Annotated in this window: 49 protein-coding genes and 9 tRNA genes (1 of these 58 running past the window's edge); 7 read left to right on the forward strand and 51 right to left on the reverse strand. The window is 44.4% G+C overall.

Annotated elements, in window-relative coordinates:
* The 9 genes from L1D15_RS19470 to fkpA form a co-directional block, all read right to left on the reverse strand.
* Window positions 1-257: GTP-binding protein (locus L1D15_RS19470; RefSeq protein ID WP_239876755.1), on the reverse strand; the 257-nt coding region annotated here is incomplete at its 3' end.
* 154 nt (window positions 258-411) lie between these two features.
* Complete coding sequence (gene fusA / locus L1D15_RS19475) at window positions 412-2,511, reverse strand: elongation factor G (RefSeq protein WP_019275016.1); 2,100 nt, start codon at window positions 2,509-2,511, stop codon at window positions 412-414.
* 156 nt (window positions 2,512-2,667) lie between these two features.
* Window positions 2,668-3,138, reverse strand: a complete 471-nt coding sequence (gene rpsG, locus L1D15_RS19480; protein ID WP_006957063.1) for a 30S ribosomal protein S7 — start codon at window positions 3,136-3,138, stop codon at window positions 2,668-2,670.
* A 97-nt stretch (window positions 3,139-3,235) separates the two neighbouring features.
* A complete protein-coding gene (gene rpsL, locus L1D15_RS19485; RefSeq protein ID WP_004399892.1) occupies window positions 3,236-3,610 on the reverse strand; it encodes a 30S ribosomal protein S12 in 375 nt (124 codons plus the stop codon).
* A 188-nt stretch (window positions 3,611-3,798) separates the two neighbouring features.
* The gene (gene tusB, locus L1D15_RS19490) at window positions 3,799-4,074 is read right to left on the reverse strand and encodes a sulfurtransferase complex subunit TusB (RefSeq protein ID WP_239876756.1); all 276 of its coding nucleotides are present in this window, start codon (window positions 4,072-4,074) and stop codon (window positions 3,799-3,801) included.
* 7 nt (window positions 4,075-4,081) lie between these two features.
* Window positions 4,082-4,438 carry a sulfurtransferase complex subunit TusC gene (gene tusC, locus L1D15_RS19495; protein ID WP_239866824.1) on the reverse strand — a complete coding sequence of 119 codons (357 nt, stop codon included), beginning with the start codon at window positions 4,436-4,438 and terminating at the stop codon, window positions 4,082-4,084.
* Window positions 4,435-4,830, reverse strand: a complete 396-nt coding sequence (tusD, locus tag L1D15_RS19500; RefSeq protein WP_239876757.1) for a sulfurtransferase complex subunit TusD — start codon at window positions 4,828-4,830, stop codon at window positions 4,435-4,437. The genes tusC and tusD overlap by 4 nt, the downstream gene beginning before the upstream one ends.
* Entirely contained in the window at window positions 4,827-5,549 is a 723-nt protein-coding gene (locus L1D15_RS19505; RefSeq protein WP_019275011.1) for a transcriptional regulator, read from the reverse strand. Before L1D15_RS19505 ends, tusD begins: the two co-directional genes overlap by 4 nt.
* Window positions 5,550-5,732: 183 nt before the next feature.
* Complete coding sequence (gene fkpA, locus L1D15_RS19510; protein WP_239876758.1) at window positions 5,733-6,527, reverse strand: FKBP-type peptidyl-prolyl cis-trans isomerase; 795 nt, start codon at window positions 6,525-6,527, stop codon at window positions 5,733-5,735.
* A gap of 138 nt (window positions 6,528-6,665) precedes the next feature.
* On the opposite strand from fkpA, the gene L1D15_RS19515 reads away from it, so the two are divergent.
* Together L1D15_RS19515 and L1D15_RS19520 are read left to right on the forward strand one after the other, a co-directional pair.
* A complete protein-coding gene (locus L1D15_RS19515; RefSeq protein ID WP_239838073.1) occupies window positions 6,666-7,646 on the forward strand; it encodes a hypothetical protein in 981 nt (326 codons plus the stop codon).
* A 2-nt stretch (window positions 7,647-7,648) separates the two neighbouring features.
* Window positions 7,649-7,876 carry a SlyX family protein gene (locus L1D15_RS19520; RefSeq protein WP_239838072.1) on the forward strand — a complete coding sequence of 76 codons (228 nt, stop codon included), beginning with the start codon at window positions 7,649-7,651 and terminating at the stop codon, window positions 7,874-7,876.
* Here the strand turns inward: L1D15_RS19520 and L1D15_RS19525 are convergent.
* The 9 genes from L1D15_RS19525 to tsaE form a co-directional block, all read right to left on the reverse strand.
* Entirely contained in the window at window positions 7,873-8,058 is a 186-nt protein-coding gene (locus L1D15_RS19525; RefSeq protein WP_239876759.1) for a DUF2065 domain-containing protein, read from the reverse strand. The two genes, L1D15_RS19520 and L1D15_RS19525, sit on opposite strands and share 4 nt — an antisense overlap.
* 62 nt (window positions 8,059-8,120) lie before the next feature.
* Window positions 8,121-9,101 carry a protease modulator HflC gene (gene hflC, locus L1D15_RS19530; RefSeq protein ID WP_239838071.1) on the reverse strand — a complete coding sequence of 327 codons (981 nt, stop codon included), beginning with the start codon at window positions 9,099-9,101 and terminating at the stop codon, window positions 8,121-8,123.
* Between the two features lie 2 nt (window positions 9,102-9,103).
* Complete coding sequence (hflK, locus tag L1D15_RS19535) at window positions 9,104-10,297, reverse strand: FtsH protease activity modulator HflK (RefSeq protein WP_239838070.1); 1,194 nt, start codon at window positions 10,295-10,297, stop codon at window positions 9,104-9,106.
* A 45-nt stretch (window positions 10,298-10,342) separates the two neighbouring features.
* The gene (hflX, locus tag L1D15_RS19540) at window positions 10,343-11,632 is read right to left on the reverse strand and encodes a ribosome rescue GTPase HflX (protein ID WP_239876760.1); all 1,290 of its coding nucleotides are present in this window, start codon (window positions 11,630-11,632) and stop codon (window positions 10,343-10,345) included.
* Window positions 11,633-11,676: 44 nt separating this feature from the next.
* The gene (gene hfq, locus L1D15_RS19545; protein ID WP_006957051.1) at window positions 11,677-11,943 is read right to left on the reverse strand and encodes an RNA chaperone Hfq; all 267 of its coding nucleotides are present in this window, start codon (window positions 11,941-11,943) and stop codon (window positions 11,677-11,679) included.
* A 188-nt stretch (window positions 11,944-12,131) separates the two neighbouring features.
* Entirely contained in the window at window positions 12,132-13,079 is a 948-nt protein-coding gene (gene miaA, locus L1D15_RS19550; RefSeq protein ID WP_239866834.1) for a tRNA (adenosine(37)-N6)-dimethylallyltransferase MiaA, read from the reverse strand.
* The gene (gene mutL / locus L1D15_RS19555; RefSeq protein WP_239876761.1) at window positions 13,076-15,046 is read right to left on the reverse strand and encodes a DNA mismatch repair endonuclease MutL; all 1,971 of its coding nucleotides are present in this window, start codon (window positions 15,044-15,046) and stop codon (window positions 13,076-13,078) included. The genes miaA and mutL overlap by 4 nt, the downstream gene beginning before the upstream one ends.
* Window positions 15,047-15,054: 8 nt before the next feature.
* Window positions 15,055-16,776: a LysM peptidoglycan-binding domain-containing protein gene (locus L1D15_RS19560; RefSeq protein WP_239876762.1), complete on the reverse strand. Its 1,722-nt coding sequence runs from the start codon at window positions 16,774-16,776 to the stop codon at window positions 15,055-15,057.
* Window positions 16,773-17,234, reverse strand: a complete 462-nt coding sequence (gene tsaE, locus L1D15_RS19565; protein ID WP_239838065.1) for a tRNA (adenosine(37)-N6)-threonylcarbamoyltransferase complex ATPase subunit type 1 TsaE — start codon at window positions 17,232-17,234, stop codon at window positions 16,773-16,775. The genes L1D15_RS19560 and tsaE overlap by 4 nt, the downstream gene beginning before the upstream one ends.
* Before the next feature lie 200 nt (window positions 17,235-17,434).
* On the opposite strand from tsaE, the gene queG reads away from it, so the two are divergent.
* Window positions 17,435-18,547 carry a tRNA epoxyqueuosine(34) reductase QueG gene (gene queG, locus L1D15_RS19570; protein WP_239876763.1) on the forward strand — a complete coding sequence of 371 codons (1,113 nt, stop codon included), beginning with the start codon at window positions 17,435-17,437 and terminating at the stop codon, window positions 18,545-18,547.
* A gap of 547 nt (window positions 18,548-19,094) precedes the next feature.
* Here queG and L1D15_RS19575 read toward each other — a convergent pair.
* The 10 genes from L1D15_RS19575 to orn all read right to left on the reverse strand — a co-directional run bounded on the left by L1D15_RS19575 (window position 19,095) and on the right by orn (window position 21,042).
* Window positions 19,095-19,170 (reverse strand) — tRNA-Gly (locus L1D15_RS19575).
* 95 nt (window positions 19,171-19,265) lie between these two features.
* Window positions 19,266-19,342, reverse strand: a tRNA-Met gene (locus L1D15_RS19580).
* A gap of 64 nt (window positions 19,343-19,406) precedes the next feature.
* Window positions 19,407-19,483: transfer RNA gene (locus tag L1D15_RS19585), tRNA-Met, on the reverse strand.
* A gap of 41 nt (window positions 19,484-19,524) precedes the next feature.
* Window positions 19,525-19,600: transfer RNA gene (locus tag L1D15_RS19590), tRNA-Gly, on the reverse strand.
* Between the two features lie 96 nt (window positions 19,601-19,696).
* Window positions 19,697-19,773 (reverse strand) — tRNA-Met (locus L1D15_RS19595).
* 60 nt (window positions 19,774-19,833) lie between these two features.
* Window positions 19,834-19,910: transfer RNA gene (locus L1D15_RS19600), tRNA-Met, on the reverse strand.
* A gap of 41 nt (window positions 19,911-19,951) precedes the next feature.
* Window positions 19,952-20,027 (reverse strand) — tRNA-Gly (locus L1D15_RS19605).
* A gap of 96 nt (window positions 20,028-20,123) precedes the next feature.
* Window positions 20,124-20,200 (reverse strand) — tRNA-Met (locus L1D15_RS19610).
* A 41-nt stretch (window positions 20,201-20,241) separates the two neighbouring features.
* Window positions 20,242-20,317: transfer RNA gene (locus tag L1D15_RS19615), tRNA-Gly, on the reverse strand.
* Between the two features lie 179 nt (window positions 20,318-20,496).
* Complete coding sequence (gene orn / locus L1D15_RS19620) at window positions 20,497-21,042, reverse strand: oligoribonuclease (protein ID WP_239876764.1); 546 nt, start codon at window positions 21,040-21,042, stop codon at window positions 20,497-20,499.
* A 110-nt stretch (window positions 21,043-21,152) separates the two neighbouring features.
* Between orn and rsgA the strand changes: the two genes are divergently transcribed.
* The gene (gene rsgA / locus L1D15_RS19625) at window positions 21,153-22,208 is read left to right on the forward strand and encodes a small ribosomal subunit biogenesis GTPase RsgA (protein ID WP_239876765.1); all 1,056 of its coding nucleotides are present in this window, start codon (window positions 21,153-21,155) and stop codon (window positions 22,206-22,208) included.
* Window positions 22,209-22,319: 111 nt separating this feature from the next.
* Complete coding sequence (gene asd, locus L1D15_RS19630) at window positions 22,320-23,192, forward strand: archaetidylserine decarboxylase (RefSeq protein WP_239876766.1); 873 nt, start codon at window positions 22,320-22,322, stop codon at window positions 23,190-23,192.
* Between the two features lie 123 nt (window positions 23,193-23,315).
* On the opposite strand, the gene L1D15_RS19635 is transcribed toward asd, so the two are convergent.
* The 21 genes from L1D15_RS19635 to L1D15_RS19735 all read right to left on the reverse strand — a co-directional run bounded on the left by L1D15_RS19635 (window position 23,316) and on the right by L1D15_RS19735 (window position 52,645).
* The gene (locus tag L1D15_RS19635; RefSeq protein ID WP_239876767.1) at window positions 23,316-24,107 is read right to left on the reverse strand and encodes a DUF1338 domain-containing protein; all 792 of its coding nucleotides are present in this window, start codon (window positions 24,105-24,107) and stop codon (window positions 23,316-23,318) included.
* A 177-nt stretch (window positions 24,108-24,284) separates the two neighbouring features.
* Window positions 24,285-25,742, reverse strand: coding sequence for a succinylglutamate-semialdehyde dehydrogenase (gene astD, locus L1D15_RS19640; protein WP_239876768.1), 1,458 nt, complete (start codon window positions 25,740-25,742; stop codon window positions 24,285-24,287).
* A gap of 17 nt (window positions 25,743-25,759) precedes the next feature.
* A complete protein-coding gene (astA, locus tag L1D15_RS19645) occupies window positions 25,760-26,779 on the reverse strand; it encodes an arginine N-succinyltransferase (protein WP_239838083.1) in 1,020 nt (339 codons plus the stop codon).
* A gap of 222 nt (window positions 26,780-27,001) precedes the next feature.
* Window positions 27,002-28,216, reverse strand: a complete 1,215-nt coding sequence (locus tag L1D15_RS19650; RefSeq protein WP_239876769.1) for an aspartate aminotransferase family protein — start codon at window positions 28,214-28,216, stop codon at window positions 27,002-27,004.
* A 391-nt stretch (window positions 28,217-28,607) separates the two neighbouring features.
* On the reverse strand, window positions 28,608-29,186 hold the full coding sequence (locus tag L1D15_RS19655) for an aminodeoxychorismate/anthranilate synthase component II (RefSeq protein ID WP_239876770.1): 579 nt from the start codon (window positions 29,184-29,186) through the stop codon (window positions 28,608-28,610).
* Between the two features lie 140 nt (window positions 29,187-29,326).
* Window positions 29,327-29,659 carry a DUF5992 family protein gene (locus L1D15_RS19660; RefSeq protein ID WP_239876771.1) on the reverse strand — a complete coding sequence of 111 codons (333 nt, stop codon included), beginning with the start codon at window positions 29,657-29,659 and terminating at the stop codon, window positions 29,327-29,329.
* Window positions 29,660-30,023: 364 nt separating this feature from the next.
* Window positions 30,024-30,365, reverse strand: coding sequence for a hypothetical protein (locus L1D15_RS19665; RefSeq protein ID WP_239876772.1), 342 nt, complete (start codon window positions 30,363-30,365; stop codon window positions 30,024-30,026).
* Between the two features lie 13 nt (window positions 30,366-30,378).
* Window positions 30,379-30,750, reverse strand: coding sequence for a hypothetical protein (locus tag L1D15_RS19670; RefSeq protein WP_239876773.1), 372 nt, complete (start codon window positions 30,748-30,750; stop codon window positions 30,379-30,381).
* A 160-nt stretch (window positions 30,751-30,910) separates the two neighbouring features.
* Complete coding sequence (locus L1D15_RS19675; RefSeq protein WP_239876774.1) at window positions 30,911-38,422, reverse strand: RHS repeat-associated core domain-containing protein; 7,512 nt, start codon at window positions 38,420-38,422, stop codon at window positions 30,911-30,913.
* Between the two features lie 768 nt (window positions 38,423-39,190).
* On the reverse strand, window positions 39,191-39,370 hold the full coding sequence (locus L1D15_RS19680; RefSeq protein WP_239876775.1) for a hypothetical protein: 180 nt from the start codon (window positions 39,368-39,370) through the stop codon (window positions 39,191-39,193).
* A 29-nt stretch (window positions 39,371-39,399) separates the two neighbouring features.
* Complete coding sequence (locus tag L1D15_RS19685; protein WP_239876776.1) at window positions 39,400-39,768, reverse strand: hypothetical protein; 369 nt, start codon at window positions 39,766-39,768, stop codon at window positions 39,400-39,402.
* 318 nt (window positions 39,769-40,086) lie between these two features.
* Window positions 40,087-40,617, reverse strand: coding sequence for a hypothetical protein (locus tag L1D15_RS19690; protein ID WP_239876777.1), 531 nt, complete (start codon window positions 40,615-40,617; stop codon window positions 40,087-40,089).
* Entirely contained in the window at window positions 40,610-40,951 is a 342-nt protein-coding gene (locus L1D15_RS19695) for a hypothetical protein (RefSeq protein ID WP_239876778.1), read from the reverse strand. The genes L1D15_RS19690 and L1D15_RS19695 overlap by 8 nt, the downstream gene beginning before the upstream one ends.
* Window positions 40,952-41,417: 466 nt before the next feature.
* On the reverse strand, window positions 41,418-41,708 hold the full coding sequence (locus L1D15_RS19700; RefSeq protein ID WP_239876779.1) for a hypothetical protein: 291 nt from the start codon (window positions 41,706-41,708) through the stop codon (window positions 41,418-41,420).
* Between the two features lie 331 nt (window positions 41,709-42,039).
* Window positions 42,040-42,354, reverse strand: a complete 315-nt coding sequence (locus tag L1D15_RS19705; RefSeq protein WP_239876780.1) for a hypothetical protein — start codon at window positions 42,352-42,354, stop codon at window positions 42,040-42,042.
* Window positions 42,355-42,375: 21 nt separating this feature from the next.
* Window positions 42,376-42,735 (reverse strand): hypothetical protein, encoded by a 360-nt coding sequence (locus L1D15_RS19710; protein ID WP_239876781.1) that lies wholly within the window; start codon window positions 42,733-42,735, stop codon window positions 42,376-42,378.
* Window positions 42,736-42,783: 48 nt separating this feature from the next.
* Window positions 42,784-43,152, reverse strand: coding sequence for a hypothetical protein (locus tag L1D15_RS19715; RefSeq protein WP_239876782.1), 369 nt, complete (start codon window positions 43,150-43,152; stop codon window positions 42,784-42,786).
* A gap of 151 nt (window positions 43,153-43,303) precedes the next feature.
* Window positions 43,304-43,627: a hypothetical protein gene (locus L1D15_RS19720; protein ID WP_239876783.1), complete on the reverse strand. Its 324-nt coding sequence runs from the start codon at window positions 43,625-43,627 to the stop codon at window positions 43,304-43,306.
* 421 nt (window positions 43,628-44,048) lie between these two features.
* On the reverse strand, window positions 44,049-44,915 hold the full coding sequence (locus tag L1D15_RS19725; RefSeq protein ID WP_239876784.1) for a hypothetical protein: 867 nt from the start codon (window positions 44,913-44,915) through the stop codon (window positions 44,049-44,051).
* Window positions 44,908-52,209: an RHS repeat-associated core domain-containing protein gene (locus tag L1D15_RS19730; protein WP_239876785.1), complete on the reverse strand. Its 7,302-nt coding sequence runs from the start codon at window positions 52,207-52,209 to the stop codon at window positions 44,908-44,910. Before L1D15_RS19730 ends, L1D15_RS19725 begins: the two co-directional genes overlap by 8 nt.
* A 70-nt stretch (window positions 52,210-52,279) precedes the next feature.
* Window positions 52,280-52,645 carry a hypothetical protein gene (locus L1D15_RS19735; RefSeq protein WP_239876786.1) on the reverse strand — a complete coding sequence of 122 codons (366 nt, stop codon included), beginning with the start codon at window positions 52,643-52,645 and terminating at the stop codon, window positions 52,280-52,282.
* A gap of 408 nt (window positions 52,646-53,053) precedes the next feature.
* On the opposite strand from L1D15_RS19735, the gene L1D15_RS19740 reads away from it, so the two are divergent.
* Window positions 53,054-53,434, forward strand: coding sequence for a hypothetical protein (locus L1D15_RS19740; protein ID WP_239876787.1), 381 nt, complete (start codon window positions 53,054-53,056; stop codon window positions 53,432-53,434).
* Between the two features lie 53 nt (window positions 53,435-53,487).
* On the opposite strand, the gene L1D15_RS19745 is transcribed toward L1D15_RS19740, so the two are convergent.
* Both L1D15_RS19745 and L1D15_RS19750 read right to left on the reverse strand, forming a co-directional pair.
* Entirely contained in the window at window positions 53,488-56,085 is a 2,598-nt protein-coding gene (locus tag L1D15_RS19745) for an ExeM/NucH family extracellular endonuclease (RefSeq protein ID WP_239876788.1), read from the reverse strand.
* Window positions 56,086-56,433: 348 nt separating this feature from the next.
* Window positions 56,434-56,931 (reverse strand): FxsA family protein, encoded by a 498-nt coding sequence (locus L1D15_RS19750; protein ID WP_239876789.1) that lies wholly within the window; start codon window positions 56,929-56,931, stop codon window positions 56,434-56,436.
* Window positions 56,932-57,250: 319 nt separating this feature from the next.
* Between L1D15_RS19750 and aspA the strand changes: the two genes are divergently transcribed.
* Window positions 57,251-57,671, forward strand: the start of a protein-coding gene (aspA, locus tag L1D15_RS19755) for an aspartate ammonia-lyase (protein WP_239866907.1). It continues 1,028 nt past the right edge of the window; only the first 421 of its 1,449 coding nucleotides appear in the window; it begins with the start codon at window positions 57,251-57,253; the stop codon falls past the right edge of the window.

Here is a 57,671-nt window from a genome sequence, read left to right on the forward strand (position 1 = left end):
GCGTGTCCTGGACAGTCTACGTGTGCGTAGTGACGAGTTGGAGTGTCGTACTCAACGTGAGATGTTGCGATTGTGATACCGCGCTCACGCTCTTCTGGAGCGTTATCGATTGATGCGAAGTCTTTCGCTTCACCGCCGTACACTTTAGCTAGAGTTGTACAGATTGCAGCAGTTAGAGTTGTTTTACCGTGGTCAACGTGGCCGATAGTACCAACGTTAACGTGCGGTTTAGTACGTTCAAATTTTTCTTTAGACACGATCGTGTTCCTTCCTAGTTATGATTCGCCGCGAACATTATTGATCACGACGCGCCAGAATTTGCTATTTTATGCGCCAACGTCCGTCAGCGCAATATTTGGACGTATTGATCTTTAAAAAAGTCTTGCTATTTTTAAAGGTTAATACGATTTATTAGTAACCACGGTCTGCAATGATTTTATCTGCAAAGTTTTTCGGTACTTCAGCGTACTCGTTAAACTCCATAGAATAAGACGCACGGCCTTGAGTTGCAGAACGTAGATCAGTTGCGTAACCAAACATCTCAGATAGTGGCACTTGAGCGCGGATGATCTTAATACCAGCCACACCATCGTCCATACCTTCGATCATGCCGCGACGGCGGTTTAGATCACCAACAACGTCACCCATCCAATCTTCAGGCGTAGTTACTTCAACATTCATCATTGGCTCAAGAAGTACAGGCTGTGCTTCTAATGAACCCTTCTTGAATGCCATCGAGCCAGCGATCTTAAACGCCATCTCGTTAGAGTCAACATCGTGGTAAGAACCATCAAACAGTGTTGCTTTAATGTCTAGAACCGGGTAACCCGCTAGAACACCACTGTTCATTTGCTCTTCGATACCTTTCGCTACCGAACTGATGTATTCCTTAGGAACAACACCACCCACAATTTCGTCAACAAAGACAAAACCTTCACCAGGTTCAGATGGCTCCAGTTTGATCCATACGTGACCATACTGACCACGACCACCAGATTGACGTACAAATTTACCTTCAACTTCCGCGTTACCACGAATCGTCTCTCGGTAAGCAACCTGAGGTTTACCAACATTACAGTCAACGCTGAATTCACGTTTCATGCGGTCAACGATGATATCTAGGTGAAGTTCACCCATACCAGAGATCAATGTTTGACCTGTTTCGTCATCCGTTTCGACGCGGAAAGACGGGTCTTCTGCGGCTAGTTTACCTAGTGCAATAGCCATCTTTTCTTGATCGGCAACAGAGCGAGGCTCTACCGCGATCTGAATTACTGGGTCAGGGAACTCCATGCGTTCCAGAATCACCTTGTGGTTCTGGTCACATAGTGTGTCACCTGTAGTTACGTCTTTCAGGCCGATTGCCGCTGCAATATCACCTGCACGAACTTCTTTAATTTCATCACGCTTGTTTGAGTGCATCTGTACGATGCGACCAAAGCGTTCTTTCTTCTGTTTAACAGAGTTGTAAACAGCATCGCCAGAGTTCACCACACCAGAGTAAACACGCATAAAGGTTAACGTACCTACAAACGGGTCTGTCGCAATTTTGAATGCGAGTGCTGAGAACGGTTCGTTGTCGTCTGCATGACGCTCAACTTCGTTGTCGTTGTCATCAACACCTTTGATCGCTGGAACGTCAATTGGCGATGGTAAGAATTCGACTACTGCATCGAGTACTGCTTGAACACCTTTGTTCTTAAACGCACTACCACAAGTGGCCAGTACGATTTCATTGTTTAGTGTACGAGTACGTAATGCTTGCTTGATTTCAGCTTCCGTTAGTTCGCCTTCTTCAAGATACTTATCCATTAGCTCTTCGCTAGCTTCTGCCGCTGACTCAACTAGGTTGTTGTGCCACTCTTCAGCAAGCTCAAGCATGTCCGCTGGAATATCTTCGTAAGTGAAAGTTGTACCTTGATCAGCTTCACTCCAGTTGATCATCTTCATCTTGATTAGGTCAATCACACCCTTGAAGTCTTCTTCCGCACCAACATTAAGTTGGATAGGAACAGGGTTCGCACCAAGACGGTTTTTGATTTGATCAACAACACGAAGGAAGTCAGCACCTGCACGGTCCATCTTGTTAACAAATACCATACGAGGAACGTGGTACTTGTCAGCTTGACGCCATACAGTTTCAGATTGAGGTTCAACACCCGATGAACCACAGAACACTACGACAGCACCATCAAGTACGCGAAGTGAACGCTCTACTTCGATAGTGAAATCTACGTGTCCAGGAGTATCGATAATGTTGATGCGGTGGTCTTGGAATTGTGCATCCATACCACGCCAGAAAGTGGTCGTAGCCGCTGAGGTGATTGTGATACCACGCTCTTGCTCCTGCTCCATCCAGTCCATGGTAGCAGCACCATCGTGAACTTCACCGATTTTATGAGAAAGGCCGGTGTAGAACAGAATACGTTCACTTGTGGTTGTTTTACCTGCGTCTACGTGAGCGACGATACCAATGTTACGGTAGCGCTCAATAGGTGTTTTACGAGCCACGATTGAATCCTCTTGAATTAGGGACTATTGCTATTTCTAGTTGCATTTTAGCCTGCTCATGGCAATTTTCACGTGCCCTAGATATAGCAATAGTTCCTAAGCTTACGCATAGGAACTAGAGTTGCGCCGCGAGGGTTCTCGCGGCACTGAAAGGTATTACCAGCGGTAATGAGCGAATGCTTTGTTCGCTTCTGCCATACGGTGAACGTCTTCACGTTTCTTAACAGCAGTACCTTTGTTCTCAGACGCATCTAGCATTTCAGCAGCTAGGCGTTGAGCCATAGATTTTTCACCACGCTTACGCGCAGCTTCAACTACCCAACGCATAGCAAGTGCGTTACGGCGAACCGGACGTACTTCTACAGGAACTTGGTAAGTTGAACCACCCACGCGACGAGATTTAACCTCTACCGCAGGGCGAACATTTTCAAGAGCTTCTTCAAATACAGCTAAGTGATCTTTACCAGATTTCTCAGCCATTGCATCTAGTGCAGTGTAAACAATTTTCTCTGCAGTAGATTTTTTACCGTCAACCATAAGGATGTTAACGAATTTTGCCAGCAGTTCAGATTTGAACTTTGGATCTGGAAGGATCTTACGCTGACCGATGACGCGACGACGTGGCATGGATTTTCTCCGTTGTCTTCTTCAGGTTATCCAAAACTTTTCAGTTTCTTCAAAAATTAAATTTAATTTAGTGTTTGGCCTTACTTAACGGATACCATTAAGATTTTGGACGCTTCACACCGTACTTAGAACGACCTTGTTTACGGTCGTTAACGCCAGCACAGTCTAGTGCACCGCGAACTGTGTGGTAACGTACACCCGGAAGGTCTTTAACACGACCGCCACGGATTAGAACAACTGAGTGCTCTTGAAGGTTGTGACCTTCACCACCGATGTACGAAGTCACTTCGAAGCCGTTCGTTAGACGAACACGACATACTTTACGAAGTGCTGAGTTAGGTTTTTTAGGTGTAGTAGTGTAAACACGAGTACATACACCACGTTTTTGTGGACACGCTTCTAGTGCAGGCACGTTGCTTTTAACAACCTGCTTTGCACGAGGCTTACGTACCAACTGGTTAATAGTTGCCATTAACTAGCTCCTGATTTACTTGAAAGTAAGCTTTGTGAAAAATCTATCCCTAATCACCAATGGCAATTAGGGACGCAAAATTCTATGCAGCAGTGAGAGGTGTGTCAAGAAATATACGGATCTTTTTTGTTCAACTCAAACCTTCATACCGTAAATGTTCTTCCACACCGATTGAAAAGAGGATAAGGCTAATCCCAAGTCAGAGAAGTTTCCTGTGCCACAGTAAGATCAACAAACCCATCATAGTCGATAACCTCAACTGAAGGGCTGACGCGATTAAGGATGCCGCGCGCTTCTAAATCACTGCGAAGTGCTGCGATATTGAAGCCTTTTACCATGGGGTATGACCTGTGTTGAGGGTTGAGTGCATAAACGGCATTTTCAATAAACAGTAAGGTGTCGCTCTCTTTAGATACTTTTCTCACCTCTTCTACAGCCGCTACGGATTTGACGATGTGTAACATAAGACCTCTAGAATGAAAGTATTTTTCTCGCACTATGTATCTGCGTTTTGAGCTCATCGTCGTCGAGCAATTGAGCATCAATAATCAAATCCGCTTGCGCCAGACCACGCTCAGCCAGAGATTGCGCGCATACATACACTTGCTCTATATCGTAAAGATCGAACAGCTTCAACATAGGTGAATAATCTTTACTCAGGATGTCACTGGTTTGCTGACCGGCAATCAACTGATAAACACCATCCCCTATAAACAGTACGCTAATATCTTCACAATATGCGGATGCGGCTAATAAAGCATCAACACCTTCACGTCCAGATGCACTTCCATGCGGAGCGCTACGAAATAAGTAGGTTAACTGACTCAAAACTGTACAACCCTATCTTGTGTCAGCATGGCTTCCGCCAAGCTACCTAAGCCCGCTTGATGGAAGCCATCGGCCAAATTACTTTGGATTAAGTTGTGCTGATTGGATTCATCCTGACTTACAATCCCACGGCGCAGCGCTGCCGCCACACACGTTTCTAACCGCACATTATGCTCTGTAGCTAGAGCTTGCCACGCCTTCACCAAATCAAACTCATCATTAGCAGGGACGCTTAGTGCTGTGCCATTGGTCACGCCATCTTGGTAAAAGAACACACTGACCAATTGATGCCCTTTAGTAATCAGGCTGCGTGCAAATTGATAAGCCGTTCTAGCCGACTGACTACCATATACCGGCCCATTGACGACTAAGGTATAGCTCAATGCACTCAACTTTCGTCGTCCTCAGTTTTACGCTGACGAATATAAAGATAGACGGTGTGCTTAGAGATATTTAAACGATCTGCGACACGGTTTATTGCGTCTTTAATATCAAAAATCCCTTTGTCGTACAGCTCCATCACAATCTGACGATTTTTGGTATTGTTTGATACTGACTTATCCGCATTGATCTCCTCAATTGTTCGTTCAACCGTCTGATCAACCAGTTCTTCGACATCGCTGGCAAAATTCACTGACGATGCAGCTTGCTTAGCTTCTTCTGTTGGCATGAAAGATTGCAGTACCTGAGAAAAAGGCGCGTCAAGATTAACGTTGATACATAGCAGGCCGATCACTCGGTTCTCACCATTACGGATCGCAACCGTAATCGACTTCATCAACACGCCACCTTTCGCACGAGTAAAATATGAACGGGAGAAATTACGCTCAGAGCCTTCGATATCTCGCAGCATTTTCAACGCTAGATCAGTGATGGGTGAGCCAACCTGACGACCTGTATTTTCACCATTGGCAATTTTAATGGCTGACGTATTGAGATCTTCCAAAGAATGCAGAACGATTTCACAAAAAGGGCCGATAAGACTGGCGATACCGTCCACCACGGCTTCATACGATCTGAGAATAATTTTATCGTGCTCGCTAAATGGCATCACATTGACAGATTCCATTTCGAGCAACATATCCGTGTTAACTGTGTCTGTAGTTGTCACTTTTTAAGCCTTCGAGCGAAAAATCAACAAATTGGTGTAAGTTTATCAGAAATTTTGAATTGAACATCTAGCAATGCCACTATCTAGTGATTTAGAACAAACTATTCACGCGATACAGCGCCAAAAAATGAAAAAAGGCCTGATTTTCATCAGACCTTTGGGTTTATTTCAGAGGGAAGTGGCTTATTGAACCACTTGCTCACCTTCACCGTTATCGATTTTCAGTAATTCAACTTCGAAGACCAGTGTCGAGTTAGCAGGAATACTAGGCGTGTCTTGCTCACCATATGCTAGCTCTGGCGGAATAACGAACTTGAATTTAGAGCCAACAGGCATCAGCTGCACACCTTCCGTCCAACCTGAAATCACACGGTTCAGTGGGAAAGTCGCAGGTTCACCACGGTCGTATGAACTATCAAACTGAGTACCGTCGATTAAAGTGCCTTTATAATGGACTTGTACAGTATCAGTATCTTTAGGCTGGTCGCCTTCGGCAGGAGTCATGACTTGATACAGTAGGCCAGATTCTGTCTTCTTCACGCCTTCTTGCTTTTCAAAGTCAGCACGGAAGTCATCGCCTGCCTTCTTCGCTTCAGCTGCTTTTTCTGCCGCTTGCTTTTGCATTGTTTCAGCAACACGCTTATCTAGCGATTCAAGGGCTGCGCGTGTTTCTTCTTCATTTAGCTCAGGGCTACCCGCAAACACATGTTCAATGCCTTTCAGTACAAGGTCTTTATCTAGATTGATACCAATCTCGTTTGGCTTATCTAGACTAGTGTTTAGATAGTTTGCGAATGATACGCCAATTGCGTAAGCCGCTTTTTCATCGTCGGTTTTAAAGTGAACCGTTTTACCGGCTTCTGCTTGCACTTGTTCTGCTGCTGGTGCAGCCTCTGTTTTAGCTTCTTCTTCTTTCTGACAGCCAACCGCCAACATTACTGTTGCTGCAAGCAGTGACACCTTAAAAATAGATTTCATTGAATTCTCCAATTAATGGCTAACCATTTGTCTTTGCGCACAAATCTTTAATTTCGACTGGTGCTTATAAGCATGTTGTACCACTATAACCAATATGCGTTTTAATTAAACGTTAACTAAAGCGGATCTTTGTATTTAATGCGAACTATTTTTCATACTCTATTACTTACGTTTGTCATCACAACGTTAAATGGTTGCTTTTTCTCCACGCAAGATGATCAACGTTGGGTTATAGAGCCCCTAGGAACAACTAGCTTCGCCTTAAGCCGAGATGCCCGCTTTGCCCTATTGTACTCCAAAGAGCATCAACTAGTACTGTGGGATCTCTATGAAAGCCAGCAGCTTGCCTCATTAGGTGAACAAGATCCTCAAGCGAGTACCGTTTCTCGAATCCGTATCTCAGATAATGGCCGATTTGCCGTCACCGCAACACAAATAAACTTTGCTGTTTGGGACTTGGCTTGGACCCAAGCTCAAGGGCTATGGTCGATATCTGACGGACTGATTCGTGACGTTGATATTGCTAGTAACGGCGAACAAGTACTGCTTGGTTTATCGAATGGCAAAGCCATTTACGTCAACTTAGTCACCGGAAGACGACTAGAGTTCCTTGCCCACAATGAAAAAGTCAACTCCGTGGCACTTTCACCCAATGGTCGTTTTGCGTTATCTGGTGGCAATGATTACACCGCCTACTTATGGGATACCCGTACAGGTCAGATTCTCAAAAGCTTCGAACACGAGCAACGAATTAATCGCGTTGCCTTACAAAGAGATGGTCTTTATGCCTTTACGTCCGATGGTGGAAACCAAGCAATTATTTGGAACCTACGTACTGGGGAGAAATTATCGCAGCTGCGAAGCTTTTCGCGTCAATTGATCTTTTCTACAGCCCGCTTTTCAGATGATGGCCAATACTTGGTGACAGGAACACCTTCAAGCCGAATTATGGTCTGGGAAACCAATACGGGCAAACGTGTCGATGGATTTGAAGCTGAGCCGTTAAAAGATACTCGCCCTCCACGCGCAGTGGTGTATGATGCAGCCTTTGACAACCAGAATCGAGTAATATCGGGCACATCCGCAGGAATAGCCCAAGCTTGGAATGTGGACGACTAATCATGACCGAAAAGCGTGTAGCAGAACTAGAAAACCGTATCAATGACATGGAGTGCCAATTGGCGTTTCAAGAGCAAACCATTGATTCACTTAACGATGCATTGAGCCAACAACAGTTGCTGATCACAAAAATGCAAGATCAGATGAAGTACGTAGTGGGTAAAGTCAAGAATATGGACACTTCAAATATGGCCGATCCATCCGAAGAAACTCCACCACCTCATTACTAACTGAACACGTAAGCAATAACAGCGCCTGCAACCACTAGACACCCACCAATACGCCTCAATTGATTGTTCGGCTGTTCACTCAATTGCGCAACCATGTTTCGCCAACCATTCGGGGCAATTAAAGGCCCGATTCCTTCAACAATTAACACCAGACCAAGCGCCATCCAAAGTGAGTTTGACATCATGATTCCCTCGAAAAAATAAAGGCTCCGTGAAGGAGCCTTTGCTATTTGTAAATTTGAGCTTATTTTGCCGGAGCGCCCGCTGAGTTGTTCATGTACTGGAAGAACTCACTCTTAGGATCTAACACCAAAATATCACTCTTCTCACTGAATGATTCTTCGTACGCTTTTAGTGAACGTAGGAAACTGTAAAACTCAGGAGCTTTGTTATACGCTTCAGAATAAACCTTCGCAGCTTCTGCATCCGCCGCACCTCGTGTCACACGAGCTGTTTTGTCTGCTTCAGCCAAAATGGTCGCCACTTCAAGTTCAGCTTGAGCGCGAATGATTTCAGCTTGCTCACGACCTTGAGAACGGAATTGCCTTGCAACCGACTCACGTTCAGCTCTCATACGATCGTATATTGACTTACTAATGCTATCCGGAAGATTAATTTTCTTCATGCGGAAGTCGAAGACATGAATACCTAAGTCTTCCATGGCATCTTTACGCGTATCATTAAGTACATTTTTCATAATGATATCGCGTTCACCATCAACTTCTAAGGCCTCTTTTGCTGCTTTAGTCGTTACAACTTCACTATCAGCACTATCCGGTAAGACATCGTCATTGCGCGGGCCTGAAACAATCTGCTTGATTTCACGCGAACCAATTTCAGAACGAAGTACATCGGTCACTTTTCGACTCAAAAGAGCTTGTGCCGTTGATGAATTACCGCCACCGGTTGCAAGATAATACTGACCGAAATCTTCGATACGCCATTTCACGTAGGAATCAATGATTACGTCTTTTTTCTCGGACGTAACGAAACGATCCGAACGGCCATCCATAGTTTGGATACGTGCATCTAATGTTCTTACACGATCAAACAATGGCATCTTGAAATGTAAGCCCGGTTCATAAATTCGTGCAATCTCATTGTTGTCTTTCAACACACGACCGAAGCGAATGACGATACCGCGCTCACCTTCAGGGATGACAAATAGCGACATCAGCATCAAAACCAGTGCGACGACTAGTACAGGGATCATTAACTTACGCATTCTTAATATCTCCCTTGACGTGAACCCGTTGAACGAGATTGTGAATCTGAGGTTGTCTCTGTGCGTTGAGGCTCAAGTTCGATTTGATCATACGAAGAAGATTTCGATTTACGATTAGTTTGTGCTTTACCTTCTTGACCAGCCAGTTTATCGATCGGCAAGTATAGAAGGTTACCACTCGACTCTGAGTCAATCAGGACTTTAGAAGTATTGGAGTAGACTTGCTCCATAGTATCTAAGTACAGACGATTACGGGTAACCTCAGGAGCTGCTTGATACTCTGGTAGCAGTTTTTCGAACTGAGCGACTTCACCTAAGGCGGCATTCGTGACTCGCTCACTATAACCCTGCGCTTCTTTTAGAAGTCGCTCTGCACGACCTTTCGCTTTAGGGATAATATCGTTTTGATATGCTTCCGCTTCACGCTTAAATCGCTGTGCGTCTTCTCGAGATGCCGTGGCATCATCGAAAGCAGCTTTAACCTCTTCCGGTGGACGAGCATCTTCAAAGTTAACTGCGACCACTTCGATACCCATATCATAGCTAGCGACAATATCTTCAAGTGTTGTCTGCGTGTTTTGACGAATCGACAAACGACCACTGGTCAAAATGCTGTCCATCAAAGAGTCACCAATTACAGCACGTAGCGCAGAATCTGTCGCTTGGCGTAAGCTGTCATCAGCGTTGGTCACGCGGAATAGGTATTTATACGGGTCAGCAACACGGTACTGAACATCCATAGCAACGGTCACAACATTTTCATCTTTCGTCAACATAAGACCAGATGAACGTAGCGAGCGGATTGCCTGTACATTAACAGGGGTTACTTCATCAATGAAGCGAGGACGCCAGTTCAGACCAGGATCTACGATTCGATCGTATTTACCCAGTCGTAGAACGACACCACGCTCAGCTTCACCGATGGTGTAAAAGCCAGCGAAGAACCAGATTGCTATCGCGATTACTGCAATGACACCAAAACCTAGTGCACCGCCGCCACCGCCGATAGAAGATCCTTTGCCTCCTTTTCCACCACCAAACTTTCCACCCAGTTTCTGACTCAGTTTATTAAATACTTCGTCTAAGTCTGGCGGTCCTTGATCACGGCCACCTTTATTACCACGATTATTACTCCCCCAAGGGTCGTTATCGCGGCCATTGTTGCCGTTGTTATTACCAGGCTCATTCCACGCCATTAGAAAGCTCCATCATTTGATATGACGTTATACTGTAGCAGTCATTTAAGTAACTATAAAGTCACGTAAAACTGCCCCTTCTCTTTTTTCAAGTCTAGACCAATCCACTTGCTGCATGCGAACATCAATCAACAAGTTACCATCCTGATCATACTCTTCTCGTTGAATACATTTCATTTGGAAGAATGTACTACGAATACGCCCCTGATGTTGTGGCGGAATTCGCAATTGATACTGAACCATTTGACTGGCTAAACGCTCAGTCAGGGCTTCAAATAGCAGTTCAATACCAATGCCTTCCATTGCCGAAACCCAAACGGCACGAGGAATACCTTCTTCGTCCCTTTCAATGCGAGGTTTCTGATCTTCGAGATTGTCAATTTTGTTCATCACTAGAAGAGCCGGCACCTCATGGGCATCGATCTCTTCAAGCACTTCATGAACAGCCTGAATATTCTCACGAAAACGCTCATCACTGGCATCGACAACATGTAACAAAATGTCAGCTTCCTGAGTTTCTTGCAGGGTTGCTTTGAAAGCAGCAACCAGATCATGGGGTAAATGTCGGATGAACCCAACCGTGTCAGCTAAAATGGCTGTCCCTACATCCGCAAGCTCAATCTTTCTCAACGTTGGATCCAAAGTGGCAAACAGCTGGTCAGCTGCATATACGCCCGCTTCAGTAATGCGGTTAAACATGGTGGATTTACCCGCGTTGGTATAACCAACCAGAGAAATCGTTGGGATTTCCGCTCGATTTCTGGCTCGGCGACCTTGTTCACGCTGTTTTGCCACCTTTTCCAAGCGGCGCAAAATAGTCTTTATACGATCACGCAATAAACGTCGGTCAGTTTCTAGCTGAGTTTCACCTGGACCACGTAAACCAATACCACCTTTTTGTCGTTCAAGGTGCGTCCAACCGCGAATAAGTCGAGTAGAAATATGACGAAGTTGAGCAAGCTCAACTTGTAATTTACCTTCATGTGTTCGGGCGCGTTGGGCAAAAATATCTAAGATAAGACCGGTGCGATCAAGCACTCGACATTTACACAACGATTCTAGGTTACGTTCTTGGGCAGGAGAGAGGGCGTGATTGAATATCACTATATCAGCGCCAGCAAGTTGCACCGCTTGGGCAATTTCCTGAGCTTTACCCTCTCCGACATAGTATTTAGGGTGTGGTGACTGGCGACTGCCGGTTACAACTTGTAACGATGAGACTCCAGCCGAAGATACCAGCATTTCAAATTCACTGAGATCTTCCCACTCCCCTTCTTGCGTGAAGTTGATATGAACAAGTACGGCTCGCTCACCGGCTTCATAACGGTCAAACAAGCAATCAACTCCTTAAAATAATACTAATTTTCTTTTTCAGAGAATTAATCTTCTGATTTCTCTTGCTGACGCTCGCCGCCCTGAGGACGCTCACCGCTGTGGTGGCTAACTGGACGAGCAGGAACAACTGTCGAGATAGCATGTTTATATACCATCTGATTTACTGTATTTTTCAGCAAGATCACAAATTGATCGAAAGATTCAATCTGACCTTGAAGTTTAATTCCATTTACTAGGTAGATTGATACTGGGATACGTTCACGACGTAATGCATTTAAGAATGGGTCTTGAAGAGATTGCCCCTTAGCCATTTTATTTTCCTTATTTTGTAATTTTGTTCTAGTTATTTAGCTAGTGGTGCACTGAAAAAACTAGGTGCGCCTTTGCATCTGAGCTAAACGAATAAAAAACACCCTGTCGTTACCTGTTATGACGGCTTTGCTAGCAAATTTCAAGTAACAGATCCTTTACAGAGCACATTCACGCAAAAGCGATCACATTATACACGGCTAAAACCTTCAGACGCTATGGCATTTGATACGGTTTCTAGAGCCTGTTCTATGTTTTCGCTATCTAACCAAGTTAAATCATCCCAGCTGCGCAACCAGGTGATTTGTCGCTTGGCCAACTGGCGGGTCGCACAGATACCTTTAAAAATGGCATCTTCAAGTGTGCAATTCCCATCCAAATAGTCCCACATTTGCCGATAACCGACACAACGAATAGAAGGAAGATCAGCGTGAAGATCGTCTCGGGCGTACAGCCCTCGCATCTCCTGTTCAAACCCTGCTTCTATCATTTTGTCGAATCTCAACTCAATTCGGCGGTGGAGTTCTGCCCTTTCCTTGGGAGCTATCGCGAACTGTTTCACTCTAAACGGCAGGCTTTCACCTTTCGTTTGAGTTAGTTCAGTAAGAGTTTTACCTGAAATTCGATAAACTTCCAATGCCCTAGACAATCTTTGTGGATCATTTCGGTGGATTCGTTCAGCGGAAACAGGATCGATCTCTTTGAGTTGATCGTGCAGTACGTCCCAGCCATGAGTCAATGCTTCCTGCTCAATTTGCTGGCGTATTTCAGAGTTTGCAGCCGGAAGAGGTGATAAACCTTCCAGTAGTGCTTTGTAGTAGAGCATGGTGCCCCCTACCAGCAATGGAATTTTTCCTTGCTCAACAATGTGATGCATTTCATTTAATGCATCACGACGAAAGTCGGCTGCCGAGTATGCTTCACTTGGGTCAAGAATATCAATCAGTCGATGTGGAGCCTGTGCTTGCTCTTGTTCATCTGGCTTCGCGGTGCCTATATCCATCCCTTTGTAAATCAAAGCAGAATCAACAGAAATAATCTCTACTGGATATTTTCTCCGCAAGCGGATAGCTAGGTCGGTTTTGCCAGAGGCGGTTGGCCCCATTAAAAAAAGAGCCAAAGGTAGTTCATTATTCATAACTTCATCGCTGCAATCGTTGCAGAAAAATCAACAGGATACACAAAGCTGCGGTCATCCAAAGGGAGGTTACCTTGCCACAACTGCTCTATCTCAGCGATGACTTGTATCGCCTCCGACAAAGTGTAGTCGTTTTTTACCTGTGTGACGTGGTTCGTTAGCCAATCAGAGAGCTGCAATCTCTGCCCACTCTCTGACGTCAAAGCGGCGTAAGATAACAGATCTGGTATCAATTGTTGCAAGTTTTGCTGACGAAGTGGTTGAGGTACCCCCATCACCATCAACGCAGATGCATGACGATTTTTCAGCTCTATACCAAACTGGAGTAATGCTTCTTGGTGAATCTGAGCGGCTTCAATCTGCACTGTGCTGAGCTTCAATGACAAAGGGACCAGCAGCGGCTGGCTTTTTAGTCCACCGCCAGTGGTCGATAACTGCCCTTTAATACGCAACCATTCCGCTTTCGCCAGTGAAACTAATCTCGCCCCCTGTTTATCTCCCATCAGCACATATTGTCCTTGAGTCACACAAATCGCTTTGCCCAGCGCGTCAATGGATTGAGAAACCTGCTCGGATGTTAAACATGAACGAGCAACCTCCGCACCCAATTCGATGCTTGGACTGGTTTGAGGGAGATAAGGAGTTGTTAATAACTCCTTATATGCTTTGACTTCCTGCTTGCTTGGCGCAGGTTCTCCGTATCTTTCTTCGGATGCAACCTTAGGCTTAGAGGACGAGCGTGATTCAACCCAGTCACCTCTTGGAATCGATTCTCTCACCTGTTGAGCCTGACGTTTTTCTTGATAGTCTTGCTGCCCAGGATAAGCCGGAACTTTCTCTATTGCTTGATAGACAGCCTCAGGCACATCATGGCTGACAGAGTCAGCAGGTGCTGAACTTTCTGCCTGTGTGTGCGTATCCTTTTCCGTGTGGAAAGCGGATGCATTGATTTCAGGTTTATCAATGTGGGCACTTTGTACTAGAGCGTCACTGAGTGCCTGATAAATAAAATCGTGAACCAAGCGAGCTTGGTGAAAACGAACCTCGTGTTTTGCTGGGTGAACATTGACATCCACTTGGTGTGGGTCGATTTCAATAAATAACACATAAGTCGCAAACTGATCTGGCCGTAGACTGCTTTCATAGCTTTGACGAATTGCGTGATTGATCAATTTATCACGCATCATCCGCCCATTCACATAGCAATACTGCAGATCACTTTGTTGACGAGCACCTTCAGGTGTTGTGATCCAGCCATGTAACTTTAGCCCCTGATGTTCGAGTTCGATTTTCAACATATTACGCACGAACGGGTTACCACACACAGCTGCAATGCGTTTTTCTTCTTGGAGCTGAGTCTTCGCCGCTCGGTACTGTTTAATCACCTTGCCGTTGTGTCGCAAATTGATCGTGACATCAAACCGACTCAAGGCAATTCGCTTTAGCAGCTCATCGATATGAGTGAACTCAGTCTTTTCTGTGCGAAGAAATTTACGTCGTGCCGGCGTATTAAAAAACAAATCCAAGACTTCAACAGAGGTGCCAATAGGGTGTGCTGTGGGTTGCAACTTGACCGCCATCTCACGGCCTTCGCTGTAAGCAGACCAAGCTTGATCTTGTGTCGCTGGACGAGAAGTCAGAGTAAGACGAGAAACTGAACTGATACTGGCCAGCGCTTCACCGCGAAAGCCTAGGCTCATGATCGCTTCCAGATCGTCCAAAGTGTGGATCTTTGACGTGGCATGACGACTCAGTGCTAGTCCAAGTTCATCTTTAATGATCCCTTTACCGTTATCACGCACACGAATGAGCTTAGCACCACCTTTTTCGATATCAACATCAATTCGGGTCGCGCCAGAGTCTAAACTATTTTCAACCAGCTCTTTGACCACAGAAGCCGGCCTCTCAACCACTTCCCCTGCCGCAATTTGGTTAGCCAGCCGCGCTGGAAGAATCTTAATCGTCATACCAATAGCTACTTATTCGGAATCACCAAAACTTGCCCTATCGCCAATTCGTCCGAACGCAAGTTATTTGCCTTACGGATCGCACCGACACTGACATCGTATTGGCTGGCAATTTTGCCTAAGAACTCACCCCGCTTCACCTTATGCTTGCGCAGCGGCTGATCTTTCAAACTCACTGTAATGCGTAGCTTTTGGCCAAGTTTAAGTGTATCCGAGCGCAATTTATTTTCTCGTTTAATATGGGCAACTGAGACTTTATATCGCTCAGCAATCTTACCGAGATATTCCCCACTCTGAACCACGTGCGTGATGGTCTTAGTTTCCACAGGGTTCGTCACTTTAGGTACAGGCACTGCGCCTTTGGAGCCAGGAATGGTCAATACCTGACCAATCGCTAAACCAGAGCTTTTCAGCTTATTGGACTGCATAATGGCCTTCGTCGTTGTACCGTACTTCTTAGCAATCACAGAAAGCGACTCACCTCGTTTCACTTTATGCTTGATCGTCTTCCCTCGGTTCGCAAACAAAGTCCCCTCAGGAGGGTTAGCTTCGAAGTATTCGACAATCGCTTTCGTCAACGCTCTGGCCAATTTATCTTGATGGCTACGCTGGAAGAGCAGTTTTTCTTCGGTTGGATTCGTAATAAAACCGGTTTCAACAAGCACTGAAGGAATATCGGGAGACTTCAATACCGCGAGGCTTGCATTCACTGGCTGTTTTTTATGTAGCCTTATCCCCGCACGGCTCATCTGTTTTAGGATCTTTGTCGCCAGTTTATAGCCTTCTTTTTGTGAATGACTAAACTGCAAATCTAACAATGTCTGGCTGATGTTTCTGTCTCTGGTGTTTTTCGAAAGAACTTCCCCCGCTCCGCCTAATAACTGAGACTGTTCTTCATGATTTTCTACCCAGCGTGCAATTTCTGAATTCGCACGGCGGGTATTCAGAACAAATACAGATCCCCCACGAGGTTGAGGGCTACGGAAACCATCAGCATGAATTGATACCAATAAGTGCGCTTTATTGCCACGTGCAATCTCGGAGCGTTTATTGAGATTGACAAAATAATCCCCGCGACGAGTCAAAACGGCCTTCATTCCTGGAACAGCATTAATCTGAGCAGCAATTTTCTTAGAAATCGCCAAAGTGGCGTGCTTTTCATACTTGCGACTTGGGCCAATAGAGCCTGGATCTTCACCACCATGACCAGCATCAATAGCGACCACAATGTCCGCAATGCCTAATAACTGGGAAGCATCTCTATTCACTTGAGGTGAAGAGTTGGACGAAATCTTGGCGGAAGAGGTAGTGGAAGTGCCATGCGGCAGATCAATCACGAGTCGATGACCATACTGTCCACCAGGAGTGGGCGCTAACTTAAATAAGCGCGGTGCCACTTTACGCTTGAGTTCAAACACCAAACGATAAGTGCCCTTTTGTGGGGGTGAACTTTTACGTATTTTCTTCAATACAGGGCTATCCGACACATTGATCGGCAATTTGGTATTAAGCGAAGTTCGCGGTAGATCGACAACCAAACGTTCTGGGCTGCTAAGCGTAAAATAGCTGTATTCGGCTTCGGAAGCCAAGTCGATTACGACACGGGTTTCATCTGGAGAAGGCCAAACACGTATGCTTTCCAGAGCATTTGCCCACACGCGTATGGGCAAAAGAAACAGAACGAAAAGAAGAGAAACAGAGACAGCTCGAACAAATTTACTGATTATCATAACTCCAACTGCTCAAGTAATTTAGAACCATAACTATTATTGGCGGTGAGATCGACCACACGCGCTTCACCGTCATAGCGCAGTTCAATATCTAAATCAGCACAAGGTAGTAAACCTTGGCCTTTCTCTGGCCACTCAACTAAGCAGATTGCATCAGGAGTAAAGTAATCTCGGATTCCCATAAACTCGAGTTCTTCTGGGTCAGCTAAGCGATACAGATCAAAGTGATACACCTGCCATTGGTCCAACTGGTACGGTTCTACCAATGTATAGGTTGGACTTTTTACATTGCCCTGATGACCCAGTGCACGTACAAACCCGCGACTGAACGTCGTTTTACCCGCACCCAAATCACCATGCAAATAGATGGTCGTTTGTTGAGAGCATAGGTTTGCCAAGACTGTCCCTAATTGAATCGTTGCGTGTTCATCTTTAAGGGCAAAATGTTTCGTGGTCATGAAGATCAATCTCTAGTGGGTGACTATATAAAAATCAAAAGAACAGGAATAGTAAACTGGGTTGGAATTGAGAGACAAGGTCTGTTGTGTAAGTAAAAGCCAAATTCCTGTAATTCTGCCAAGACTTCTTCGTTTTCGCGTCTAGATTCAACGAAAAAGATCCGTTAAGATCCGCTCCCCATTTCACCAGAGTCATTAGAATGAACTACCAAGAGCTCGCAAACAAGATCAAAGTTTGGGCAAAAGAGCTTGGCTTCCAAAAGGCCGGTATTTGCGATATTGACCTGAGTGAACATGAAGCTGCGTTACAAAAGTGGCTTGATGCTGGACACCACGGTGAAATGGACTGGATGGCTCGTCACGGTATGATGCGTGCGCGACCGGCTGAGCTGTTACCAGGAACAATACGCGTCATTAGTGTTCGTATGGACTACCTTCCCCCTGAAGCCTTGTTTGCAGCCAATCTAGCAGATCCTACCCAAGCTTATATTAGCCGCTATGCACTGGGTCGCGATTACCACAAGCTGGTACGTAATCAGTTAAAGAAACTTGGCAAAAAAATAGAACAGGAAGTGGGCCAGTTCGGCTACCGCCCTTTTGTCGATTCAGCGCCGATACTTGAACGTCCCTTAGCTCAAAAAGCAGGCCTAGGCTGGACGGGAAAACACTCTCTCATTCTAGATAAAGATTGTGGTTCATGGTTCTTCCTTGGCGAACTACTGATTGACCTGCCTTTGCCTGTTGATGACGTTCATCAGGGTGACTGTGGTAAATGCACCGCCTGTATGACTTCTTGCCCCACTCAGGCCATCATCGAGGATGGAGTGGTCGATGCTCGTCGTTGTATTTCTTATCTGACGATTGAGTTCGATGGTGTAATCCCAGAAGAGTTTCGTAAGCCGATGGGCAACCGTATTTACGGATGCGACGATTGCCAGTTGGTTTGCCCATGGAATCGGTTTTCTGATGTCACAGAGCAGGAAGACTTCCATCGTCGGCAAGCTCTAACTTCACCTGACCTCCTAGCTCTATTTGAATGGGATGAAGAAACCTTCCTCAACAATATGCAAGGCTCAGCCATTCGTAGAATCGGTTATATTCAATGGCTAAGAAATTTATCGATCGCCATGGGCAATGCGCCATATTCAGCTAATATTATTGAGGCACTCAAACAACGCTTAGGATTAAATGACCTATTAGATGAACATATTCGCTGGGCATTGGAGCAACAAATTGCTCAGGTTCCTAACTCTTCGACTAAGCTCAATAGGCTCATTCGAATTGTACAGAAAGGGCTTCCCAGAGATGCATAAACTTTGCCTAACTTTCTTCAGCAGAGTTTGATTTAGCTCTAAAAATGAAAATGTGGAAAAAACAAAGGGCGATTGCTTGTTTTCTTTCAGCTGAAGAAGTTAATCACATTAGCTATAAATGACTAAGATCAAAAAACAATCACTTAATGATCGAATGAGATTCTCTATAAGTTGTAGTGAATATTAATAATATTAAATAAATACAGTAACTTACAAAAAAATATCCAACTAGAAAGAAACTTTCATAAAACAAAAGATCATTTCTCAGCCACACTTATTTGTGAAAATAATCAGGTTACCCACCAACTTATCCACAATATAAATTTTGTGGATAACTCTGTTAATCTTTACAGCTAACCCTGACTCACCGAGGCTTGTCATCAAGATATAAATAAGCACACCTCGTACTGATTTGATTTTTAGACATAAAAATGCCCACCTATTCGGAGGACTTAATATGATTTTTGATTGGTTTATGCTTCACAGCATTAGATAAAGAGCGGTGACCAATGAGGTCGATTCAGACATTTGTGGTCTGAGAAGAATTTGGAGCGACACACGAGGTTCGAACTCGTGACCTCAACCTTGGCAAGGTTGCGCTCTACCAACTGAGCTAGTGTCGCATTGGTTGCGGAGGCTAGATTTGAATCGATAACCTTCGCTAGATTTTATGAATGGCTGAGCCCGACGAGCTAGCGAATCACAACACCTTAAAATTTGGTTGCGGGGGCCGGATTTGAACCGACGACCTTCGGGTTATGAGCCCGACGAGCTACCAAGCTGCTCCACCCCGCGTCCGTAGTCATCATTCATGAATGACTGAGCCCGACGAGCTAGCGAATCACAACACCTTAAAATTTGGTTGCGGGGGCCGGATTTGAACCGACGACCTTCGGGTTATGAGCCCGACGAGCTACCAAGCTGCTCCACCCCGCGTCCGTAGTCATCATTCAAAGCATGATGAAAGCTTTTTAATTTGGAGCGACACACGAGGTTCGAACTCGTGACCTCAACCTTGGCAAGGTTGCGCTCTACCAACTGAGCTAGTGTCGCATTTGGTTGCGGAGGCTAGATTTGAATCGATAACCTTCGCTAGGTTTCATGAATGACTGAGCCCGACGAGCTAGCGAATCACAACACCTTAAAATTTGGTTGCGGGGGCCGGATTTGAACCGACGACCTTCGGGTTATGAGCCCGACGAGCTACCAAGCTGCTCCACCCCGCGTCCGTANGTTTCATGAATGACTGAGCCCGACGAGCTAGCGAATCACAACACCTTAAAATTTGGTTGCGGGGGCCGGATTTGAACCGACGACCTTCGGGTTATGAGCCCGACGAGCTACCAAGCTGCTCCACCCCGCGTCCGTATTCATCATTTAAGGCATGATGAAGGCCTATAAATTTGGAGCGACACACGAGGTTCGAACTCGTGACCTCAACCTTGGCAAGGTTGCGCTCTACCAACTGAGCTAGTGTCGCACTTGGTTACGGAGGCTAGATTTGAATCGATAACCTTCGCTAGGCTTTATGAATGGCTGAGCCCGACGAGCTAGCGAATCACAACACCTTAAAATTTGGTTGCGGGGGCCGGATTTGAACCGACGACCTTCGGGTTATGAGCCCGACGAGCTACCAAGCTGCTCCACCCCGCGTCCGTAATCATCATTCAAAGCATGATGAAAGCTTCTTAATTTGGAGCGACACACGAGGTTCGAACTCGTGACCTCAACCTTGGCAAGGTTGCGCTCTACCAACTGAGCTAGTGTCGCATCAACAACGTTTTCGTCGTTTAGGGCTGCGAATTATAAGAGCATTTTTTTGTGATGCAAGTCCTTCCAGCAAAAAAAAGGCGTTTTTTTTCTGTTTGATGAAAAAGCACACAGATTAGAATATTTTTCCATCTAAGCTTGGCTTTTCCATCATCATCTTTGATAAAGAGTTGCTGATATTAGATGTTAAAAATTGTTTGGCGATAGTACTTTAACTCAGAAATTGACTCACGAATGTCATCCAAAGCTAAGTGGCTTCCTTTCTTAGAAAAGCCCTCTAATACCTCAGGCTTCCAACGACGTGTCAACTCCTTCAGTGTACTGACATCGATATAGCGATAGTGGAAATACGTTTCCAGTTCAGGCATGTGCTTATACAAAAAGCGGCGATCTTGGCCAACACTGTTACCACATATTGGGGACATCCCCTTCGGCACCCATTGCTCAAGGAATTCAATTGTCTGACGAACCGCTTCCTGCTCATTTACATCACTAGCACGTACACGCTCGACTAAGCCACTGCCAGTATGTGTGGTCGTACACCACTCATCCATCTTGGCCAGCTCTTGTTCTGATTGGTGAATGGCAAGTACCGGTCCTTCAGCTAAAATATTCAACTCACCATCCGTGACGATAGTAGCGATTTCGATGACTTTATGGGTTTCCGGGTCTAAACCTGTCATCTCGAGATCAATCCAAATCAAATTTTGATCGCTAAAGGACATAAATCGTTGCCTATTGGTTTTATGCTAAAAGAGGTACTATACCCAAATTCTGATCTTCAGGGTAGTTATCCTAGGATCCATCAAGGCGAATTAAGTTAAGTAGACAAATTGTGGCAAAGAAGAAAAAACTAACCAAAGGTCAAGTTAGACGAGTTAGGAGCAACCAAAAGCGAAAACTCACCAAGGAAGATTCCGTTCAATGGGAAGAGTCCATGTTGGGTACAGCCCAGAAAGGTCTAGTGATAACACGTTTCGGCCAACATGCCGACATTGAAGATATCGAAAGTGGCGAAGTCCAGCGCTGCAATTTGCGCCGCGGTATCGAGACCTTAGTTTCTGGCGACAAGGTGATTTGGCGCGCTGGACTGGAGTCTATGGAAGGCATCAATGGTGTTGTCGAGGCTGTTGAGCCACGTACTTCCGTTTTGACTCGTCCTGATTATTACGATGGTTTAAAGCCTGTCGCGGCTAACGTCGATCAAATGATCATTGTTTCTTCGGTATTGCCTGAGCTGTCACTGAATATTATTGATCGCTACTTGGTCGCATCAGAAACACTCAACATTTCTCCGTTACTCGTACTGAATAAAATTGACTTGCTGGAAGATGAGCAGCGAGCCTTATATCAAGAGTGGCTCAGTGAATACGAACGTATCGGTTACAAAGTACTGTTTGTGAGTAAGCAAACTGGCGAGGGTATCGCTGCGCTGGAGGCTGAACTCAAAGATCGCACCAATATTTTTGTCGGCCAGTCAGGTGTGGGTAAATCAAGCCTCGTCAACGCACTTATGCCTGAATTTAATGTCGAAGAAGGTGAAGTCTCTGAAAACTCGGGGCTAGGTCAACACACTACAACCGCCTCGCGCCTGTATCATATCCCGACAGGTGGTGATTTGATTGATTCTCCCGGAGTGCGTGAATTTGGTTTATGGCACTTAGACGCAGAAGACGTGACCAAAGCATTCGTTGAATTTCGCCGCTATTTAGGTGGGTGTAAGTTTCGAGACTGTAAGCATAATGATGACCCTGGCTGCGTGCTGCGCGAAGCCGTTGAAAGTGGCGAGATCAGTGAAGTACGCTTCGAAAACTATCATCGCATCCTCGAGAGTATGGCGGAAGTGAAAGCCAACCGTCAGTACTCACGCAGTAAAAAAGCCGATCTGTAACGGCTTCTTGCACAAATCATCGGTGCTAGATACTGACTTCGTTAACAAATTTAAGTAGTATCTCGCGCCCAAAAGTAAGCAAACATACAGTTAGCATTGGAATTAATGACAATGGATAAGATAAAAGTTGGACTGCAATACTGGATCCCTCAACACGGCTTAACCCGTCTCGTCGGTAAGCTGGCATCCGCAAAAGCTGGCGGCCTAACCACAGCTATCATTCGCTGGTTCATCAAGCAATACAATGTCAATATGGACGAGGCTAAGCACTCAGATCCCAAGCACTTCAAAACTTTCAACGACTTTTTTGTTCGTGAGTTGAAAGAAGGCGCGCGCCCGATCACTGAAGGCGAGTCTATTATCACCCACCCTGCAGATGCATGCGTCAGTCAGTTTGGTCCAATTTCTGACGGCAAGCTGATTCAAGCAAAAGGTCACGATTTTTCAGCGCAGGAGCTACTGGGTGGCAATGCTGAGCTAGCAGAAGAGTTCGCCGACGGTGAATTTGCAACACTTTACCTGTCACCACGTGACTACCACCGAGTCCATATGCCATGTGATGGTACACTGCGTCAGATGATCTACGTGCCGGGCGATCTGTTTTCAGTCAACCCTCTGACCGCTGAAAATGTTCCAAACCTGTTTGCTCGTAATGAGCGTGTGGTGTGTGTCTTCGATACCGCATTTGGTCCAATGGCTCAAGTGCTGGTGGGTGCAACGATCGTCGGTAGTATAGAGCAAATCTGGGCTGGCACGATTACCCCGCCACGCGGCAATACGGTCTACAAATGGGATTACCCAAGCGAAGGGGACAAAGCCGTGATTCTTAAGAAAGGCGAAGAAATGGGCCGTTTCAAGTTAGGTTCGACCGTTATCAACCTGTTTGCTAAAGACGCGATAAAATTCGACGATTCCATGGCTAACGGCCAAACAACGGTGATGGGTACGCCTTATGCCCATCTGGCCAAGCAAGAACAAGAATAAACAAAACAGCCCCGACTATCGGGGCTGTTTCATTCTCTATCAGCATAGTCGAGTGAGCAGGAACACTCCATGACTGGCTACCTGCTCAATTCTCTCAAGCGAAGTGTACTTTAGGGCTTTCTACTAACCGTTGGTACTTTCGAAAATCTTATCAGCGGAAGCGGCAACAAACCCAGGGTAGAGTTCACCGTTGCTCATTGGGTAACGCTTAGCAAACTCATAGAAGCCACCAGGAACCATCTCAGTACCTTCAGTGAAGGTCACTGGCACTTTATCCGCCATAGTAGAAGATTGCTCAAGCAGCACGTCTGGCGAGCCTTTCACTTCACCGCCTGATTCATTGATCGTAAAGCCAGCTTCACGTAGGTGGTCATTAACACCTTTCACTTCTTCAAAAGCGTCCAGCTGATTTACACTAACCGTAAAGTGGTTAGCACCGTAGCCGTGTGCCGCTAGCCAAGAAGCGTATTCACTCTCTTTTGCCAGCAGCTGATAATCAGAAAAACTCAGATCCCATAGACGCCCACCAGACAAGAACTCATGACCTTTTAGCTTATCGGTATCCAATTGCTCAACCAGCTTGGCAACGATAGCCTGAAGCTCTGGAGAACACTCGTTCACTTTTAGTTCACTGATAAAAACTTTTGGCTGTTTCGGGTCTGGATGCTCAAAGTGCTTCGCCACTAACTTCTTACTTTCGAACTCGTAATCACCGCATGGCTTGTAGCCAACGTCGATAAACGGTTTGGCCAGAGTCTCAATACCTAGAGGTGCGACATTAAATGTACGCAGCGCAATGTGGTCATTAATCAATGGCTCATTTTCCTGAAGCAGATGGTGAACTTTATCAGCAGAGGGACATAAGCGTTGAATATAGTCATTCCATAACGACTGGAATAAAACTTGTGGCGTCATAACGCCTCCTTGTTTGGGTTTGTCTACGTTAACGGAGTTATATTTATTGTTTATATAATTTTATAAATGAGGCTATCTGACCAAATTTGTCCAGAAATCTGATCAGATAGCCTTCAACCTGTGACGTTTAAAAGCCTCCCCAAAAGGGAGGCGGTAAGGGAAACCCTTAAAATATTTTTATAACTCAACACCCGGGCTCAATGTAGCAGGTAGTAGAGTTTCCCCACCTTCCATTGATGCCATTGGGTATGCGCAGTAATCTGCTGCGTAGTAAGCACTTGGGCGTAAGTTACCCGAAGCACCTGGACCACCGAATGGTGCATCACCGCTTGCGCCAGTTAGCTGACGGTTGCGATTGACGATACCTGCGCGAATGTGGTCAACAAAGTAATCCCACTCACTGTCATCGGTTGAAACCAGCCCCGCCGATAAGCCAAAGCGCGTATCGTTTGCCAGTTCAACGGCTTTCTCTAAGCCTTGGTAACGCACCACTTGCAGTAGTGGTCCAAAATACTCTTCATCTGGCAGATCAGCGATTGGTGTTACATCAATGATGCCAGGAGAAACGAACGCTGCTTCACCCGCTTTCGCTTCCAGCAAGCTCACACCGCCAAGGCTTTGCAAGTTTGTTTGCGCATTAAGAATAAAGTCAGCCGCTGCTTTAGAAATCTGAGGGCCCATAAATGGTGCAGGCTCAGCAAATGGCTGATCAACACGAATCTTTTGTGTTGCTTCAACCAGCTTGCTCACCAGTTGATCACCTTTCTCACCAACAGGTACGTAAAGGCGACGGGCACAAGTACAACGTTGACCTGCACTAATGAAAGCAGACTGAATAATGGTATACACGGTTGCATCCAACTCGCCATAGTTCTCAGAGATCACCATAGGGTTGTTACCACCCATTTCTAGCGCCAACATTTTACCCGGCTGCCCTGCAAACTGACGGTGCAGGATATGACCTGTGTTTGCACTACCCGTGAACAATACGCCATCAATACCTTTCGAATCTGCCAGAGCAACACCAGTTTCCTTCGCGCCCTGAACAAGGTTGATTACACCTGCTGGTAAGCCTGCTTGTTGCCATAGTTTCATCGCGAACTCGCCGGTGAGTGGCGTTTGCTCTGAAGGCTTAAACACGACCGTGTTACCAGCAAGCAGTGCCGGAACAATGTGGCCATTTGGTAAATGACCAGGGAAGTTATAAGGGCCGAATACTGCCATCACACCTAGAGGACGGTGACGTAGAACAATCTGGTTGCCTGCCGCTTCACGTGTTGCTTCACCCGTACGCTCATGGTAAGCACGGATAGAAATCCCGATCTTACCCGCCATCGCAGCCGCTTCTGTGCGTGTTTCCCAAATAGGCTTTCCGGTTTCTTTTGCAATGATTTCAGCGATTTGCTCGCTGTTTTCTTTAACTTTTTCGGCAAAGGCCAGAACGATAGCCTCACGCTCAGCATAAGTCATTTTCTTCCAGCTAAGGAAGGCGCTGCGTGCTGCACTGACGGCCGCTTCAACCTGCGCAGGTGACGCACTGTCACCTTGCCAGATTACTTCATTGTTGTATGGGCTGGTCGAGTTCATCGCTTCGCCTTGCCCTGCAAGCCACTCGCCTGCAATCCAATGTGTCATGTTTCTGTTCCTTTCGATTACTGAGCTAGCATGCGAACGTATTCGCCTTCGTTGACTTCCAATGCTTTGGCAACATCCGGTGATAGAATCACAGACTCAGAAGCTTGGTCATACGCGGCTTTAGCAGCCACGGCACGGAAGTTTTCAAACGACGTGTTTGAGATAAGGTAATCTTGCGAGCTGGTGTGCTCAGCAATGGTGATTTTCGCGCGGAATGAGTGGCGGACCGACTCAATATTACGCACATCACACTCTACCGACGGGCCGCCATCAAAGATATCGACGTAGTTACGGCAAGTGAAGCCTTCTTTCTCAAGCAAGCGCAATGCAGGCTTGGTATTTTCGTGAACCTGACCAATTACGGCCTGAGCCTCTTTGCTCAGCAAGTTGATATAAATCGGCAACTTAGGCATTAGGTCGGCGATAAAGCCTTTCTTGCCGATACCCGTCAGGTAATCGGCCATAGTGAAATCAATCGAGAAGAAATGCTCTTGCAACCACTGCCAGAATGGCGAGTTACCATTTTCATCGGACACGCCACGCATCTCAGCAAACACCGTTTTAGAGAAACGATGCGGGTGCTCTGCCATCATGAGAAAACGACATTTAGACATCAAACGGCCATTTAAGCCACCACGGAAATTCGGGCGCAAGAACAAAGTACAGATCTCACTGCAACCTGTGTAGTTATTACCGAAGGTCAACAGTTTAACCACATTATTCACCCCCAATTTTGGTGATGAATGCACTATGGTACTGATGTGGTAAGAATAAAACGGTACATCCCAACCTATTGAAGCTTCAATACCAGTACAACCAGCCACTTCACCAGTTTCACTATCGAAACCGACCATTAAGTAACCTTCGTCACCCGGTTCCGTTACATTAGGCTTGGCAAAGCTGTACTCAGAATGAGTAATACGGTTGGTTAACAGTTCCTCGTTAACCGGAAGAGATGTGAATCCATGACCCGACTCAACCGCACAAGTGTGCAGCGCATCGTAGTCCGACATTGCTATAGGGCGAACAACCAGCATCGATACTCCCTCCTGATGCAGGATACCAATGCTATCGGTCATCTATTTGTTGTTGCTGGCAAATCGCTAATCACTACGTTGTAGTTTTTGAAGTTAGGCCCGCTAGCTTGCTGCAAGCTACGCCTTGTTCTAAGCAATTTTTCCTGAGTAACTACCCAAACACATGACCGATAGCACTGGTATTGGGAGAGCTGTTGCGATACAGCTCTCCCAGTTTGTTTATTATTTAACTAGAGTGGCGAGTGCTTTATCTAGTTTTGCTAATCCTTCTGCGATTTCTTCTTTGCTGATAACCAGTGAAGGCGTAAAGCGAACCACATTTGCGCCAGCCACTAGCACCATCAGGCCTTCTTTGCCTGCTGCAACCAGTACATCTCGCGCGCGGCCTTGCCATTCATCATTCAGAGCAGCACCAAGTAGAAGACCTTTACCACGTACTTCAGCGAAGATTTGGTATTTATCATTAAGTTTAGTTAATCCGTCACGGAACAGCGCTTCACGCTCTGCAACACCCGCTAGAGTTTCTGGTGTGCTGACAACATCAACAACCGCTTCAGCAACCGCACACGCGAGTGGGTTACCACCGTACGTTGAACCGTGTGTACCAATTTTCAGATGTTTAGCCAGCTCTGTAGTTGTCAACATCGCGCCGATAGGGAAACCACCACCGAGCGATTTCGCTGTGCTCAGAATATCTGGTGTGACACCCAGACCTTGGTAAGCATAGAAGTGACCAGTACGACCGTTACCCGTCTGAACTTCGTCAAAGATAAGCAGCGCGTTGTGCTTATCACACAATTCACGAACCGTTTGAACGAACTCATCGGTTGGAGAGATGATACCGCCTTCACCTTGAAGCGGTTCCATCATGATCGCACAAGTACGGTCAGAAATGTGCGCGCGTAGTGCTTCCACATCATTGTACGGCAGATGAGTAACATCGCCAGGCTTAGGACCAAAACCGTCCGAGTAAGCTTCTTGCCCACCCACTGTGACAGTAAAGAAAGTACGACCGTGGAAGCCTTGCTTGAACGCGATGATTTCAGATTTCTCAGGACCAAACTTGTCAGCCGCATAGCGACGTGCCAGCTTTAGCGCCGCTTCGTTTGCTTCTGCGCCTGAATTAGCGAAGAACACTTTTTCTGCAAAGCTCACCTCTGTCAGCTTCTTCGCCAAGCGAAGCGCAGGTTCGTTTGTCATGACATTACTTAGATGCCACAGTTTTTGGCCTTGCTCCGTCAGAGCGTTAACCATTGCAGGGTGACAATGACCCAGACAGCTCACGGCGATACCACCAGCAAAGTCGATGTACTCTTTGCCTTCCTGATCCCAAACACGAGCACCTTCGCCCTTGACTGGAATCATTTCCATTGGGTTATAACAAGGGACCATCACCTCATCAAACAAACCGCGTTCTACTTTATTTTCGACTGTCATTGCACATTCCCTCTCGATACCGCATGCCAGGTAATTTTTGCATCCTTGCTTTCATTTAACGAAAGCACATATTGTTTTGCATTTCAGCAATTGCGGCATTGTATTTACATTTAATTAACCATTTCAATAGTGAATTATTCTTTTTACTTCACCACTAAAAGCCTGTTCTGCATCAGCGTTGAGTATTTATGCATTAAGCCACTGCTTTTATGAAGCAATATATTCTTATAACAAAGATAAGCTGTAGTTAAGCATAGTAATAACAAGGGCGCAGAGTCAGACAGGACAATGCCTGCGAATAGTTTTTCACATAATATCCGTGCGCAAAAACATGAAAGAAATGTTAAAAAAAGTGATCTCAATCAGGGTTTATTGAGTCAAAAAGAGAGGGTTAGCGACGTAAAAAGTTAGCAAGTAGCTCATGCCCTTGCTCGGTTTTGATCGATTCAGGGTGAAATTGCACCGCATCAATAGGTAATGCTTTATGCTGATAGCCCATAATTTCGTCCATCGAGCCATCTTCTCGTTCCGTCCAAGCGGTGAGCTCAAAACACTCGGGTAGCGTACCGTTTTGTACCACCAGCGAATGATAGCGCGTAACTGTGAGAGGGTTCTTCAAACCAGTAAAGACGCTACGCCCGTTGTGTCGAATTGGGGAAGTTTTTCCATGCATCACCTGACGAGCTCGCACCACTTTACCACCAAACACCTGAGCAATTGCTTGATGGCCTAAGCACACTCCAAGTATCGGCAGTTTACCGGCAAAGTGTTCGATCACTTTCAGGGTGATCCCTGCTTCATTGGGAGTACACGGCCCTGGTGAGATCACTAGATGAGTCGGCTGCATCGCTTCAATCGCCGCAATGTCTGTTTCATCGTTACGCACAACTTTTACCTCTACACCCAACTCGCAAAAGTACTGGTACAGATTATAAGTAAAGGAATCGTAGTTATCGATGATTAACAACATGTGTCTGGATTGGTAGTAATAAAATTGGCTCGTCAGGGGCGGTATTGTGCAATACCAAGACGGAAAGGCAAGCAATAACTCCGCAATCGATAAAAATAACGCCAGCATAAGCTGGCGTTATGGGTTTACAGTCCTATGGGCTAGCGAACTATTTCGATGAACGAAGCGTTCTTACAATCGCTCCCAATATAGTTATAGACCTTTACTTTAGCCCCCATAGAAAATGCGGTCAGCGCAGTCGAATAGGCACGGTTATGTACTTCGGAAGAGGTAGTTGCATTACGTGGAAATAGTATTGTGGTATTTCCACATACACCTATACCACCTTTCACTGATATTGAAAAACTATCGGTATTGTTGTACGTATTGGCAATAGATTCTATCGTTGAACCTTCGGCAATAAAAGCACCTGATGCCAAAGCAAAGTTAGATAATGCAACAAGAGTTAGAAATGCGATTCCGCGTATCATCATTACTCTCCCATAATTCCAACATAACCAGGACCAGGTGCACTGCCATAATGAGGCAGATTGCTACAAGTATATTGATCAGTGTTGTAGTGAGTCGCTATAGTCTTGCCTGTTGATTGCGCAGTCAACAATACGCTTAACATCCCTTGGCATGCTTCAGGGCTAATCCCTTTCCAATGCTTTTCAATATTACACATTACAGTGTATGTGCCCCTATATGAGGTCGCTACGTTAATATCACCATTAGCATATTGCAAAATATGCTTGATGGTGCCTTGGCAGCTAATAGCAGCCATTGAGGGCGTACTAAATAGAATTGCTGTCAGTAGCAGTATTTTTTCATTATTGTTTCCTGTCTTAAAAGTGATTATCTCAGCGAGCCGCGGCAATATTCGACCTGAATAGTGTTCGTCCCACAGCCACTTTTGACAACACAAGCCACCGCCTTGTTTTCCTTTGACATATGCATCAACCATGAATACATGGCATAGAAATGTGGTGCATTCATATCAAAACTAAAATAACGTGGAGTTTGCCCTGCACACGTACCATGAGTACCGTTTCCATTGATTAAAAATGCTCCCTGGGTTCCTACATGAACATATTGAGGAACCCCCATTGCAATCCAGTCTCCATTTTTACTGGCATTAATACCTAACGCTTGAAATGAAAAGAGAAAGAGTGAAGTTAAAATTAGAAGTCGTTTCATTTTGCATTGTGTCCTACTGGAGTAATGGCGGGTTACCAAGGGTGATGTACCTTGCTTTGCAGTTGCCAGCGTATTTAACAGAGTCATCAAAAGAGACCGACACCTCTTTACCTGCCATAAACGCGCCTAAAATCATTGAATAAGCAGAACTGTCGGTCGCCGCAAATAACACCGTATTACTAGAGGCCCATCGATTACATGTTCCGGCTTTATCTACGCCTTTTAACGTAAACCAGAACGCTGGCGGTCTCCAAGAGGAGATCACATCGCCATCATGGGTGCGAATATATTCAATTTCTCCTTTTACAAATCCTTTCTCTGCATTCGCTAACACAGAGAAAAATACTAAAGGGACAAGAAAAATTAACTTATATAATGTTTTCATATTTTCACTTAAGGGGTTAATAAATTATTACTTAATTATCTATATCTGAATGTTTTTATGCTAAGCATTCGGTTGCTTCCCCTACCATCAATAAAGCTTATTTTTGAGAAGAAAAAGCAATAGTTGCCAACATCATTAATCATTAAAGAACTAATTCTCATCATTGATTCCACTGGGTAGAATATCCAGGAACAGTGTCCTTAGAATGGTTAGCCGATACACCATTCAACACGTTAGGGATTAAACTGGCAGGGCTCGATACAATAGTCGTATTGGGACGAACTATCGACATTAGGGCAGTGCCACAAATGAAGTCCAGCGAGGCACAGGACCCACGGCTCCCTGCAGCCGGATAGGCAAATCCCGGCAATGAAAGAAGATAAGAAGACTTAATATAGCCATGCCGCTGTAAATTATTGGTTCTCCAAGCGCCTAACGAATGACCAGTCAAGTGACCATTTTTTGTCCCTTCTCTAACAATTTGAGATGATACCGCGTCCAGTAAACCTTGAACGTTTAGTAGTGAGTCATTGATATCCCAAAACACACCTAATCCTGGCTTAATAAACCGGCTCGTAAAGCCTTCTACATGTGATTTATTACTGTATGAGCCACCAGCAATAGACAAGCCCGCTTTCGAATTTAGTCCAAGAATTAAATTAAACTCTTCTAAGCTCATCCCCCAACGAGCCGCATGCCGTTGCAGCTCTGCTTGAGCTAAGTATTGCAACGAACTACCCACGCCATTTTGAACCATGGTCCCGATGCTTGCTCCCCAGTTACCCTGAAGAAACATTAAGGCTTGCCCTAACTTAGGATCTTGCGAGCCAGCGACCATAGTGCCTGCTTTTATCGCAGCTTGTTGTACTGTTAAATCCGCACCTGAGCTACCGAAAACCCATTGCGCACCTCCGGCTACGGCTGCCGATTTAAGTGAATCTGAAGAGGAGACACCATGAGCTCTATTAACTTCATAAGTCCCAACTGCTGCACATGCTGGTGCCCATGGCCCGCAGAATGCAGAACCAGCAGTAATAATGGCTCTAGCAATGCCATAATCTATTTTCTTAATCACTCTCCTTACTATTTTTTTCAAGGATTTGAAAAAGTAGCCACTTGGATCGGTATAACTCAGCGGATTATTAAGCACATAGCTATATCGATTGAAACTGCCAACTGTATAAAGCTGTTGAACAAATGGGTCCGGGCTAATAAATCGACCCAACTCTTGATCGTAGACTCGTCCATTCATATGAACTAAACCAACTTCGGTAATGTCTTCATGTCCGGTATAACCGCGGTTGGTAATGGCGTTTTGTACCACCTCCAACGGCCCCTTATCAGACCACGCGACGTTACGCTGCTTACCCCAAGTATCGTAACTACGGCGCTCTACCACTAAACCGTAACCATCGGTGATCATATCGACTGAGTTCAACGCATCGTAATGCAGGTAGCGGACTTGTTTATCTTTAAGCTGGCTCTCACCATCGTCAGTGTGAGTATTCAGAGCAATCAACTTGCCATCGGCATAAACAAAGTGTTTGTGTTGAACAACCCCTGTATTGGTATCCTTGACTCGCTCATAGCTCTTGCCAAAGTAGAAGGTTTCAATGCCGTCGCTGTTCTTCTTCAGATAACGATTATGGTTAGCATCATAGAAAAACTCGACGGTTTTACCGTTGCGGGTAATCTTGTTTGGCTTGTTGAACTCCGTCCATTCCAGCTCTCGCTCGTTGGTCGAGTTGCCATCCGCCCATGCGCGTAGCATGTTACCGTTATCGTCATATTGGTAATTCAGCCCATTGGCTTTTGTCACGGCATGTGGCCCTGCCTGCTGACCGCTGTAGTGGTAGTCTCCAATGTCGGATTTATGTATCAGATTGCCCAGCTTGTCATAACGGTAATTAAACGGCCCTGCTAAGTCTGGGTTGTTTACCCCGTGCTGCGCTTTATTCGCCAAACTGATGGTATTGCTGGTGACGCGATCTAAACCATCGTACGTCCAAGTATCGGTGATGCCCAACTGCTCATCGTATCGGTAGGTCACGTTGTTGTGATTGTCGTAGCGATACTGAATAAAGCGGATATTACGCCCTTGGCTGGTACTTGCAGAGAGGCGCGGATCAAATAACACATTCGCTTTATGGGTGGTAATATAATTCGGTCGACCGGTATTGGCATCATGGCTGTAAGTGTTAACCAATCCATTACCCAGCGTTTCCGACAATGTATGATCGTACGCATCGGTTTCACGACGCTGCCAGTAGTAAAGGTAGGCTGGGTTATCTAATGACTCTTCCATTTCTGACTGAGTCAGAATCATATTGAGGTGATCAGCCTGGCTAGATTGCTGAGTGTTCTCACAATGATTACGAGAAGAGGCCTCTAGCTGATTCCCCCCCAACTGATTCGCATATTCACAGTTCAGACCACTCAACTCTGCCACTTTTTCTGACAGATTGATCAACTGGCTGGCAAGGTCGGTGTAGAACTTATAGCGAGTGTTGGCCACTGTTGCAGCTTCAGATAAGTCATCGGCAGCAAACAACAGCTCGTCACGGGTTTCACTATCCGCCTGAGCAATATAGATAACGTTATTGCTCATTAGATCNTTCTCACAATGATTACGAGAAGAGGCCTCTAGCTGATTCCCCCCCAACTGATTCGCATATTCACAGTTCAGACCACTCAACTCTGCCACTTTTTCTGACAGATTGATCAACTGGCTGGCAAGGTCGGTGTAGAACTTATAGCGAGTGTTGGCCACTGTTGCAGCTTCAGATAAGTCATCGGCAGCAAACAACAGCTCGTCACGGGTTTCACTATCCGCCTGAGCAATATAGATATCGTTATTGCTCATTAGATCTTTCTGACCGTTACTGTCATAGTCAGTCAGTAAGAAGTCATGTGAAGCACTCAAGCTTTGCGTATTAAACTCCGAAGCTGGCACCGTATGGATGGTCGCATTGTAGTTGCGGATTCCCGGTTGGGTATTAGCTAAGGTGGTCGTCAGGCGATAAATCGCCCCTTCCAGCGTAATATCCAGCGGGATAGAGACATCATCATGGAGCAGTACCCAAGTCGCTGGACGTAAATAACATTCGCCCTGATCATTACACCACTGCTTATAGCGATAGCCGTCACCCAACAAAGCTTGCGAGGAAGCATCCAGATTGTGCACATTGACGGTTTTGCTGTTGTACTCAGCTGCTTTAGTAGTAAAGAAGCTTTCCTGAGTGGCGTAGCGTTCTGCTTTAGTTAGGTAAACATTGGCTTGTGCTATTGCATCATTTAGCAGCTCACGAATACCTTCTCGGAAGCTGGCACTGGTAAAGACTTCATCTGCATAATTTCGCGGGCTGCGTACCCCTGCGACGTAGCCATAAGGGTTATAAACATATTCGACTGCCAGGCGGTCGTTGCTGTTGGTGCTGCTCAATAACTTAGCCGCACCGGCAAGCGTGGTATCGATGCCGTTTGGTCGAACTTCCCTAGCAACACGCTCGAACTTATCGTAGAAGTAATGGGTGCTGAATTTCTCGTCACCAACTTGAACGGCCACTTCTTCAGTAAGACCGGCGGTATTGTAGTAATAGTCCGTCTCACTACCATTGCCAGTAAAGCCTGATAGGGTGCCAAGCGCCCCTCGCTCATCATAGCGCCAGGTAGATACATTACTCCCTTCGGTCTGCTTCACTTTTCGACCAAGATTATCGTACTCAATCGTGGTGATCGTTCCCTTCGCATCACGCTTATAAACCAGTTCGCCCGCGGCGTTGTAGTTGTAAGTCCACTGGCCCATATCTGGGTCATCCAATGAATTACGATGACCTAAATTGTCATAGCGGATTTGAGTCGTGTTACCTGCGGAATCCGTGCTTGAACGTAGTTTTCCATCCGGATAGTACTGATAGGTTTGGTACGCACCATCTGGCTCTTCTTTACGTAAAGTATGACCCATCACATTCGTTACTGTCGTATGAATAAAGCCTCGTGCATCTTTAACACTGGTCTTGTATCCATCATAACTTGTGTCGAAAGTGGCGATTCCCCCAGCATTGGCAGGCTCTTGCTTTTGAATTTCTCGGTTTAAGGCATCATAAGTAAAAGCAACTCGAGGTGCCGAGGCTTTGCTACCAACAAACTGAGGTCGAGAAAGGCTAACTTTTCGACCATTGCGATCCCACCGAGTATCGACCACGACCAACTGACCGCTAAAGCCAGTGTGCAGTTTACGAATTTCTCGGCCTGCATAGTCAAAAAATGTCATCACCTGGCCACCAGAGGCGGGGTTAAGAGTAACGCAGCTCACCGTCTGACTTGTTGAGTGCGGACCACATTGCTCCCCCAGTTGGTATTGGGTGTAATTGGTATTCCCCGTACCGGGCAGAGATTCACTAATTACACGACCATAAGCGTCATAAGTAAGGCTCTTGGTACGGGCTTTCAATGCACCAATTGATTGGCTCAGCAAGCCTTGTGCATTAAATTGAGTAAATGAGACATGCCCTAATGCATTGGCAGATTCTGTAACGTATAACCCTTGACTGTCATATTGAGTGGTTGAGATTCGCGCAACAAGGTCAGAGCCTTCTACGCTTTGCGACACAACATTGCCCCATTGATCATTATGATAGCGATTAGTAACGCTTTTACCGCCTGACGTAATATCACTGTTTGACTCATAGTCAGAGCTATTCACAGAACTGGAAATCAAAAAGCCATGGTTATCGTAGTGATAACTATTACTGGTCGTACGGGTCAGTTGAGTTGTATCGTCGGTTATCGTAGCTGTTGACGTGACCACGGCGCCAATTTTCCAAAAGCTATCACCCGTTTCCGTGACCAGTTCAGTACGTGTCGTCCTTGAGGTAGTGAACTCCATATTTCCATCACCGTCAAAATCACCAATCGCGTAGCTACCACATGATTTCGGGTTAGCGGTATTAAAATCTGCGGCGGAAGAGTGGATTAACGTTCCAGCGTACACCGTGAGCCCATCTAGATCAGTGCTAGATTCTGTGACTTGATACTTAAAGTAAGAGTCGTAACGTTGTAGCACTAAAGGAATATCGACATCACTATGAATGAGAACGATATGATCATTGGCTTTAAAGTAAACGTCACCGTTCGCGGCACAATAACGCCCAAGCCCTGCTTTAAAAGAGCTCAGCACGGCCGCTAGATTATCGATGTTGCTGACTGCCGAAATATCATAGATATGATGATTGTTGTTCACACCAGTTGAGAGGTAATCAAGCTTATTCGTTCGAGTAAATTGACCTGCACCATCAAGCTCACTTGAAATAACGGTTGTCTCTTCAAGCAAATTCCCAAAGCGGTCCATGATACTGCTCATGGTCTCTTTTCTTTCGACCACATCACTGTTCAAGCCATACTGACTTTTAACAACTTTGTCTGCGTACACTTGGTAGTACTTAGCGTTATAGCCTTGACGAGTATGCAATTTGTATTGGTAACGATTCTCAGCGACTTTCTTACCATTTTTAAAGATTTCGACCTCAAGTGGCTTGCTGGCTATCGCAAGATCTTCTTGCTCAAACGTGGTTTTAGTGGTCGTGATAACATCCGCATTTTCTGTTTCAGTCATCATTTTAAAACCTAAGAAGCCTCCTCCATTAAGATGCGTCTTCGCGTCTTGATATTGGTAGCGATGGTGAGTCGTAGCATAGCCTTTTGGCGCTTTAACCATACTCGCGACTAAATAGCGCCTTGGCGTTATCACTTGAAATGGGTATGAGCTGATATTAGAAGCCGTGTAAACACTGTTATCACTGGCAGCTTTGTAAGTCACCGTATAATCAACACCCACTTCAGAAAAATGCGTAATTTTGTCTTGGGCATGCTGCGAGGAATAGCGAATATGAGCTTTAGCGTTGTTACCATCAGCACGAGTTAATACATCCGGCCAGCCATCGCCATTCACATCTTGAACCGAATAAATCTTTTCGCCGGCATCGAGAAATACGCTGGTCGAAAACTGGTTATTCTGAGTGTTTTGGTAGAAGTAACGGCCATAGCCCAATTCTGGGTAACCGTCATTATTTAAGTCGGAGAAGTAGATACTCTCATCGTGTGAGACGCTATGACTAATAGCAAAAGGAGAATTAAATGATTTACCATTAAACAGGTGAATGTAGAGCTTACCTTTCGATGTTCCTGAGCCCATCACCACATCAAGATAACCATCAGCATTCACATCAGCAAACGACTTTAAAACTCGTCCCTCTGCAGAGGGCAACGTTTGCCAAGCCCCTCCCGTTATTCGATAACGATATCCACCATTGGCCACATCAAACTTATGTAAGTCATCAATCCCATCACCATTGATATCAATGGTTGCGTAACCTTTTTGATAGGTCTCAACACCATCACCATTAAAGTCACCATAATTCACGCCATTGGAAGCATATTTGCAGCTATCACCTGAACAGGTATTAAACTGACAATAGTGACCTAATTGACCATTCCCCTTGTTATACGAACTTGCGGTATTGATACTACATTGGTTCAAAGCAACACTAGGCGAGATGACACTACCACTCAAGCTGTATGACTTCACATTGGTATGTGTTACACCGTTTAAGTCTCTGACTGACATGGTGCCATTGCTGTTACGGCTCAACTCACCGTACGTTTTTACTTGCCCATTTGCCTCTAAGTATCTGGGGCTATTAAAACCTGTACTTGTTGCCCCACCTAGCCCCGGATGACTTCGACCAGTCCAAGTAAAGCGAATATCACTAGAGCACTGGCCTTCAGCACAGTAATTAATCTTGGTCAGTTGGCTGCGAGAAGTCGTAGGAGACGTCTGATAAATGAGCTCATATGTGCCAATTTTCTCCCCTTTGCTGTCAAAGGTTTCGATCTGCTTTAGTCGCTCTGTTCTATTAAGTTGCTTACCGCCAAGATAGTGAGAAGTTGTATCTGAGCGGTTTTCATAAACAAGGTTAACTTTTCCCCCTACGTAGGTGATCTGTGTGAGCTTATGTTTACCCGCCCCATTGTCTTCGCTGTAAACAAAATCGATATGATTTGCCTTACTAGCATCCGTGATTCGATTCAGCGCCCATTTATATACATCAAGTTGTGTGGGGAGTTCGACTCGCGAGTCTTCCGTTACACCATACTCATAAATAGAGCCGTCCTTGTACCAAACCTTAAAGCTCGATGGCCCCTTTCCTACGCGACCAAACGACACAATCTTGGCATAGCCATTATTTTCCACTCGATATTCCGTCAGGTCTTCGCCGTCCCTACCTGAAATCGCGATCAACCTTTGTCCATCAAGGCAGAATCGGTCATTGTCATCAAAATTCACCCCGCCCCGACGACCGTCTTTATATAAGCTCTTACCACAACGAGAAATCGAAGATAACCCGCCTAAGCTCCACCCCATTCCAAGCATGCCATTAGGGGAATCACTGCGATACTCGATACTTAACCTAGGTTGATGGCCCGCTCGGCCCGGTGCTACTGAGATGGGCAATGAGTAGCTTGCTTGGCTGCCTGAGACCGAAAAGTCACCTGATAGTTTGATGCTTTTTCCAGCCTCTAAGGTGAGAGCCAAAGCAGAATAAGAAAAGACGACTGCTAGAAGTAAAACTACATGTACTGCATAAATATGAGGAAAACGATTCGATTTCATATAAGCCACTGCGGTTATTTTCTTGATTTGGATTTGTTGACCACTCTAAAAACTCAGAAAGCTATCAATTTGAGCTGTGTATGAGGCATTTCTGAAGCAAACGGTGAGGAAAATCACTGCATTTTATTTTGGGGACGGCTTTCGACGGTTTTTATTCAAACCCAAGCCAGCAATTGATGATGAAAATAAAGGCTCTGAGTATATGGAGTGTAAGACAGTGGTAATAGAAACGAGTAAAACCACGATAGAGAGATAGTGTATTTGAGTCATCATTGATTTCACTCTGGTGAAAAGTGGAAGTGGGCTACACTTCCACTCCATATTGTTATCTAATTAGCAGGAAAATCATAATACACATGAATAATAATTAACCTTTAAATAGATTCAAATCAAAAAAAACATAGATACGATTCAAATCACAACCAATATGAAAAAATGGTACTTTGGTTTAGTGAGTCAAATAAATCCCATTAAGATCTGCGCTCTACTCTATGTACAACTCTTTAATCCGATACCATCCACCTTCACACCCTTCTATCACAATTTTTACCGTATCTTGCGTCGCTTTCGCTGNATATGAAAAAATGGTACTTTGGTTTAGTGAGTCAAATAAATCCCATTAAGATCTGCGCTCTACTCTATGTACAACTCTTTAATCCGATACCATCCACCTTCACACCCTTCTATCACAATTTTTACCGTATCTTGCGTCGCTTTCGCTGAAAGTAATGCGGATTTAAAAATATTTTCCGATGTCCCTAACCCAGCCTATCCATTGCTGTTTGCGCACTGACCTGATGTTTTTGCATTTGGGAAACCTTGCTGAAGACTCACTGCAATCGTTCCATTAGGTTTAACAAAAACACCTTTTATAGTACCAACATCCATTGAGGATCCAGCAAAAGTGGATGACGATATAAGCCAAAGAGCCAAAAGGATTTTTTTCATGATTAATTCCTTATGTAATTTATAAAACGTTAATAAATAACCATATAATCAAGCTGACAATCGTTGGAACCTTCAACAATACGGGCAAATACCTGTTTCTCTGATGAGTGAGCCGTGAGCAACATACTGTAAGTATTTTTAAAGTGAGGATGAGATTGTTTTAAAACGAAGTAAACACCTTCTCCTAACTTACAATTAAGCTCACTGGGTACATCTCCAAACACCTTTCCTGGTGGTGGGAACTTAATACTTCCATCTCGGTGCAGGTAAATAGAATCAATTTTTCCCACACAACCACTAGAACGGCAACCTTCGAAAGGCGGCGTTCCCGCTAATGAACTGTTAATACTGAAAAGTAAAGAACAGAGTAAAAATAACAATGTATAAATTTTCTTCATAGTTTCACCTTTTAGGCTAGTTTTATAAGCACTCAAAATAGTAGTAATACTCCTATTTTTAGTGGGAAATGAATTAAAAATAGAAAGCAGCTTTTCTAATTATTATCTAAGCCAAAATTCTCTAGTTTACAGGCTGTAGCCCTTTTTGTGCCGCAGTGTCGAACATAGACCTTAACTTTTCTATCGGTTAACTTGGCTGCTAATGCGAGAGAGAATAATGTCTCGCTCTCTCCATCAATATGAAATGGTGCAAGCCCATTTGACCATAGTGGAGGGTTAAACTGGTTAACTACACTTGTTACTTCTTCGACATGCAGGCTAATTATTTTTATTCCTCAACTCAGAATAAAAATAATCATCGGGTTCAATATCTGTTTCTTTAACTGAAATTAATAGCACCCCATCATCGTCAATATATGAAAATCCTGAATAAGTCGATTTGTTAATGTTAGCCTTCATTAAAACTGTAATATTATCTAAACTTGCATTATCTAATTTTATTCGAATTTTCTCTCCTGAAAATTCCTCGCTAAACCTAGGGTTGAATTTTCCAATAAGAATCCTTAAAGCAAAAGTAGCCAATCTAATTTTAGATGATGTATCTTTTAAATCATGTTCTAAGAGTTCAGGTGTAGAATCAAAATTACTATTCACAGTAATAAAAACTCTTTTTTCTTCATCAATGTTAATTCTTTCGATACATAGGCTACTTTTTTTCTCAAGTTTACAACTAGGATAAAAGTCCATAACTCCTGATTTTTGTAAATCGACATCGTATGCAAATACACAAGAAGAACCCAAAGCAAAGAAAGAGAAGAAAATACAAACTCTAAAAAAAGCATTAATCATAACTACCCAAATCCATATTACTACTAGTTTCCTTTGTACCAGCAGGCCTCACTGTAACATCAGTTTTTTCTACTTTCTCTACAACAACTTTTAGATCATGGTCTTTTTTATTTCCTGTAGAAAAAACATATCCGGTCTTAGTATCAAGTAAACCTTCTTGGGTTGTTGTATTATAAGTTGTTTCACGAACCTCTTCACGAAGGTATTCTTCTCGATTAGAATAGTTGATACCTTGCCGAGCAGTTTCCACCGCAATTTTCTCCGGTATAGTTCTAGTAAAAAATTGCGCAGTATCAGCCAGTTTATTAGCAATATCATCAACAGAACCATCCATGGGTTTCTCTGTCACCTTTAGTACTTCTTTGACTCGATTAGATAACCGAACTATATCTACTCACTGATATCTACTCGGAATACTATCTACGCGAGGTTTTACCTTACCTTCTCGATACTCATCGTGCTGCCAACTGCCAACTGCCAACTGCCAACTGCCAACTGCCAACTTTCACTCTAACAGTATTCTCAACATTACTATCATTTTCTTTCCTATTAGGGAGCTGTGGTTCTGGAGCGAGCTTATCCTTTGCATCTACGCCTTTGTCTTCTCCATTTCTAGGACGTCTCTTTCCACCTGAACCACTTGAGTGTTCAATTCGATAAGAATGCTCATATATTTTATAGCCTGTAGGGTCTGGGTTATTCCATACATAAGAATAACGATTGTAACTATTGGTCTCATATGGTGCCTGAATATTGCTCACCCCCAAGCTATAACTTGGGGGGTGTGTATAAGAGGCAAATTACTCAGCTTCCATTTGAATGACATAATCCATGCGAAAGTGCCCGCTATCTTGACAAACTCCACGCGCTTTTATTGCCTTACCAGTAGCCTGAGATGCCAGAACAAGACTCAGCACCGCGTCTGCAGCAACGGCTTCATTTTTATGTAAGAAGACATAAGCCGCTTTTTTACAACTCTCAGCCCCCCACCCATCGGCCACTTTAAAATAGTATGTACCATTAGTGGTGATATGGACTCGCTCTACTATATGTGGTTCTGTCCACTCTAAAGAGTAAGCAACCGAACTCATTAGGGAACACACAATAAAAAATAATCGCTTCATTAGATAGCCTTTAATAGTTAATTTATAAGTGGTTAACTATTTAATCTTAAATATAACCACCACTCGTAGATACAACTCAAATCACAACGAATATGAAAAAATGGTACTTTGGTTTAGTGAGTCAAATAAATCCCATTAAGATCTGCGCTCTACTCTATGTACAACTCTTTAATCCGATACCATCCACCTTCACACCCTTCTATCACAATTTTTACCGTATCTTGCGTCGCTTTCGCTGNATATGAAAAAATGGTACTTTGGTTTAGTGAGTCAAATAAATCCCATTAAGATCTGCGCTCTACTCTATGTACAACTCTTTAATCCGATACCATCCACCTTCACACCCTTCTATCACAATTTTTACCGTATCTTGCGTCGCTTTCGCTGAGAGTAATGCGGATTTAAAAATATTTTCCGATGTCCCTAGCCCAGCCCATCCATTGCTGTTTTCGCACTGACCTGATGTTTTTGCATTCGGGAAACCTTGCTGAAGACTCACTGCAATTGTTCCATTAGGTTTAACAAAAACACCTTTTATAGTGCCAACATCCATTGAGGATCCAGCAAAAGTGGATGACGATATAAGCCAAAGAGCCAAAAGGCGTTTTTTCATAATTAATTCCTTATGTATATTTTATAAAATAGTTATATATTGAAATTTGCAATACCCATTGCTAGGAAAGAGAATAGTATCATCTAACGTAACCATGACTCTTTTATTTGCCATTTTTGCAGATAACAATAGCGTTAATGCAGTCTCGTTGCCTTCTGGAATTGAAATAGCGTAACTATCTGAAGCATATTGTCTACAATTCGGCTTAACATCTGGGTTGACAATTTCAAACCACGCGTGTTTTCGCCATAATGGAGCGAATGAATTGGAGGTTTCATGATATCGAATTTGACCAATATCCCCGGTTATATCGACTCGAGCCGCACTAGCTGATGTAGAAGCTATTAGTGCAACTAGAGTGATAAAATTTTTAGTATTCATATTTTTAACCTAAATTTACTTGATAAAACTTAATTTAAAATAAAGTTTCTAATAAATAACCATATAATCAAGCTGACAATCGTTGGAACCTTCAACAATACGGGCAAATACCTGTTTCTCTGATGAGTGAGCTGTGAGCAACATGCTGTAAGTGTTTTTAAAGTGAGGATGAGATTGTTTTAAAACGAAGTAAACACCTTCTCCTAGCTTACAATTAAGCTCACTCGGTACATCTCCAAACACTTTTCCTGGTGGTGGGAACTTAATACTTCCATCTCGGTGCAAGTAAATAGAGTCAATTTTTCCCACACAGCCACTAGAACGGCAACCTTCGAAAGGCGGCGTACCCGCTAATGAACCACTTATATTTATGGATAAAGAAAAAAGTAGAAATAATAGGGTATAAATTCTTTTCATAATGTCACTATTAAAAGCTTATTAAAAATTAATTTTATTGCTAAAGAGCTATCATTCTAGTTAGCGTCTAAGCCTAAATACTCAAGTTTGCAGACTGTAGCGCCTTCTGTTCTGCCGTCATGTCGAACTTTTCTGTCTGCTAACTTGGCTACTAACGCGCATAAACCACGCTAAATATTTTACATACAGGGGCAGTAGTCCCCGACCATCGTTGGTCTTCATAGGCAAATATTGATATTGGTGTATTGGCTTGGTAGGCAGCAAGTAACATACTTAAAATCGATTCATAGCCTGGGCTGACTTTATCTATAAAATATCCAGTGCTACATTGCTGCCCGTTAGTTTCCATACTAATAAAAACATCACCATGAACAGAATAAGCTTGTATTCTTTTAATCAGCCCAGTTGGTGATTCTTCGGTTGCGCTTACACCGAAGCTAAGCAGTAGAATAAGAAAGGCAAAATATTTTTTCATTGTTAATCCTTTGATATTAGTCAATGTAAATTAGTTAATCGGTTTTACTCAATGATTGGGGATAAATTGTTAGTTCTACCAACTAATTATTGAAGTGAAATGAATTGAGAATAAAAATTTTCATAACGTCACTATAAAAGATTATTCATAAGAGTAAAACAGTAGTAAAACTGCTATTTTTATTTGCAATCATTTTTATGCTAACCTATTTGACTATGACTGAGGCTGACAATTATCACCAACGCTTGTGACCCCTTCGAGGGTAATCCATGACGCATTGTCCCAGCTGCTACCACCGGAATAAGGTTTTGCATGAGATTTAAACTCAACAATCTTCATATATTTTCTTAATCATAATACCCTTTGGTGAAAGACATGTGATTACGAGATAAAGAAAGCCCGCATGTTACAGGCTTAAAAATCAAGATAGTATTTCTACCACCTGTTCTTGCTTATGAGAGTAGTGACGCTTATCGACGAAAAATATTTTTTTTAGTGTGGGAATATCTAATAACGAAGTTAAATCTCCATCCTCAATGCTTGTATCTCCTACAAAGGTGATATTCTCTAATAACTGGCACTTCGCAAGTGACCTCAAAGATTTAATATTTCCACAGTCATTTAATACAATCTCTTTGAGGTTATTAATCTCACCAAGCAAAGCTACATCATACAACTTTTTGCATCCTTCAATTTCCACGACCTCTATCTGTTGACACATATCTACACTAGAAAGACTTTCTAACTTAGAACATTCGGCTAAATCCAGAATAGATAGTGAACTAAGGTTCTCGATTCCTGACAAAGATACAAGCTTTCTGGAGGTTAGTTGCAAACGTTTCAAACCAGACATTTTTTGAATATCCTTCAAGTCCTCTGAAGGATAATTAACAATATTAAGTAAACTCAAACCATCACAAGCAAAAACTGTTCTTGCTTTAGGTCTCCATAGCAATTTACATATTTTTAATTTATGGAACTTTGAAAAGTCAGGAGCCTTAGTGAACTTGCACTGCAACCCCAAATATTCAAGGTTAGTTAGAGCTTCTAAAGGAGTTATATCGTTAACTTCCCAAGAGTAAATCTCGATACCACGCAAATCAGGCAGTCTCTTTATGAACGAAATATCATTGCCATCCCAGCCAGCAGATTGGCTTAGACGCAGCACTGAAATATTTTCTTTATCCATTACTGATTTAAAACTATCAGACCAACGGCCTGTTAGCACGAGACAGCTCCCCATTCCATTTTCAGCTTCATCGATAAAATACTGGTTAATACTAGTCAAGTAAATGCCTCCTGTTTGGGCCAATAGGGTCAACTTTGTTTGATACTTTATCTGAGAAGCGAGCGGGTACGCCACCTGTTATTTCTTGAAGACGCTTATGCTCAGCTATCTCTCTAACAGTTTTTCCACCTAAAACTTCGGTAGTTTTAACACTTTGGTCTGGACCTAGCTTACCTTTTTTCTCATGCTGATTGAGGCGACTAGGTATATTAACTGACTGACCAACATATTTTTTTCCTGCAGTGTCCGTAAATTCATAAATACCTTGCTTTACCGCCCCTGCATTCTTTGTAACGTCCGGATTAGCTGCATCAAGTAACTTCTCTACTGCTTTTTTCTTTTTTCCTGCAATCTTCCCAGGAATACCACCTATAGCAGCGGCTGCACCCACTATGTCTCCCTCAGCAGCAGCATCTAACGCTTCCTCTATCCCTTTTAATGTATCGGCCGCTGCACTTATGGCACCTCCAACTGGCGTTAACTCCATACCAGCACGAACCACATCAGGATCTGGCGCTGGTAATCTACTGTTAAAGATTTCACTCCCCCATTGCGGTGTAGTGTTATTAGAACCAGCTATCGTATCATCATCTTCTAGGCTTCCTCCCTGAGTCGGCTTAGTACCACTGGTCGTGCCATTATTTTTGTCGCTCCCTCGACCTCTACCACTACTTGGATTACGACCACTACGCCAATTGCCTTTTCGATCTTGGTAATTACCTCTGTTTACTCCCTCAACCTCCCTAAAGCCAGTGGGATCAGTATATTTAAGCGGATTGTTTCTAACGTAGCTATACCTGTTAAATCTATTAGTAATAAATGGAGCTTGGATTACTGGATCAGCACTGGTGAACCTACCCAACTCTTGATCGTAGACTCGTCCATTCATATGAACTAGGCCAACTTCGGTAATTTCTTCATGTCCGGTATAACCGCGGTTAGTAATGACGTTTTGTACCACATCCAACGGCCCGTTTTCAGACCATGCGACTTTACGCTGCTTACCCCAAGTATCATAACTGCGGCGCTCTACCACTAAACCGTAGCCATCGGTGATCATATCGACTGAGTTCAGCGCATCGTAATGAAGGTAACGGACTTGTTTATCCTGCAAGTCATCATCTGCACCCTTAGTCTGAGTATTGAGTGCGATTAGCTTGCCATCGGCATAAACAAAGTGTTTGTGTTGAACAATCCCTGTATTGGTATCTTTAACTCGCTCATAGCTCTTGCCAAAGTAGAAGGTTTCAATTCCGTCGCTGTTCTTCTTCAGATAACGGTTATGGTTAGCATCATAGAAAAACTCGACGGTTTTACCGTTGCGGGTAATCTTGTTCGGCTTGTTGAATTCCGTCCATTCCAGCTCTCGCTCATTGCTCGAGTTGCCATCTGCCCATGCGCGCAACATATTACCGTTATCGTCATATTGGTAATTCAGTCCATTGGCTTTTGTCACGGCATGTGGCCCTGCCTGCTGACCGCTGTACTGATAGTCTCCAATGTCGGATTTATGTATCAGATTGCCCAGCTTGTCATACCGGTAATTAAACGGCCCTGCTAAGTCTGGGTTGTTTACCCCGTGCTGCACTTTATTCGCCAGGCTGATGGTATTACTGGTGACGCGATCTAAACCATCGTAAGTCCAAGTATCGGTTATGCCCAGCTGCTCATCGTATCGGTAGGTCACGTTGTTGTGATTGTCATAGCGATACTGAATAAAGCGGACATTACGCCCTTGGCTGGTACTTGCAGAGAGGCGTGGATCAAACAACACATTCGCTTTATGGGTGGTAATATAATTCGGTCGACCGGTATTGGTATCATGGCTGTAGGTGTTAACCAATCCATTACCCAGTGTTTCCGACAACGTATGATCATAAGCATCGGTTTCACGACGTTGCCAATAGTAAAGGTAGGCTGGGTTATCTAATGACTCTTCCATTTCTGACTGAGTCAGAATCATATTGAGGTGATCTGCTTGGCTAGATTGCTGCGTGTTCTCACAATGATTACGAGAAGAGGCCTCTAGCTGATTCCCCCCCAACTGATTCGCATATTCACAGTTCAGACCACTCAACTCTGCCACTTTTTCTGACAGATTGATCAACTGGCTGGCAAGGTCGGTGTAGAACTTATAGCGAGTNTTCTCACAATGATTACGAGAAGAGGCCTCTAGCTGATTCCCCCCCAACTGATTCGCATATTCACAGTTCAGACCACTCAACTCTGCCACTTTTTCTGACAGATTGATCAACTGGCTGGCAAGGTCGGTGTAGAACTTATAGCGAGTGTTTGCAACCGTTGCCGCTTCAGATAAGTCATCGGCAGCAAATAAAAGCTCCTCACGGGTTTCACTATCCGCCTGAGCAATATAGATATCGTTATTGCTCATCAAATCTTTCTGACCGTTACTGTCATAGTCAGTCAGTAAGAAGTCATGTGAAGCACTCAAGCTTTGCGTATTAAACTCCGAAGCTGGCACCGTATAGACGGTCGCATTGTAGTTACGCACTCCCGGCTGGGTATTAGCTAAGGTGGTCGTCAGGCGATAAATCGCGCCTTCCAGCGTAATATCCAGTGGGATAGAGACATCATCATGGAGCAATACCCAAGTCGCTGGACGTAAATAACATTCGCCCTGTTCATTACACCACTGCTTATAGCGATAACCTTCACCCAACAAGGCCTGTGAGGAGGCATCCAGATTGTGCACGTTAACGGTTTTGCTGTTGTACTCACTCGCCTTAGTGGTAAAGAAGCTTTCCTGAGTGGCGTAGCGCTCTGCCTTAGTGAGGTAAACATTGGCTTGTGCTATCGCATCATTCAGCAGCTCACGAATACCTTCACGGAAACTGGCACTGGTAAAGACTTCATCTGCATAATTTCGCGGGCTGCGTACCCCAGCAACGTAGCCATAAGGGTTATAAACATATTCGACTGCCAGGCGATCGTTGCTGTTGGTGCTGCTCAATAACTTGGCCGCACCGGCAAGCGTGGTATCAATGCCGTTTGGTCGAACTTCCCTAGCAATACGCTCGAACTTATCGTAGAAGTAATGAGTACTGAACTTCTCGTCACCCACATAGACAGCCACTTCTTCAGTTAGACCTGCTGAGTTGTAGTAATAGTCCGTCTCACTGCCATTACCAGCAAAGCCAGATAGGGTGCCAAGCACCCCACGCTCATCGTAACGCCAGGTAGAAACGTTACTCCCTTCGGTCTGCTTCACTTTTCGGCCAAGGTTATCGTACTCAATCGTGGTGATCGTTCCTTTCGCATCGCGCTTGTAAACCAGTTCGCCCGCTGCGTTGTAGTTGTAACTCCACTGGCCCATATCTGGGTCATCCAACGAATGACGATGACCTAAATTGTCATAGCGGATGTGAGTCGTGTTACCTGCGGAATCCGTGCTTGAACGTAGTTTTCCATCCGGATAGTACTGATAGGTTTGGTATGCGCTATCTGGCTCATTTTTACGCAGTATATGACCCATGATGTTAGTCAACGTACTGTGTTCAAAACCTCGGGCATCAGTCACAGACGTTAAGTAGCCTTGATAACGGGTGGTAAAGGTGGCTACCCCACCGTTGCTTGCAGGCTCCGACTTAGTCAATTCACGGTTTAACTCGTCGTAACTAAAAGTGACCACTGGAGCGGGTGTTTTTTTGCTAAGGAGCTGAGGTCGGGTCACGCTGACTTTACGGCCATTACGGTCCCAACGAGTATCCACTACTACAAGCTGGCCACTAAACCCTGTATGCAGTTTGCGGACTTCTCTTCCAGAGTAGTCAAAATGCGTCACCACTTTGCCGCCAGTTGCAGGCGAAGTCGTCACACAGCTTACAGTTTGCGACGTTCCATCTTTACATTGGCTACCCAAACCGTAACTGGTGTGATTGGTATTGCCGGTGCCCGGTAGGGACTCTGTCAATACGCGACTGAAAACGTCATAGGTGTAACCTGTGGTACGGCCTTTTAGCGGACTCACAGACTGCTTAAGCCTTCCTTGAGCATCAAACTGAGTTGACGTACGGTGACCAGCAGCATTGGTGGAAGCTGTTGAGAATAAGCCATGTGCATCAAACTGGGTGGTCGTCGTGCGTTTAGCCAAATCAGTGCCTTCTACACTTTGGCTGACAACATTGCCCCAATCATCATAGCTATATTGTGTAGTGATCGATTTCCCAGCCAAGGCAATATCACCACTTGACTCATAATCTGAACTGGTTGTTTTGTCTGAGATAAGGAAGCCATTGCTACTGTAATCATACTGGTTCGCGATGGTTCTTTTTAAATTGGTGGTGTTATCAACAATGGTAGAGATAGAACTGGCAACGGCGCCGATCTTCCAATAATTCTCGCCCGTTTGGCCGACAGTCTGCACACGCGTCATAGACGACGTGGTGAACTCCATATTGCCATCACCATCATAGTCATTATACGAATAGCTTCCACACGACTTAGCGTTTGAATGGTTAAATTCGCTGGAACTTGAGCTGGCAAGTTGTCCTTTGTAGACCGTTAAACCATCGAGATCAACGCTGTAAGAACTGCTCTGGTATTTGAAATAACTATCGTAGCGCTCCAGAACGAGAGGAATATCAACATCACTGTGGATCAACACAATGTAGTCATTGGGCTTAAAGAACACTTCGCCGTTTTCACCACAATAGCGCCCCATGCCCGCTTTATAAGTACGAAGCAGAGTGTCTAAATTGTTGACGTTACTAACGCTGGTAATGTCGTAAATGTAATGGTTCTGATTTACACCCGTTGAGACGTATTGATATTGGGTGTTGCTGGTAAAGCTGCCCGCACCTTCTAATTCACTGGATAATTCTGATTTTTCACTGATTAAGTTGCCAAAGCGATCCATCGAGCGAGTAATCACTTCCTGACGCTCAACTGCACTGCTGCTCAAGCCGTATTTTTTCTTAACGACTTTATTAGCATAAAGCTGGTAGTACTTAGCTCCGTAACCTTGATTAGTCAACTTTTGATAGCTGTACGATGTTTCCGATACTTTCTTATTGTTTTTGAATACAGATACAAGCTTTGGCTCACCCGCCTTCACCACATCTAGCTGTTCAAATATGGTTTCTGTACGAGTGGTGACCTCTGCATTTTCTGTTTCGGTGATTTTTTCAAACCCAAGGAAGCCACCACCCAAATAGTGTGACTTCGCCCCTTCATACTGATAGCTATATGAGGTGGAAGCATAGCCTTTAGGCTGCTTAACAACGCTAGAGACAAGGTAAGCGGTTGGGGTTGAGTTAACGTAAGGGAAGCTGTAGTAACGCTTTTGTTTGTGGACGCTCGTATCTGTCGCGACTTTGTAACTAACGCGGTACTCGATCGCAAACTCTTCAATCTTAGATATTTTGTCTGTCGGATATGCGCTTGACGTTAGCAAGTAGAGCTTGTCGTTATCATTACGAACAAAATCAACGATGCCATCGGAGTTGTAGTCAACCAATTGCTCAATTTTTGAAACATTTGAACCAATGGTCTGACTGAAATTGATATTACCGAAATTGTTTTTGTAGAAACGTCCGTTGACGTAAATTTCAGGGTAACCATCAGCGTTGTAGTCGATGGCTTTGATTTTCTTTAAATCATCGCCATGCAAGCGCCCAGAAGTAAATCTATGTACAAAACTATGACCATTAAATAGGTAAACGCGAATGGTGCGTTGGTTACCACCCGCTGCAATCAGGTCTTTGTAACCATCGTTGTTTACGTCTGCGAGAAAAGCTAAATCTGGTCGCCACTGACTTGTTTCACTGCGGAACACATACTCTTTATAAGAGCGACTTGATAAATAGAAGACCAAATCACTCGTATACTTAACGTAGTAGTCATCTTTACCATCATTATCGATATCAGCAATACCAGATATAGGATAAGACGAGCCCTTTGGTGATGAGAAGAGCGTTTCCTTTCCATCTCCATTCAAATCGGCAGCGGACTGTTCTGATGTATATGTGGCCATTACCCCATTGTTGTTAGGCGAATAGGTTCTGAGTGGCTTCTTAACATCAAGGTAATGGTTGTATTTAGGTCGTTCGCGATCTGGTGGTCCAGACTCTCCACACCATTCGCCTCTAACATAGTCATATTTTGTAGTCACTAAGTTTGGAGAATCCAAACTGCCTGAAAGAGCATAAGCAGCAATATTATTAACCGTCTCTCCCTTCAAACCTTTGGCAATTCCCGAAGGAGTCGAAGGCTTTATTCTGGTACAAATAGGGTTCTGAGCTTTTTGAGTCAATCCATATGCCTCAAAACGGCCATCTCGATTGCTATCAAAAAAGTTAACTTCTTGAAACCCTAATGAAGATGATTTTCGGCTATTGGAATGACTATTATTCCAAGAGAAATTGATTTCTGTACTGCACTGGCCATTACTACAGTAATCTACCGTGTTTAAAAGGCTTCGAGCGGAGATCCCGGAGTAAGTATATTTAAGGTTATAGCTCCCTACGGGGGCATTACTGGCATCAAAAGTCTTGATAGTTTTTAAGCGTACATTTCGTTTTAACTGGCTACCAAACAGATATTGCGCGATTTGATCCGTTCTCGATTCATACTCAAAGCTGACCTTGCCGCCCACATAGTTGATATTGTCAATTCGATGCGTACCATTTCTATTGTCTTCACGGTAGCTGAACTGTACGTGGTTGTTTTTGCTGGTATCAGTGATCTTATTCAGTGCCCATTTATAAACGTGCGACTGACCTGGCAATTCCGCTCGCGAATCAGACGTCACACCATACTCATAAACCGAGCCGTCCTTGTACCAAACCTTGAAACTTTTAGGCCCATTTCCAGCACGGCCAAATGAGACGATCTTCGAGTAGCCGTTTGTTTCCAATCGATACTCAGTTAAGTTTTCGCCATCACGCCCAGAAACGGCAATCAAACGTTTCCCATCAAGACAGTAGCGATCATCCGCATTAAATCGAACCCCTCCCCAGCGGCCATCTTTATTGAGGTTTTTACCACAACGAGAAACCGAAGAAAGCCCACCTAGGCTCCAACCCATACCGAGCATACCGTTAGGAGAGTCACTACGATATTCCAAACTCACAGAAGGTTGTAATCCTGCACGGCCCGGAGATACCGCGATTGGCAGTGAGTACGTTGCTTGACCACCAGACGCAGAAAAATCACCAGATAACTCAATGCTTTTGCCTTCTTCTGAGGTTAAAGAAAGAGCGGGGTGCGAAAAGGCTACCGCCAGTAGTGAAACAACATACACCGCATAGGTATGAGTGAAACGATTCGATTTCATATAAGCCACTGCTGTTTATATTCTTAATTGGATTTCGCTTGTTACTCTGAAAGATCAGGTCGCGAATTGATTATTGACTGATGGATTGCAGTCTTTTCAGCCTCAGTTGCAGATTCTCAAGCTCTGCGGGAGGCTGATATTGTTCTTGGATATTGCTTTGTGAAAATTCCGCGAGATCTCCACGAAGGAGTGGGAGTTGCGCTTTATCCACTTCAACTAGGCCATGGGCAATGGTTTGCTGCAGCTGAATCACCGGTGAAGGGAAATTCGCATCTTGACTCAATGTTATTTTTGGCAATGCATTACTGCTCTTGTCACTCAGAGCAGGTACTTCATCCGTGATTGATTGAGGTGAAGGTTTTAAGAAAGTCGCATATAGGGCGCCAGCGATAGAAGCGAACAAAGCCACAACTAGGACATAGTGCTTTTTAGTCATATGAATTAAATCTCAGCCTTTAACGCGGAAACTAGGTGCGCCTACGCTTTTCGTCGTCAGACTAACAATAGATAGAGCGTATAAATCAACTCTGATAATAATTAATACTTATATAAATTCAAAATATAATTTAATGGCTATGAGATGAATCACAATATAAATCAGTAAATAGTACTTTTGTTTCAGTTAGTTAAATAAGTAAAAACGAATATAAGAATCGGATAAGGGCAAGGAAAATTTGGTCGCTTAAGCCTCCATTAACTCAAGTCGTACCTGAAAGACTAAATACACTCTGATTCACACTTTTTTGTCTCTATAAAATTATCACTACACATTGATAAAACTTATAAATAAAATCCACTCTTCCTTAAGAGTTTGTCCTTAATTTCATATCAACCGAGAACAATAATGAAACTAAAACAAATCGCAGTGGCGAGCCTTTCAGCGTTAACTTTGAGCGCTTGCCAAACTACGAAGATAGAAGATTTACAACCAACAGCTAGCCAAGAAACTATTGATGTAGCAAAGGAAAGGCTAAGCGAATACGAATGGTTAGAAGTCAGCGATAATGGCGTAATAAGTTATACGGAAGCATTAAGTGGCCAAGGAGGCAGATGGAAGACTTCACACGTCAAAGAGTTAGGCTATCGTTTAGCATGCGAAGAGCTACGTTGGTTTGTTGAAGCTGGAATGATCGTCCGTGTTTACTACCGCGGTTCAGGTGGCTACCTTGGTGACTATGATAAGGAACGATGTGAAACAGAAATTCCTTCTAATATATACGAATAAAAAAACCGCCACTGAATGTGGCGGTTTTTACTTGGTCTCTGTAAAAGAGTGGCTTATTTACGACGACGCCACAGTGCTAAGCCAAACAATGACATTAGTGCACCAAAACCGAACGAACCAGCCATGTTCAATTCTAGGACTGCTGGATCGTGGTCAGAAGAGCGGAAGTGATCGTTGTACTTCGGCAAGTCACCTTTGTACTCATCGTTATAATCAAATAGCGTCGATTCGCCGCCATTGATATGCCAGTCTGTGGCATCCACGAAATGCTTCTTCAGACTTGGGCTGATTAGTAGGTGGTCTAACGCGCCCACTTCATCATTGTACGAGTAGCTCCAGCTATTTGGGTGCTTCATCGCAACAGCATTAATGTAATTGTACCCTTCAGTAATCACCGCACCGTTATCACCAAACTGCTCTGTGTCACCAATAAAGGTATTACGTGCCGCTTTGATCTGCTTACCGTATTTCTCTTCACTGTAATCGGTCAGAACCAGCATCGGATCTTCCATACCGTAAGAGTTCAAGTCACCAAGAATCACTTTATGACCTTTGATCTCTTTCAGCGCGTCGCCCAGTGCAACCGCCGCTGCAACACGGAAGTTTTCACAAGAGCCTTGCTGGTCAGCATCGACACCGCCCTGACCACCTTGGTCAACAGGTGCTGCGTCTTCCCAACATTTAGAACCTTTCGATTTGAAGTGGTTAATCGCAACCGTGATCTTCTCATTGGTGCCTTTGATCTTGAACGTTGGCGCTAGAGAGTTACGCTGATAGTTCTTACCATCTTCGATCACTTTACCGTCGTCATCTAGCACTTCAGGCGCTTGCTGACTTGGCATCTCGATAACGCGTACTTCTTTTAGCTTCGCCACTTTAGAGCGGTAAATAACGCCTGTGGTGATGACGTCAGTACCAATTGAGTCGTTCTCATCCGTCACTTTATCGCCATTGCTGTCAACAGCAACGAAGTCGTAACGGTCTTTCTTCTTATCGATACGTTGGTTTAGCTGCTCAACAAGCTGACGAATAGCGCCACTATCACCAAAGCCATTGTTTTCGATTTCCATCAAACCGATGATATCAGCGTCAAGGCGTAGAATAGCGTTAACAATCTTCGCCTGCTGAACTTCGAACTCTTCATAACTGTTGGCACCACGGTTATCACCATGCTGGTTAGCGTCACCACCAAATGGGGAATTGAAGTAGTTGAGTACGTTGAATGTCGCGATACGCAGATCGCCTTCTTCCATATCGATGCCTTCAGTACGAGGATCGTTACGTACGAAGTTGTCGTTAGTTAGCGTGTTGGTGGCAATCAGACGGTAATCACCATAGCTGTAGCTTAGAACACCTTCTAAGCCAACGATGGTATCGTCGATGCGGATGTAGTCTTCTGTAGAACCATTCTGGTCAGCATCAGTGCGGCCAAAGTCTGGGTAGTAAGGAACCGTGCCATCCGCGGCCTTGGCATCAGACTCAATGAACAGGCGACGCTGTGCGTTTTCAGTGCTCTGCTGTTTCGCTTCGTCAGAACCTGCGGCAAAGTTCTGGTTAGGGTGCATGTTGATGCGGCCCTGAGCTACAACCATGTTATTACGACGCGCTGCGTAATCGTAACCAAAGGTGCGAGTCACACGCATATCCAACGCTTCAGTCGTCTTAACCAGCATGCCTTCATAGCGCTCTAGCGTCTGATCGAAGTTAGCGTCATCCGCCATCACTTCAATCGCCGTCGCCACTGGAGCAGATTGTTCGCCTTGCTTCACCCAGTTGTTGTTTTCCGCTTTTAGTTGCGTCAGGTTGTAGTTCTCTTGAACTTTACCTTTCACACAAACCACATCGCCAGGCTGAAGATCAGAGCTTGACTGGTTAGTATGAACGAACAAACCTTCCGATGTTTTCGGGTTGTAGTCATCTTCCAGTGCTTGTAGATAGAAGCCCTTTGTTAGACCTGTAGTCACTGCACTAACCACACCTTTGACGAAGAAGTCTTCATCTGTGATGTATGGGTAGCCATTGATGAATGGAGACGTATCACCTTCACCTTGAATTTCTTGAATCGATGTAAAGACAGGTTCAGCACCATCTTGAGTACAAGCAAACGGCTCTGGTGTCTCACCGCCATCTAGTACACCTAGACCTTCGATGCTGTTTTTTGCCAGCGATGACCATTGAGAAGCGTCATAAGTAGAAGAAGGCGTCATCGCATCAACATTACGTACCAGAGTGACATCTTTTGCGAAATCTGAGCCGCCCATGTTACCCAAGATGTCATGTACGTTGCCGTCTTTCAGTAGCGCAATCGGATCATTACCGTTAAATCCGATCACTGAACCATTTAGGATGTCGCTTACTGCTTTGATTTCATCACTTGAACTTGTGTGTGCAACAACCAGAACGCTTTGTGCTTCCAGTACACGGCCACCTAGAGCCAGTTTGCTGCCCCACTCACCGCCGCCGTTGGTCGATTTCGCTAGCTCATAGCCATCCAGCGTCACTGCTGAATCGCCAGTGTTGGCAATCTCAATAGCTTTATTGTTACTGCTACCTTCAACGTACTGAGAAATTACGATATCCGCCATTGCTGGAGCGGAGAGAGCACTTGCGACCACTGCTGCAAGTAAGGTTGGGGTTAGTTTTTGTTTCATTCTGTCCACCTTGCATCGCTTTCCGTGTTGTATAGGGTTGAGAAAGCGTGTTCCAAATCACCTTTTCTATTGAGAAAAGACTTATAAAGCACGACAAGTGTTTATCTTTTTCATGAAACTAAAAACAACATTCAGTGACAGTGAGATTTTGATCTCATAGATATGCTGAATATTTGAAGAGACTTCAAAGTTTAAACATAAGGTGAAACGTTTGTTGCACAAATGAGAATAGATCGCTGATTTAGTTTAGCTTTTGCTTATAAATAGAATTAAAGCTCTAGAGGAAAATACAAATAAAGGCGCGGAGATTGCGCCTTTATTTATCAGGTGTTCGCGAGGTTTTATCCGTTAATTGAGGCGATTATTATCGTCTCCATCCTTACGCTCATATTCACCTTCAAACGTATTGCCGTCTTTAGGTTGTTGATTAAACGGGTCTTGCTCGAAGTTACCAGCACCGAAGCCGCCTTGAAAGCCACCACCAACAGACTGTACCGTCATCTTACTCATAAGGTATTTTGCCATCGCAGCGCGTGGTGCCGGTAATAGCACTAACATGCCGAGCGCATCGGTCATAAAGCCCGGTGTCAGCAGTAGTACCCCTGAGACCGCTAACATCACACCTTCAAGAATTTTCTGAGCAGGCAGCTCGCCTTGCTGCAAGCGGTTTTGCACTGACATCAAGGTCTGCAAACCTTGGCTGCGTACCAAAGACGCACCGGCAAACGCGGTGATCAGTACCAGTGCGATCGTCGGCCACAATCCTAAGTAACCGCCGACCGAAATAAACAGGCCTATTTCAATAATAGGAACGAAAATAAACATCAATAATAAGATAGGAAACACACGCCCTCCTTTGTTAGGCCCAGTGTACGCCCAAAGCTAATTCAAGCTCAAATTAAAGCTGTAAAAAAAAGTGATGGCGCCCTCAATAAACTGATACCACTTTATGGTTATTTATACCTTGTTCATATCTTGCAAAAGTTTAACTAAACAAAAGCAAAAAAGGTGATCAAGCTACTATTTTTATCTGCTGGGTACAGTATTATGAGCCCCATAAGTCAGGACGGATTTTACAGCCAAAAATTCTGACGAAAGGATTCTTACACTGCAGAATGGCTAGCATTTTACTTTATCATCAGAATAATTATCTAAGGATCCTGTGATGGCTACCCTAACTGATACTCCTAGCACTACCGCTGCCACTCGTATCGAAGAAGACCTACTTGGCGAACGCCACGTTCCTGCCGACGCTTACTACGGCATCCACACACTACGTGCTATCGAAAACTTCAACATCTCTAATGTCACGATTTCAGATGTCCCTGAATTTGTCCGTGGCATGGTTATGACCAAGAAAGCCGCAGCGTTAGCAAACAAAGAGCTAGGCGTTATTCCTAAAGATGTCGCGAAATACGTAGTCGAAGCGTGTGATTTGATCCTTGAAACAGGTAAGTGCATGGATCAATTCCCTTCAGACGTCTTCCAAGGCGGTGCTGGCACATCAGTCAACATGAATACTAACGAAGTGATCGCCAACGTCGCACTTGAGCTGATGGGCAAGGAAAAAGGTCAGTACGAATTCA

It is taken from the genome of Vibrio sp. Isolate25, from assembly GCF_022398025.1.
Classification (GTDB): Bacteria; Pseudomonadota; Gammaproteobacteria; order Enterobacterales; family Vibrionaceae; genus Vibrio; species Vibrio coralliilyticus_A.

Coding starts and splice junctions, on each gene's coding strand:
- rpsG (WP_006957063.1), bottom strand. CDS start 3,138: ATGCCACGTCGTCGCGTCATCGGTCAGCGTAAGATCCTTCCAGATCCA.
- rpsL (WP_004399892.1), bottom strand. CDS start 3,610: ATGGCAACTATTAACCAGTTGGTACGTAAGCCTCGTGCAAAGCAGGTT.
- tusB (WP_239876756.1), bottom strand. CDS start 4,074: ATGTTACACATCGTCAAATCCGTAGCGGCTGTAGAAGAGGTGAGAAAA.
- fkpA (WP_239876758.1), bottom strand. CDS start 6,527: ATGAAATCTATTTTTAAGGTGTCACTGCTTGCAGCAACAGTAATGTTG.
- L1D15_RS19515 (WP_239838073.1), top strand. CDS start 6,666: ATGCGAACTATTTTTCATACTCTATTACTTACGTTTGTCATCACAACG.
- L1D15_RS19520 (WP_239838072.1), top strand. CDS start 7,649: ATGACCGAAAAGCGTGTAGCAGAACTAGAAAACCGTATCAATGACATG.
- L1D15_RS19525 (WP_239876759.1), bottom strand. CDS start 8,058: ATGTCAAACTCACTTTGGATGGCGCTTGGTCTGGTGTTAATTGTTGAA.
- hflC (WP_239838071.1), bottom strand. CDS start 9,101: ATGCGTAAGTTAATGATCCCTGTACTAGTCGTCGCACTGGTTTTGATG.
- hflK (WP_239838070.1), bottom strand. CDS start 10,297: ATGGCGTGGAATGAGCCTGGTAATAACAACGGCAACAATGGCCGCGAT.
- hfq (WP_006957051.1), bottom strand. CDS start 11,943: ATGGCTAAGGGGCAATCTCTTCAAGACCCATTCTTAAATGCATTACGT.
- miaA (WP_239866834.1), bottom strand. CDS start 13,079: ATGAATAATGAACTACCTTTGGCTCTTTTTTTAATGGGGCCAACCGCC.
- mutL (WP_239876761.1), bottom strand. CDS start 15,046: ATGACGATTAAGATTCTTCCAGCGCGGCTGGCTAACCAAATTGCGGCA.
- L1D15_RS19560 (WP_239876762.1), bottom strand. CDS start 16,776: ATGATAATCAGTAAATTTGTTCGAGCTGTCTCTGTTTCTCTTCTTTTC.
- tsaE (WP_239838065.1), bottom strand. CDS start 17,234: ATGACCACGAAACATTTTGCCCTTAAAGATGAACACGCAACGATTCAA.
- queG (WP_239876763.1), top strand. CDS start 17,435: ATGAACTACCAAGAGCTCGCAAACAAGATCAAAGTTTGGGCAAAAGAG.
- orn (WP_239876764.1), bottom strand. CDS start 21,042: ATGTCCTTTAGCGATCAAAATTTGATTTGGATTGATCTCGAGATGACA.
- asd (WP_239876766.1), top strand. CDS start 22,320: ATGGATAAGATAAAAGTTGGACTGCAATACTGGATCCCTCAACACGGC.
- L1D15_RS19635 (WP_239876767.1), bottom strand. CDS start 24,107: ATGACGCCACAAGTTTTATTCCAGTCGTTATGGAATGACTATATTCAA.
- astD (WP_239876768.1), bottom strand. CDS start 25,742: ATGACACATTGGATTGCAGGCGAGTGGCTTGCAGGGCAAGGCGAAGCG.
- astA (WP_239838083.1), bottom strand. CDS start 26,779: ATGCTGGTTGTTCGCCCTATAGCAATGTCGGACTACGATGCGCTGCAC.
- L1D15_RS19650 (WP_239876769.1), bottom strand. CDS start 28,216: ATGACAGTCGAAAATAAAGTAGAACGCGGTTTGTTTGATGAGGTGATG.
- L1D15_RS19655 (WP_239876770.1), bottom strand. CDS start 29,186: ATGTTGTTAATCATCGATAACTACGATTCCTTTACTTATAATCTGTAC.
- L1D15_RS19660 (WP_239876771.1), bottom strand. CDS start 29,659: ATGATGATACGCGGAATCGCATTTCTAACTCTTGTTGCATTATCTAAC.
- L1D15_RS19665 (WP_239876772.1), bottom strand. CDS start 30,365: ATGAAACGACTTCTAATTTTAACTTCACTCTTTCTCTTTTCATTTCAA.
- L1D15_RS19670 (WP_239876773.1), bottom strand. CDS start 30,750: ATGAAAACATTATATAAGTTAATTTTTCTTGTCCCTTTAGTATTTTTC.
- L1D15_RS19680 (WP_239876775.1), bottom strand. CDS start 39,370: ATGAAAAAAATCCTTTTGGCTCTTTGGCTTATATCGTCATCCACTTTT.
- L1D15_RS19685 (WP_239876776.1), bottom strand. CDS start 39,768: ATGAAGAAAATTTATACATTGTTATTTTTACTCTGTTCTTTACTTTTC.
- L1D15_RS19690 (WP_239876777.1), bottom strand. CDS start 40,617: ATGATTAATGCTTTTTTTAGAGTTTGTATTTTCTTCTCTTTCTTTGCT.
- L1D15_RS19695 (WP_239876778.1), bottom strand. CDS start 40,951: ATGGATGGTTCTGTTGATGATATTGCTAATAAACTGGCTGATACTGCG.
- L1D15_RS19700 (WP_239876779.1), bottom strand. CDS start 41,708: ATGAGTTCGGTTGCTTACTCTTTAGAGTGGACAGAACCACATATAGTA.
- L1D15_RS19705 (WP_239876780.1), bottom strand. CDS start 42,354: ATGAAAAAACGCCTTTTGGCTCTTTGGCTTATATCGTCATCCACTTTT.
- L1D15_RS19710 (WP_239876781.1), bottom strand. CDS start 42,735: ATGAATACTAAAAATTTTATCACTCTAGTTGCACTAATAGCTTCTACA.
- L1D15_RS19715 (WP_239876782.1), bottom strand. CDS start 43,152: ATGAAAAGAATTTATACCCTATTATTTCTACTTTTTTCTTTATCCATA.
- L1D15_RS19720 (WP_239876783.1), bottom strand. CDS start 43,627: ATGAAAAAATATTTTGCCTTTCTTATTCTACTGCTTAGCTTCGGTGTA.
- L1D15_RS19735 (WP_239876786.1), bottom strand. CDS start 52,645: ATGACTAAAAAGCACTATGTCCTAGTTGTGGCTTTGTTCGCTTCTATC.
- L1D15_RS19740 (WP_239876787.1), top strand. CDS start 53,054: ATGAAACTAAAACAAATCGCAGTGGCGAGCCTTTCAGCGTTAACTTTG.
- L1D15_RS19745 (WP_239876788.1), bottom strand. CDS start 56,085: ATGAAACAAAAACTAACCCCAACCTTACTTGCAGCAGTGGTCGCAAGT.